The sequence below is a fragment of the Streptomyces sp. NBC_00690 genome (assembly GCF_036226685.1).
In the GTDB taxonomy this organism is placed as follows: Bacteria; Actinomycetota; Actinomycetes; order Streptomycetales; family Streptomycetaceae; genus Streptomyces.
The window spans coordinates 8670346-8728016 of record NZ_CP109009.1 but is presented as its reverse complement, the minus strand read 5'-3'; the positions used below and the strand labels follow the sequence as shown (position 1 = coordinate 8728016).

Below are 57671 nucleotides of genomic sequence, written 5' to 3'. Positions count from 1 at the left end.
TCCGACGGTCGGTCCAGCGGGCGAGAGCGAGGACACCGTGTGCTGCACTGTCGACGGTCCGGTCCACCACTCGGTCGTCGAAGGCGGCCAGCGCCCGGGCGAGCCGATCCGTCGGGCGTACGAGGAGGCGCCGCACTCCCGGTTCCAGGTGAAGCCAGTCCTTCCACAGCGCTCCCATGGTGGGCGTGCCACGGATCCACACCACCGCCGATGCGATGAGTGCGAGGGCACCGGAGAGGACGAACTCCCAGGCGACCGGGACCGGTTCCGTGGTGGTCCCGAGGACCCGTGCGACCGCTTCCCGTACCGGAGGCACGGCCAGGACCGCGAGGCCGATACAGGCCAGGGCGAGCAGGACCAGTGGCAGCGCCTCGGAGCCCGTTGGGCGGCGGCCATCGGCCACGGGTGCCCGACGCCATACGAACCAGAGCGCCTTCACTGCGTACATCGCGGAGATCACCCCCGCCGCCAGTCCCACCGCGTACAACCAGCTGCTCTGTGCCAGTGCCCCGGCCAGCAGGAGGTCCTTGGCCGCCCAGAGGGAGAGCGGTGGGACCCCGGCGAGGGTCAGCGCGGATACGGTGAAGGCGAGACCGGCCGTACGGTGTCGGCGGGCCGCGCCGCGAAGGGCGGGCAGGGTCTTGGCGTCGAGGGTACTGAGCCAGACACCGGCCACGAGGAAGGCCAGGCTCTTGGCGGCAGCGTGGGCCATGAGTTGTGCGGCCCCACCGGTCACGGCACCCGTCCCGGCTGCCAACACCATGAAGCCGATCTGGGCACAACTGGAGGCTGCGAGGAGTTGTTTGAGGTCGTTCTGGGCGACGGCGACCAAACCGAGCAGTACCGCGGTGGCGGCGCCGGTCCACGCGACGACCGGGCCGCCCCAGCCCGATGCGGTGAGCAGCGGCTCCAGCCGCAGGAGGAGATATGCGCCGGCGACCACCATGGTCGCGGAGTGCAACAGGGCAGAGACCGGGCTCGGACCCTGCATGGCGCGTGAGAGCCAGAAGCTGAAGGGGAGCTGAGCGGATTTACCCAGTGCCGCAACGATCACTCCGGCGGTGATGGCCGAGAGCCAGGGGTCGGCGGTGTGAGGGAGTTCGCTGAGGGCGAGGGAGTTCGCCTGTCCGCTCGCAAGGGCGGCGCCGGCGGCCAGATAGAGGCCGAGATCGGCGGCGCGGGTGGTGAGGAAGGCGGTGTTGGCCGCGCGTCCGCGCGCCGGGTCCCGCCACCAGTAGCCGATGAGGGCCCAGGAGGTCGCTCCCATCACCTCCCAGGCCATCATGAGGACGGGCAGGGTGGCGGCCGTGACGGTGGTGAGCATCGAGCCGCTGAACAGGAGCATCAGACCGAAGAATCGGGCACGGGATTCTCCATGGCCGATGTCGCCGACGCTGAAGATCAGGACGACGGTGGTGACAGCAGCGACGGTCACCACCATCAGCCCGGACAGACCGTCCACGGCCAGGCGTACGGGTAGGTTCTCCAGCAGGGGAGCCTCGGCCGTCGGGTGCCGGAAGGCGACGGCGACGGCGAGGCCGAAGGTCGCTGTGGCGCAGGCAACGGCCACCACTGGGGCAGCGCAATCGGCGTACCGTCCAGCAGCGGTCAGCAGCGCACCGACCGCCAGGGGCAGGGCGATCAGGCCCCACAGCAGCGCGCTCACTGTCTGAGCTCCGTCGCCAGATCGGTCACATCGACCTCGCGCGCACGGAACAGTGCGGTCACCACCGCGAAGCCGACGGCCATTTCCACCGCCATCACCGTCACCGCCAGGACGACCAGCACCTGGCCCTCCGCCGTGTCGGGGGTGATGTAGTGCCAGATCGCCGCGGCGGCGACGATGATCCCGCCCAACATCAACTCCAGCCCCATCATCAGCATCACGATGGACTGTTGGGTCAGGGCCCCGAACAATCCGATGCTGAACAGGGCAGCGGCGAGCAGGAGCATCGGGTCAAGGTTCACCGGCCACCGCCTCCCCGGACCGGATCGTCGGCGGGGCGGCTGCGCAGATCGTCGCCGAACCGGTCGTAACGGCCGCGGCGGGTGGCCAGGACGACGGTCGAAACGATGGTGGCGAAGAGGGCCATGCCCAGGGTCACCATGGTGAGCATCTGCGGTCCCATGAGGGACATGCCGAGCGCCATCGTGGGGTCGGTGGGTGGTCTTCCCCTCCGAGCGGGCCATCGGACCAGGAGGATCCCGGTGGCGAGTGCGGCGAACACCAGGGCGCAGAGGACGGCCGCGCCCTTCGTGTTGTGCAGCATCGACATCGGCATCAAACCGGCCGGATTCATCATGTACATCACCATGAACACGGCCATGATGGCCATCTCGATGGTCATCATCAGCACGATGACGACACCGAGGTAGTCGAGCCCCAGCAGGAGGACCTCGCCACCGACGCAGAGCAGCGACAACAGCAATGCGTAGGTGGCACGGGCCATCGAGTCGAACCGGAACACCATGACCCCGGCGGCGACGGCGATGACCGCGAGGACCCAGAAGACGATGTCCTCCGACACCGGTGACACTTCCTCTCAGCGATTCAGTACGACGACGGCGACGACGAGGGCCTGCAACAGCGTCGCCGGTACCAGGACCAGCCAGGCGAACTCCGTGTAGCGCTCCATCCGTAGGGTGGGCAGAAGCCTGCGGCCGGCCACCAGGGCCGCCAGGACCAGGGCGGTCTTGACCAGGGTCCACGCCCAGGCGGGCAGGAGGGGACCGTGACCGCCGCCGAGGAACAGCGGCACGCTGACGCCCGCGGTCACCACCATGAGCAGCCATCGGCCGCCCAGGAAGACCAGTCGATCGACACCCGCGAGCTCCGCGGCGGCCCCACCGGCGGCATCGCGGCCCAGGGGATGGTCGAACGGCCCCCAGAAGGACATGGCCATCGCGCTGAGCAGATAGACGATGAATGCGACCGGCATCCACACCGCGAACCACAGCCCGTCCTGAGCCGCCACCACGTCCCCGACCCGGAGTGATTCGGCGCCCAGGGCCGCGGTGGTGATGGCAAACATATGGGGCAGTTCGTACGCCAGGCCCTGTGCCAGGAACCGGTAGCCGCCCATGAGCGACAGGGCCGAGTTGGGACCCCAGCCGGTCAACCACACCGCGGCCCAGGCCAATGCCTCCATGGCGTTGAACCACACGATGCCGACGGCGGGATCGCTGACCGAACGGAATCCCAGCGGCAGTACGGCCCCCGCCAGGACGGCTGCCACGGGCACCAGAACCACTCCGGTCCGGCCCAGCGCGGAGTCGGCCGCTACGGTCCGTCGCGGTTGTTGCACGAGCAGCCGCAACACCTCGCGCAGGGGTGCCGCCGCTCGTGTGCCCATCTCGCGCATCGATCCCGAGCGGCCCCGCGCGGCTGATGCGGACAGCACGGCATCGAATCCGGCCGTGACGGCGGCGGCGAACACCAGGGCGACCGGCAGGATCACCGTCGCCCACAGAGGTGCGGCATCAAACATGCGCACCGCCCATGACGGGTACGACGACGGGCTCGTCCAGATCAGGGTCCAAACTCGCCACGACGAGCCGCGCACAGGTGAACTCGACACCGGTCAACAACTCAGGAAGGACGTCGAGAAGGGCCTGCGACGGATGTCCGGTCCCCTCGACCGCGCCCCGAGGGCCCATCAACCGTTCGACCTGCATCAGTCGTACATCGTCGAAGTCCCGGGCGGCTCGGTCGGCCTCCCTCAACCACACCAGAAGCCGGTCGTGGACATCGCCGTCGGCCGCCAGCGCGGGACCGGTCACCCCCCACTGCCGTGCCCGCTCGGCGGACAGGCGCCCCAGCCCGGCGAGGCTCCAACGCAGGGTGCGCGAGCGTTGGATCCGGCCCGCCAGGGCTTGTAGCCGCTCGCTGATGTGCGCGGCTGGCGCGCCAGCCAGCACCTCGTCCCGTAGTCGCCTCAGCCGCGCTGCCGGGTCTGCCCAGCCTGCGAGCGCGAGCAGCCGGCCGAGGCTGTCCAGATGGGCCGCGCAACGTCGGCGCGCCCCGGCGCCAAGGGTGACCGGCTCACCACGAGAAGCCCGCAGCCATGGTTCGTTCCAGAAGGACGTGCTGTCCGGTGGTGCAGGGAGGCGATCCACGCGGACCTCCTGCACGATGTCGCCCTGCAACGCGCAGTGCAGGATCAGCCCGGTGGGCCAGTCGGTCAGCAAGGGTCCGATGGGCAGGCGCAGTTGATCCAGTCGGAGCCCGTCCCGGTCGTCCGCCCGATCGGCCATCGGTAGGCCGGCCACCGTTGACATCATGTGCGCGTGATGATGGCCACCGTGCGCGCTGAGTTCGGTGTGGCCCTCTTCCTCGGTTTCGGGCTGCCCCGGCGGATGGTGCCCCTCGTGCCCGTGCTCGTCCTCGTGCCCGTGCTCAGCGCGCGCGGATCTATCGACGGGAGGCGACTGGTCCGCTGCTTCGTCTTCGCCTCCGTGCTCGGACGGGGCGTCAAACTGGGCGGCTACGCCTGTTCGGAGCCGGGCGAGACCCGCGTCCAGTGCCTGTGCCGCGTGCCCCGGGCGCGATACGACGACGCGAACCGCGGGGTGCGGCATGGTCCGTTGCACGATGTCCAGTTGTGGGTCCGCATCCGCGAAGGAGCTTCCGCAGACGAGCAACACATTCGCGGTCGCCGGAGCGTCCGCGATGTCCCAACCCCGTCGACGCAGCTCTGACTCGGCTTCGAGGCGCAGTTCCGTCGCTCCGGGTAGTACCGCCAGCAGAACCACCGGGCGCTTCACCGCCGTGCGCCGCAGTCGGCTTCTCAGGTCCACCGGAACGCCCCCTCGCGCCCCGCGTACAGGACGCCGGCGAACAGGATCGCGAGGAACAGGAACATCTCGATGACCGCTGCGACACCGACTTCCGACACGACCTTCACCCACGGGTACATGAAGAGCATCTCCATGTCGAAGGCGAGGAAGATCATGGTGACGGGGTACCAGCGCACATGGAACCGTGAGAAGGCATGCTGTTCCGGTGCGAAGCCTCCGCTGAATGGTTGTGCGTCCAGGGTGGAGCGGGTAGGTGCGAGCCACATCGACAGCGCGTAGACCGCCACCAGCCCCGCCAAGGCCACCCCGAGGAGCAACAGAATCGGCGGCCATGCATTCAACACACCGGCGCCTCCGCTCTCTTCGACCGTCTCCGTCGCGCTCAGGCAAGCCGGCAGCAAGGGGCCGACGAGAGCATCGGGGGCTCATGTTGGCTCACCCGGAACGCAGGAGCGGGGAGGCGCGGCCGACTGTGCGCCCAAGTCGCGGTGAACCACCCGCTCGTCCCGCCAGGCGGGTTGCGTCAGGCAGATGAACTGACTGTTGGGACCGAGTCGTCACAGCTTCCGTGCGCAGGACTGGGGATGGCGAGGTGGAGGGCGCCCGGCGCGGCCGGTTCGACAAGGGTGCGACAACCCTCACCTGACCTCGGCCGGCAGGGCCGGAAGGCGTGGGGCGAGTTGCCCACCGGGGGGCTTAGGGCAGGAGCCCGGCCGTCACACCGCGCGCGGCCCGTACCCAGGTGTCCAGGTCATCGGGGGGCAGACCGAGTGCACTCTGCTGGGCGAGGCCGCGTAGCAGTGCGCTCAGGGTCGCGGCCAGCCGAGCCGCATCGTGGGCGCGTGCGCCGCCCTGTCCTACAGCCGTCAGGGTGCAGTGCCACTGGCGGTGTCCGCGGCGCTGATGGGGATCGGCATCGGCTGGGGCATGACCCTGCCCACGAGGAGGCAACCGACCCCCGCGGTGTAGGTCCCCCGTGGTGTCACTTCATACCGTCCTCGATGAGCGAGGCCCGAGCGTTCCCCGTGGGCATCACTCATCGATGGACGAAACCGCCACGGGAAGGACCTGACTACTGGGGCCCTGACTCCTGGGTCCTGCGCATGACGAACGAATGGACCGTCGGCGCACACAGTCCCACCGCGAAGGCGATGAGGCTGCCGACGAAGGCAGCCGGCCAGGCGTCGTTGACGACATCCAACATCGAGAGCACGACGAAGACATCAAGAAAACAGAAGACGAACAGCGCACCCGACCCGAGTCTCATCATCCCCCCACCGGTGTCCTCCTCAGCCCTGCCCCGTCCGGCATCGGCCGACACCAACTCGTCCACATCGATTCGGCATTCGGCACTCACCTACGGCGTGCGGTGTGTGCATGATCAGGGAGCATGCACAGGTGCGCGGGCTGCGATGATCTCCACCGACATCACGCCCTCTTCGCCCAGCGCGGACGTGACCCTGCACAGATGTTCCATCAGGGCCGTGGGCTCTTCCCCGATCTTCCCGGCCAGGTCGTCACGGTTGCGGGCGAGATTGACCAGTTGGGCGGCGTAGGTGGGCCGGACATGGGGTTTGATGTCGTGCACGGACACGCCGGTGAAGCCCTCGGTCTCCAGGAGCGCGGACCAGGCGTCGCTGGTGATGAAGGAGACGGGGATCAAGCGGTTGACCTCGTCCCAACGTCCGGGGTCCGCGCCTCGCGCGGTCAGTACGTCCTCCAGGACGATCCGCCCGCCCGGCACCAGGACCCGACGGATTTCCCTCAGTGCTTGGGTCTTGTCCTCAAAATGACACGCGGACTCCATCAGCAGCACAACATCGAAACTGGCGTCCGGGTAGGGAAGACTGACCACATCGGCGACCCGGAAGCGCACCTGGTCGGTCAGCCCGGCCTCGGTCGCCGCTGCGGTGGCGGTGGAGATCTGGAAGGCGCTGACCGACACTCCGTCAGCACGGGCCCCGGTCATGGCTGCCAGCCGTAGCGCCGCTCTGCCCCGCCCGCATCCCACGTCCAGGAGTCGTTGACCGGCGTCCAGCCCCGTGGCCACTGCCACCACATCGATCAGTCGGTCCTGCGCCTGTTCCAGGGAGATCGACGCATCACCTGGATCGTCCCAGTATCCATGATGCGTCGACTTTCCCAGTGCAGCCTCCCAGGCCAGTTCAGTGGCGTCGTAGAAGGCCCCCACTTCCTGTGCGATCCCGCTGACTCCGGCCCTGTCGTCCACGCCGTTGGTCGACATGCGTCCACCACCCTTCGACTTCGCCTTCTCGGCAGGCCATCGTCGAGCCTCTCGCCCATCAGCGCCAAGAGCGCACACGAGCAGCACGGAAGCAGCGCCGGAGCCCGTACGCCCCCGTGCTGCCGGTGGCGTACGAGGGATCGGTGCCATGGTCCGCGTGGTGACGACACGGCCTTCTCCATCGTGGAGTTCCCCGACGATGGTTTCCGCAGAGCAGCGAGCGATCGGCCGCTGCTCTTGGACGACCGGCGTGGATCAGCAAGCCGACCGAGCGACTCATGGACCACACACCCGGGCGCCACTCTGAATGGCGCCCGGGTGCTAGTGGCAGAAGGAACCGTCGGAGCAGGCCCGCGCTTCTCGCTATCCGAACTGGCCGACCTGGTAGTCGCCGGCCGGCTGTTGAACGATGACGTTCACCCGGTTGAAGGCGTTGATCAGGGCGATGAGGGACACGAGGGCCGCGAGTTGGTCCTCGTCATAGTGCTTGGCGGCGTTCTCCCATGCCTCATCCGTGACGCCTCCGGCTGCGTCGGCGATACGCGTGCCCTGCTCCGTCAACTCCAGTGCAGCACGTTCGGCATCGGTGAAGACCTTCGCCTCCCGCCAGGCCGCGATCAGATGGAGGCGGGTCGAGGTCTCGCCGGCGTGCACGGCCTCCTTGGTGTGCATGTCGGTGCAGAAGCCACAGCCGTTGATCTGGCTGGCGCGGATCTTCACCAACTCCTGCGTGGCGGCGGGCAGTGTCGAGTCCGACACCACCTTTCCCGCAGAGATGATGTGCCTGAGGGCCTTGGCTGCAACCGGGTTGCCGAGGAGGTTCAAGCGGGCGTCCATGGTGCACTCCTTGCCGTTGTGGGTGGTTACACCTCTCTGACGGAACAGCTCGGCAGGATGTGACAGCGGCGAATGTGACGTGCGTCTCCCCCGGTGTTGGCAGACCGATCCAGGTTCCGACCCGAGGTGGGACGGATCGTCGCGTAGGGCGCCCCCTTCGGGGCGGTGGTCCTGACGAGGGAACAGCCGGTCTGAGATGATCACCAGGACCGAATGGATGAACGCGGGGACGTGGGAGAACATGATCGTTCTGGCTCTGCTGGGCATCTTGGCGCTCGTCGTCACCGGGTGCGTCTGTGTGGTGTGGGCCGAGCGGGGCGGGCCCCGCTGGGTCCGTGTCGTGGCGAGCGTGACGCTCGCCGTGGGCGACGTGGTGCGCGGTTCTGGGAAGAACCGGAGTCGGGGCCTGAACCGGGACTCCAGCAATAACGGCTAGGCCGTTGCGTTTGAATCACCGGGCAGTCCCACGGGTAACTGACCGCCCGGGCCCTGCCGCGCAGCGCTGACACGCGAGATCGGGGCGGGTGGTCCCGTCCCCAACGCACGCGCCCCTACATCAAGAAACTCTCGTACCTCGGGCCCGCTTCAATCTCTGGTGTGAGCCGACATGTGGTGGGCTCACAGCCGGGTCACCGGGCGCCGGCCGCACCTCACTCCGGATTCCGGGGCTCCGGATATCAGGACAGCAGGGCGAGGAGCCCGATCTCCGGTGCCAGGACTCCGGGCTGGCCGAGGGTACGGAAGTCCGATTCGACCGCTGCCAGGTCGAGGACGCCGGCGCGTACGGCGCGGTATCGGACGATCGACCACAGGAAGACATCGAGGTTGTCGAACTGCGTGTTGGCCTCGATGACCTCCTCCTCGTGGAACCACACCGCGACCCGGCCGCTGGTGAGCACGACGTAGTAGTTGCCTCCTCCGTCGGCACCGATGGACCACACATCGTCGTCGGACAGCTCCGTCTCATGGTCGGAGTCGAGGATCTGACAGCCGTTGGCCTCGAAGTCGAAGGCGTAGGACCAGTCGTATATGTCGAGGCACTGCGGCAAGGACCCCGAGCGGACCCTACGGTCGAAGCCAGCCAACGCAGTTGCGGCGTCGGGAGGAAGCCTGCCGAGGAATGGTTCGACCGGGCGGGTCGACACAGGGATGTCGACCCGCGGCGCAGTGGGAAACCAGCGCGCGAGGTCGCTGCTTAGATCTCGATCCACATACCCGGTCAATTGATCAACAGTGAGTGGCATGCGGTGAGGCTAGCCGAGGGGAACGACACGGATTTCCCGGTTCACCGGCTGCGCGGGGCGTCCGGGGAAACCTGCACCGCCGCCTATTCCGGTTCCCGAGCAGGGAAGGGGTGAACTAGCAGTTCGGTCACCCCACCACACGATCGTCGACCTGCGCACCTTCAGTGCGGTTGTCGCTTGCCGCTGGGTGAGGCCATGCGCCGTGCGCGGCCATTTTCCCGCCCGGGTGGGGCGGCAGCAGAAACTGTACGGCGATCACCGGCGACGGGCGTGGAACGGGACGGCCGAGGAAGGTCAGACTGACGCCGCTAATCGAACAGGCGTATCATTTCAGCCATGGCCGAATACGACTTCCCCCACGATCTTCGTGATGCGCAGCTGCGGCTCCACCAGACCCGGGCCGCCTACGCGACCCTGTGCCGCGAACTGCCGTGGTCGGTCGAGCCCGCACCGGGGTGGGAAGGCGACAAGCAACTCCACAGCGACCGGAGGCCGGGCCTACCGGACAGCCCCGGCTACACCGAGCAACAGAAAGAGGAGGAGAAGCGGCTGCGCGGTCTGCTCCTTGAGCTGTCTGCCGCCGTGTCGACGCACCCCTACTGGCAGACACTGCACGGGCCCGAGTTGGTCAGTGCCCGGATGGTGCTCAAACAGAACGCCATGCGACCTGCCGCGGACAAGGACTGAGGCCCGGATCGACGCCCTTGGGGTCAGCGGTCGAACGCCTTCATCCGCGAGGACGGCCCGGACCATGAGTCGCCCTCCCCGCACCGGTCGATCCGGCGTACACCTCAGTCGACCGGGCGCGGCTGCCCCGGGCGCACCAGCCGTGCGAGAAGACCAATCACACTGGCGTTGACGAGTCCGGACAGGGCGAAACCGGCGGAGAAGATCAAGGGGGTCAGCCAGGCGAGCGGGGAGTCCCACTCGGGTGACGGAACCAGGAGTGCGAGGAACCCGAGCGGCACCGTCGCCATGAGCGGCCAGATACCGGCGAATCCCGCGTCCTGCGCGATGTACGCGGCGTACAGGAAGAACCCCAGGGCTGCCGCGACCAGCGCGAGGTATCCGCGAGCGGGCCAGTTGTCCGTAGCGAGCGCAAGGAGATTCCGCAGACGCGGGAGGCGTCGCGGACGGGAGTCGTTCGGCATCGCGGGGCCCTTCCGGTTGGTGTGTGGGTGGTGTTCCCCCACCGTGGACCCCCTGGGGCGCTCGGACATGAGTACGGACGCTCATCTCGAAGTAGGTGGTTTCAGACCATGTGGCTGCCGTGCGATCTGGTGACCAGGGGGATTGCGCTCACCCATGGCCGACCGAGCCGGTGTCGGCGGGGTGCAGGCCAAGGTTCATCACGGACGGCAGGCAGCCAGTCGAGCTCGAAAAGGGGCAATGGCGACACACCAAACCCTCCTGGACAACGGGCGGGTCTGCAGCCATGGCCGCTCGGCGCGATCGCCGGTCGGCGATCGCGCCGTGGCTGTGATCGTCAGCGCGGAGGGTCGCGCTTTAGGGCCGGGCGGGTGCGGGTGCCTTCCCATCGGACTGACTCCAGGAGCCAGGGAGGGTGTGGTAGCGACGGCCCGTGTAGATCAGCGGGCTGTGCGGACGGGTTTCGGCCGGCAGCCGGATGCCGGTGACCGAGGCGATGATCAGTGTGTGGTCCGCGACGTCGATACGTTCGGTCGTATGGCACGTCAGCGCGGCGAGACTGTCTTCCAACTCCGGTCCCCCGCCGTGGGCGGACGTGCGGTGGTCGAGGCCGGCGAACTGGGATTCGCCCATGTCACGGCATCCGGTGAAACGATCGGCCAGGGAGCGCTGTTCACCGGCGAGGACGTTCACCGTGAAGCCGTCGGTGTGCTCGACGAGGATCCGTTGGGTGCGACTCCCCCGCTTCAGCGAGATCAGCAAGGTGGGCGGATCGAGCGATACGGAGAGGAGGGAGTTCACGGTGATTCCATGTGGCCCGTCGGGGCCGTCGGTGGTGACGACGGCGACTCCGGTCGCCCAGAGGCGCATGGCGCTCTGGAAGTGGTTGGCGGAAGTTCCGGATGGCTGGTTCCGCGGCGGTGACGGGGTCACCATGAGGGCGCCAGCGGTGCGGGCCCGGCGAGCGCGGGAAAGTGCGGCACGACCTCTTCGCCTAGCTGCGCCACCACCTCGGCGGCCGGCCGTCTGCCGTGCTGGACGCCGAGGGCACCGTGGTTGACCCCGGCCTCCTTCCAGCGGCCGAGGAGTTCGAGGAGTCCTGCTGTACCCGTGCGCAGGACGAAGCCGCCGCGCAGCGGAGTCGGGGGGTGACCGGGGTCCTCCACGAGATCGATCCACTCATTGGTGGCGACGGGACGGAACTCACCTTCGGGCAGCAGGTTCCGCCAGGTGGCGATCTTGTGCCCCAGTGCGCGGGGGCCCTCCTCGGTGGCAGTCGTCATCGGGTAGACGAGCCAGCCGTCCGCGTTCTTCGCTATCCAGTCGGGGGACTGCTGGGAGGAGCCGGTGACCAACAGGGGGATCCGTCCGTGCACGGGTTTCGGCAGTAGGTCCGCTCCATGGGCCCGCTCCTTGGGGCCGTCGGGGCCGAGCAGATCCCGGAAGGCATCGACTGTCTCCCGATACCGCGCCCCGCGCGTGCCGTGATCGATGCCGTACGCCGGGAACTCGGTCGGGCGGTCCCCGGAGGCCACGCCGAGCACGAGTCGCCCACCACTGAGGTGATCGAGCGACGCCGCCTGCTTGGCCAGATCGATCGGATGGCGAAGGGGGAAGACGACGCTGCCGGTCGCGAGGGCGATCCGGGAGGTGTGCGCCGCAAGCCAGGTCAGGGCCGTCCATGGGTCGTACACCTGCCCGACATCGCCGAAGGCGGGGTCGGCCAGGGGTACGTCACGCACCCAGGCCGCCGCAAAACCCGCGCGGTCGGCCTGTTGCACGACTGCGGTGTGACCACGCATGGCCGTCATGTCCCCCGCGTACGGGCGAACGGGCAGGAACAGGCCCAGAGTCAGCTCTCCGGGGGCGAACATGCGCCCGTATCCGGGGTGCTCCGTCCATGAGTGTGCCGGTGTGGTGGTGGTCATCGGTCGCTATCCATCCTTCTGGTTGGAACGTTCAGTCCAGACTATAAGCACATTGGATCGAACGTTCCAACCAGGTAGGGTGAGCGATATGAACGCCAGGGAATCGAGACCACGGCCTGCCGAACGCTCCGAGGCGGACACCCGCCGCAGGATCATCCTCGCCACTGCAGGGCTGCTCCAGCAGCAGGGATACGAGAGCACCTCGGTCAAGAGCATCGCCGTCGCCGCAGCGGCCTCACCGAGCTCCGTCTACCACTTCTTCCCCGGCGGCAAGCAACAGCTGGCGATCGAGGCGATGCGCCATGGCGCGCAGGAGTTCGCCGACCTGCTCGCGGAAGGGCTCTCTTCGTCTGCGGACCCCGCCGAGGCCACGGCAGCGTGTGCCCTGATCATCGCCGACAGCCTCAAGCAGTCCGACTGGGCGGACGGCTGCCCCGTGGCCGTCACCGCCCTGGAGACCGTCGGCCGCGTCCCCGGCCTTCAAGAAGCAGCCATCCAGGCGCTCACCCACTGGCAGGGCCTCGTGACCGCCAAGCTGGAAAGCAGTGGCATCGCCCCGTCCGCGGCCCGCTCTCTCGCGGGAACGGTCATCAGCACGTTGGAGGGCGCCGAACTGCTGAGCCGGGTGACCGCCGACGACACCCCCCTCCAGGACGCCGCCGTGCATCTCGCCCAGCTCGTCCGGGCGTCCCCCCGTTCCTGACGCGCGCCCCCGGGCAAGAACGGGGCCGGCGGAGCGCTTGCCCGAGCAGAATCCCCCAGGCAACCCAGACATCCACCCTGACGGCGCCCCTACCTCTGCCCTGCACCTTCCCTGAACTCCGTCGTATGCCGTTGTGATGCCGGTGGCCCGCTGCCATGTTCGTGCAGCGGGCCATCCCGCATCCATCGCGTAGACGTCTGGGAAGGGACTCGATGCAATCCCTCTATGGAGCCCTCATCGGAGTGCTCACCGCTGGACTCCTCGCCGGAGCACCGACGCCGATCGTGGAGACGGCCGACGCAGGCCCGCCCGACACACGGCCAACAGCCAGGGAATTCATCGACTGGAAACCCTGTGCCTCCGACACAGCAGCCGAGTGCGGCAGTCTGCGCCTCCCCGTGGACTGGGCCCGCCCGACGGGTGAGAAATTCGACCTCGCTCTGGCCCGCCGCAAGGCGACCGATCCGGATCGCCGTGTCGGGGTGCTGCTGGTCAACCCCGGCGGACCGGGTGAGCAGGGTGTGGAGTTCGTCCGCAACAAGGCCACGGCGCACTTCAGCGCGGACATCCAGAAACGGTTCGACGTCATCGGGTTCGACCCCAGAGGGGTCGGCCGCAGCCAGCCGGTGAGATGTTCCAGGGGACTGCTCGCGCAACAGCCGTCGGTGTACCCCCGCAACCAGGCCGAATTCGCTGAACTCGTCTCGTACAACCGCGCATTACGCCAGGACTGCAGGCGTCACAGTGGTCCGGTCTTCGATCACGCCGACACCCTGAGCGTCGTCCGGGACATGGACGCGATACGCCGCGCGTTGGGCGAGAAGAAGATCAACTACTTTGGCCACTCCTACGGCACTTTGATCGGCCAACAGTACGCGGAACAGTTCGGCGACCGGATCCGGGCCATGGCCCTCACCGCGAACATGGATCACAGTCTCGGAGCGCGGGACTTCATCGTCTCATCGGCCGCCACGGCAGAGGACTCGTTCCACCAGTTCGTGCAGTGGTGCGACCGCACCCGTTCCTGCGCGCTCCACGGCCGGAACGTCACCGTCGTATGGGACGCGTTGCTCGCCAAGGCAGATCGGGGAGAAGTCCGCGATCCGCAGTCCCCACACCGTGGTCTCACTGCGCATGAGATCACGCAGTATGCCTTCAGGGCCTTCTACGGACCCGACTGGGAGCGGCTGGCCAGCTATGTGGCGGGCCTCGACGCACAGGAGCCGAGGGCGTTGCGACTCCCCCAACCTGACGCGCGACCAGGGGCGACGGAGCCGACGGACCCCACACCGTTCCACGCCGTGTTCTGCCAGGACTGGCGCATCCGGGCAAAGGACTACCGCGAGTACGCCAAACTGACCGACGCCGAACTTCGGGCGGCTCCGCACATGCGCGGCTCTCCTCGTATGCACACCGCGATAGCCGGCTGCATCGGCTGGCCGGACGAGGTGAACAACCCACAGCACCGACTGCGCATCACCGACGCGCCCACCATCCTGATGTCCCATGCACTGCACGACCCGGCGAACAACCACGCATGGGCCACCAACGCCCACCGGCAGACCCGCAGGACGACCGTCCTGCTCACCTATGAGGGATCGGGCCACAGCGTCTACAACCGCAACACCTGCACACGCAAGGCCGTGGACGACTACCTCCTGGAGCTCAAGGTTCCCCCGCACGGCAGCCGTTGTGCCGCGACCGTATCGGAGACCACCGCAGGGCAGTAACACACCTCGGTACCCCCGGAACACACCTCGGTGCCCTTCGGATGCGGTGCCCATGCTCCATCGCCATGCCTCAGGCTCCAAAAGGGTGGTCGGACAAGGGGGCGCACCGCATCGGTGCGCCCCCACTTTCCGGTCAGTCTGCGGCAAAGAACGCACGTGGTCGGTGGAGCACCGGCGCCATGGACGTCAGGCATATGCCGGTACGTCGTCGGGGGATTTCGGCCGCGCTCCTGAGGACGAGTCGTCCACGGGCACTCGATCCGGCCACTGTGGGTACGGCCGGAACGCTCCCTTTCCTCATCCCGGTTGGTCTTGCATGGTTGCCCGGAGGTGCAATCGTCCCAGCGGAACGGGAAGGATCACCATGAGGAATCCGCGCAGCCGACAACGCATCCAGCGGAGAACCCTGGGCAGAGCGCCGTCGGTCGTGCACCCACGTACACCATCCGAATGACGTCCTTTGGTAGCGACGTGCCGTAGCTGTCGTCGAACGCCCGCCGGCGGGGACTACGGGGACGGTCCTTGGGGTCCGATGCAGGACGCGCCACCTGCGGCGACAGCGTGCATCCCGATCGATCCACGCGTCCTGATCGATCCATGACCCGAACCCGTCAGGCGCTGGGCCGAATGTCGCCGTTTCCTCGTACCCGGGTCAGGACAGACACCGACAGCAGACCAAGATGCCGAGCTCCTCCGGCATGCCAGCCCGCACGCGCACGGCGCTACGGGACAGGGGCCGCCAGGACGCCCCCGTTTCGCCCCACACAATCGGGAGCGGCTGTTGTTGACACTTCTGGACCACTCGCTGCCCGCCGACGTCCTGCCCTTCCTCCACGGACCGGGGCTGCTCCACCACCCCGAACTCTCAGCCGGCCGGCACGGTGCACGAGCCGCTGCGCTCGCCAGCCATCGCCCTGACGTGCTCCTGACGCGCACCATGCTCGATCCGTCCGAAACGGCGGCCTGGTACGAAGCGACCGACGCCGATGCGCCGCTCCTGGTCGTACTCATCGACGCCGATGACGAGCATGCGCGGGAGGAGAGTGGACAGGCCACGCCTGGCGCGGGGTGTCCACGGCTGACCGTTCACCGTCTCAAGGACCCGCACGGCACGGAACGCGCCGTGTACGCCCGGGCCCTGGCACTCGCGGAACGCCTCTGGCTCACCGCCGTCACGGCACCTGCCCTCGCCGCCCGGCTCTCTGCGGTTCGTCCCTTTCGCGGCTCGGTGGCGCTGGTGGGTGCGGGAGTGGTGAACCTGATCACTGCCCTGCGGCTGGTACGAGCCGGGCACGCGGTCACCGTGTACGACCGTGCACCGGACCCCAGGGCGGACGCCCACTGGACGGTCTACGGAACCAGCCGTGGTGGCGGGGACGGTCGTATGTTCACCCTCACCGAGACCGACGGGTACCACGGGAACCCTCAGACCGGGCCGATCCCCTACCTCAGACCGCTGGTGGACAACGGCTGGTGCCTGGCGGAACCATCCGCGCTGCGGCAGGAGGAGTTGGACTGGGTGCACGACAGTACGCGCATTCCTCCCTGGCTCGCCCGCGCGTACACCGACGACGTGCTCCTCTTCAACCAGTTCGCCCGGAGGTCTTGGGAGGAGCTGTTCACCGCGGAGCCGACGCTCTCCCGGGACGTCGGCCTGCGGGACGGCATCCTGCGGCTCTACAACGACCCCGTCCGACTGTCCGCCCAGACCGCACGGCAGTGGGCGCTCGGAGCCGTCCGTACGGTGCTCTCCCCGGCAGAGGTGGCCAAGCGGCATCCGGCGCTGACCGGCGCCCACACCGCGGGCGCCCTGGCCGGCGGCGTGGAAGTGGTCGGCTTCACCGTCCAGATCCATGACTTCCTTGCGCGGCTGACCGGCCTGTTGGAGGAGGAGGGGGCCGTCTTCCACTGGGAGACACCCGTCGAGGGTCTGCGCACCGACCCGAACGGCCTCCCGGACGGACTGCGTTGCCAAGAAGAGGTCGTGCGCTTTGACCACTACGTGCTCTCCCCTGGAGCGTACGGCGGCGAACTCCTCCGGGGCACCGCCACCCACGGACTCATCCACGGAGTGATCGGCGTCTGGCTCACACTGCCGAACCTGGCACCGCAACTGATGAACTCGGTGAAGATCAGCAGATCCGGCCACCTCGCGGAGGACTCCAATGTGACCGTCACCACCGGACCCGACGGCGAACCGCTGCTCGTGGTGGGTTCGGGCTACGGATGGACGGGAGCGGACCCCGCGCACATCGACCCCATCCAACTCGAAGCCCTCCACATGGCGGTCGAGGACACAGCCGCGTGGTTCTTTCCCGAGGCGTACGAGGAGGCGCGCAGAACCGGGCTGCTGAAGGAGAGCAGGAGGCACTGCGTACGCCCCTGGACCGCGTCCAGCCTGCCGGTCCTGGAGATCGCACCGAATGCTCACGGCGGTCTGGTGGTGGTGACCGGCGGTCACAACACCGGAGGGTTCGCCCAAGCCCCGGTGGCCGCCGACGCCGTCGCTGCCGCCCTGCGCGGTGAGCCGCACCCCACCCACATCCGCTACCACCCCGATCGGCTCCGCATGTTCTATCGCCAGCGATGAGGAAGAGGCATCCCATGACCGACACGGACAACTGGCACAAGCGCGGCTCCTCCTTCGGCCGGGGCGCCGAGCAGTACGACAGGACTCGCCCCCACTACCCGGTATCGAGCTTCCGATGGGTACTGGGCGAGAAACCACGGACGGTGCTCGACCTCGGCGCCGGGACGGGCATCCTCACCCGAGCCCTGCTCGCGGACGGCCACCAGGTGACCGCCGTCGAACCGGACCACGAGATGCGGCAGGTGATCAGCGACTCCGCGCCGTCAGCGAACGTACTCGGTGGCAGCGCCGAAGCCATCCCCCTGGCGGACGACAGCGTCGATGCGATCCTGGTCAGCCATGCGTACCACTGGTTCGACCCCGATTCGGCGCATGCCGAGATGGCCCGAGTGCTCCGCCCGGGCGGAACCCTCGCAGCGTTGTGGAACCTCCGCGACGAAGAGGTCCCCTGGTCGGCGGAGCTCTCGCGGATCCTCGCCGACGAGGACACCGGAACGGACCCGGAGACCTCCGCGGCGATCCTCCTGCACGGCACTCTCGCCGCACTCCGGGCGAACGACGCGGCCCGACTGTCCGGTTGGCTGAGGAATCCGAGCTTCGGCCCCGAGTTCAACGCCATCGAACGCGGGTACTTCGAGCATGCCTCGCCCCAGACGGTGGACACCCTCATCGGGCTCATCACCTCACGTTCCTACTATCTGAACGCCTCGGCCGAGCGCCAGGAGGAGCTGACGCAACAGATCAGGCAACTCGCCGCCACGCACCCGGACCTCGCCGGGCAACAGGAGTTTGACCTACCGTATGTGACGGTCGTCTTCAAGGCCGGTCTCACGTCCTAGCGGTATCAGCCCGCCAGCGAAGGAGCCCCCCGTGCTTACTCCCGTCCCACCATCCACGTACAGATCACGGGACGGCAGCGACGTTCGTTGGGAGGGCTTCTTCACCGGCCATCGCATCCTCGACGAGGCACAGATCGCCGAACTGGCCCAACGGCTCCTGGGCGTGGAACACACGGCCGTCGCGGAGTTGGCGCGGAACGAGTTGTCCCCGTACTACGCCGACTCCACCGGGGACCGTCCCGCGCTGCTCCTGCACTCCGCGACGCCCACGCTACGGGCGCTGGCCGGCGATCTGACAGCGCTCCGGACGAACCGCGTCCCGCACGATGTGGCGACCTATGTGGAGGCCCGATCGGTCTTCCTCGGAGCACCGGCGGACCTCTCCGTCGGCAGGACCGCACCATGGGCGGAGGCGGTCGGCCACCTGGGGGTTCCCGCCGTCGACGTGGGCGACCGGGACCACTACTACCTCTCCCATGCCCTCCTGCTGCTGGCCGACGCCCACGAGCAGGGCGTCGGCACCCCGCTCGGCCAGCTCATCAGTTGGCTGAGCGGACGCCCCGACGCCTTGATCCGGTTGTACGCACTCGATGTGGAGATGCAGATCTTCCTGTTGTGGCTGCGTCGCAGGACCGGGCTCCCCCACTTGCTCACCGACGCGAACAGCCCGGCCGTCGCCACCCGGTGGAACCGCAAGCGCCACCTCCATCCCACCGTCGAAGCCGCTCGGACCCTCGACGCCGACGGACTGCCCGCCGGCACCCTCCTCGAAGCCGAACAACGCCTGAGCGAGGCCCATGTACGGCTCGGACTCGAACTGCCCGTACTTCCCGGATACACCGTGCCGCGCGCCGGCGTCGACGAGGACGCCTTCGTCGCCGGTGTGCTGGACGCCGCTGAGCTCCTTCGTACCCGCTACGAACTGGGCAGGGCAGCACTCAAACCGAGCGAGGCGGGGGACGGAGCCCGGATCGTCGGCAATCTCGACCTCACCGATGTCGAACGACTGGCGGCGGAGGCACGGGCCGCCCATCCACTCGGCGACGACTACCTGTTGGAGGCATGGGTCGACTTCCTCTCCGTCCAGTTGGGCGACACGGCACTGCCGGTCATCCCTTCGGGCCACTTCCGCCATGGCCGCGTCGCCGACGGCGTCACCCTCCAGGTCCTGGACGGGTACTCATGGATGGGCAACAGCTACCTCGACGAAGGGGCCTGGAAGTCCCTCGGCCTGCCCGAAGAGGCGTACCGGACCATCCGGGCCGCGTTGGAGGCGATCAGGGCGGCCTTCCTGGGGCCGCAGAGCGTGCTGGACGGCAGCCATGAAGGACTGGCCACGGGCGGGATCGACTTCGCTGTCGGCCGATTGGGCGGCCGGTTCGGTGACCAGCTGCTGGTAGGCGCGATCGACTTCAACCTCTCCTCACACGGAGCCGAGTACCTGCGAGCGTTTCAGGACACCGCACGCCACCACGGCATCGACGAACGGTATGCGGCGACGCGAGTGTTCAGGCCATCAGCCGATCAAACGCTCACCCAACTGGAGGCGGACGTCACCGCGATGGCATCGCCGGGAGGTCTGGCCAGGGCGGTCGCGTGTGTACCGGAGCGCTGGGGCATGATCGCGGTGACCGGCGCCGACCCCACCACCGCGGCCCTGCGCATCGACCGGCTCCTGGCAGCCGTGACGCAACAGAGCACGACGGAACTCCTTCAGCCCCAGGAGTGAAGACGACGACGGCCTCCCACCGGGAGCGGGACGCTGTTGGCGAATAGGGCCTGTCGCGTGACGTCGGCCTTCGAGACCCAGTTGTGGTCTCGAAGGCCGACGTTGCTGTTTGGGGTGGGTACGCGTGTCGATGAGGCCGCAGGTATCGGGAGACGTTCCGGTGGAGACCGTGCGGGTGGCACGGGCTGCGTTTCCGAAGGGCAGCCTGGCAATCAGGGTCCGGAACGAAGTGGGGGTGTTGTTCCAGGACGAGGACTTCGCCGATCTGTTCCCGGTGCGGGGCAAGAATGCCTGGTCACCAGGCCGGCTGGCTGTAGTGCTGGTGTTGCAGTTCGTGGAGAACCTGACGGACCGGCAGGCCGCCGAGGCGGTGCGGGCCCGTATCGACTGGAAGTACTCGCTCGGACTGGAACTCACCGACCCGGGCTTCGACTACTCGGTTCTCTCAGAGTTCAGGGACCGGCTGATCGGTGCGGACGGCGGCCGGGAGATCCTGGACGGTATTCTGGCCGCGGCCCGGCATCGGGGACTGATCACCGCCGCCGGCAGAGCGCGGACAGACTCCACGCACGTGCTGTCTGCGGTGCGTGAGCTGAACCAGTTGGAGCTGGTTGCGGAGAGTCTGCGGGCAGCCCTGAACGCGGTGGCCCGCGCCGAGCCGGACTGGCTGAGTGAGTGTGCCCGGCCGGAATGGTTCAGGCACTATGCCACCCGCGCCGAAGAATCCCGTTTCCCCAAGGACCGAACGAAGCGCACGCGCGTCTACGAGCGGATCGGCGCCGACGGCATGCACCTGTTGCGGAAGATCTGGGCGAACGGTGCTCCGCCAGGACTACGGACACTGCCCGAGGCGGAGATCCTGCGGCAGGTGTGGGCCAGCACTTCCACCTGGTCGACGGCGAGGTGGCTCGCCGAGGCCCAAAAGACCGTCCGCCGGGCGCCACGCGCCTGGCCACCCCGTATGACCCCGAGGCCCGCAACGGCGGGAAGAGGGACGTGTTCTGGGACGGCTACAAGGTCCATCTGACCGAGACCTGCGAGCTGGATACCGTCCGCTTGATCACCAACGTCGCCACCACGACCGGTGAGGTCAGCGATGACCGCATGGCCGCTGTCGTCCACCGTGCCCTCGCCGGACGGGACCTGCTGCCCGGCGAGCACTGGGTAGACACCGGCTATGCCAACGGTCCCGCGATGAGCGCAGCCCGCCAGGATCACGGCGTGGACCTGCACGGACCGCTCAAGGCCGTCACTTCCGCCCAGTCCAGAGGTGAAGCGGCCTTCGGACAGGATGCGTTCACCATCGACTGGGACCAGCAGCAGGTGACGTGTCCGGGCACTCACACCAGCACCGTGTGGCGTCAGGCCATGTCACAGCGAGGGACGCCGGTCATCCGCGTCCAGTTCTCCCCACGCGACTGCACCCCCTGCCCGCAGCGGCCTGACTGCATCAAATCGAAGCCCGGCAGCCGCAAGCTCATCCGCCGCGACCTCACCCTGCGGCCCCGCAACGAGTACGACACCATCCACCAGGCCCGGGCTCTCCAGCAGACCGATGACTGGAAGGCCCGTTACAAGATCCGCGCCGGGGTCGAGGGCACCATCTCCCAAGGCGTCCTCGCCCACGGCCTGCGCAGATCCCGCTACCGGGGCCTGGCCAAGACCAGCCTTCAGCACCAGCTCACCGGCGCGGCGATCAACCTCGTCCGCATCGACGCCCATCTCACCGGGACACCCCACGCCCGCACCCGCACCAGCCACCTGGCAGCACTTCGCCCCACCGAATGACATCGGTGGGGCGAAGCAAGGACCATTCGCCAACAGCGTCCCGGGAGCGGTGGGAGGCCGTCGTCGCGGGGCTTCTCCGTCGGTATGCCGAGGGCCCCCTGCCGACATCGTTCATGGACTGCATCGGCCCGAGCACGAGTACGGTCCGATCACTGTGTCGGGCCGAGCCGAACGATGCGCGCGGGGCCGCACTCCGTCCGTCCGGTTCCGGCGGGACTAGATCGGGGCGAAGTCGATCGTCCCGGTCCACCAAGTGCCCGGGGCCTGCGGATCACGGCTCGTCCAGAACTCGATGACTCCAGAGATGAACTCATCCCGGGACAGCCTGCCGTCCCCGTCACGGTCAAGGTGTTGGAATGCCACGGCAGCCGCCTGCTGGGTCAGGTTGGGGAAGTGCCCGTGCTGGAAGGCGAAGAACTCCTCCCCGTCGACCGTTTCGTCACCATCCGTGTCGGCCACCGCCAAGAACGCCTCGGCCAGAGCACCGAGGGTCGCCGTCGCCGCGGCCGGATCGTCGGCCAACGTCCGGGTGGACGCGATGAACTCCGCACGGCTCAGTGCATCCGCCCCAGGCGGCAGATGCGGTAGATGCAAGTTGTGCCAGATCGCCAAGTACGCGGCGACCACACGCTCCTCGGCCGCAGAACCCTCGGCGTGCCCGAGGGAAGCCGCGACGGACTTCCCCATCAGGATGTGGTCGTGCTCCGTGAGCCGGTCGTCACCGTCACGGTCGAGATGGTCGAAACCGTGGCTGATCTTCTGGAGGAGTAACTCGTCCGACATGGCGGGCCTCTCGATCGGTGTGCACCAGACCTTCCTTCCTAGCAGGTGGGCACGGCGACCGTCCGGCTCTCGGGCAAAGGTCATCAACACGGGCCTTGCGAGACGGCCGAGCGGCTGCCCTGGTCGGGGCGGTTCCACCCGAAGTTGCGTTCGGCCGGTCCCGTCCGTGGCAAACCGTCACACCGGTCATGGGTCAGTACGGGGCGAGGACACAGAACTCATGGCCCTCCGGGTCGGTCAGGCACGTCCATGGAACGTCCCCCTGGCCGAGGTCGAGATCGATGGCGCCGAGAAACCGCAACCGATTCACCTCCGCTGCCGTGTCACCACCGGGGTGCGGCAGCAGATCGAGATGGACCCGGTCCGGCACGGTCTTCACGTCGGGTGTACGCAGGAACTCAAGATAGGGCCCGACATCCTCGGCAGAGCGAAACACCGCATGGTCGTCGGACACCTCGTGCAGGGCCCAGTCCATGGTCTCGCCCCAGAAGTGGGCCATGGCCCGCGGATCCGCACAGTCCACCACCACCGCGGCGATCGGTCCGGTGTCCCGGTAGACCTCCCGAGGCTCCAGCACACAGAACTCGTTGCCCTCCGGGTCGGCGAGGACCGACCAGGGCACATCGCCCTGGCCCACATGGGCGGGCGTGGCACCGAGAGCTCGGAGGTATGCGACCAACTCCGTCTGATGGGCCGCAGAGGTGGTGGCGAGATCGATATGCACACGGTTCTTCGTCTGTGTCTTGGGGTCGGGGACCGCGACGACGTCGACGCCGACGGCGACCGGGTCCGGCCAGACAAGGCCGCCGGCGGGTCCGACATAGGTCGTCTCTCCGGATTCCCCGCTGTAGACACTCCAGCCGAGCGCCTCCGCCCAGAACCGACCGACTGCCGAGTGATCAAGAGCCTTGATGTTCACCTGGACGGGTCGCAGTGCCATACCTGCGATCCTATGTGCCGGCAGGGAGGGACCACGGCCGGAACGCGACCGAATGCCTCGCGGACGCCGGCCGCGATCGACGGCCTCCCAGCGCGCTGGAGTGGAGGGTGGCAGGGCTGGCTGGCTGGCTGGCTGGCTGGCTGGCTGGGGGAACGACTGGGTGCGCTGGTTGCTGGTTGCTGGTTGCTGGTTGCTGGTTGCTGGTTGCTGGTTGCTGGTTGCGCAGCGAACTTCCCCAATGCTGCGTTGTCAGTCCTCGGTGAGAGGATCACGGCATGGTGATGTGTGAATACTTCTCGGCGTCCGACGATGACGCGGCCATCGACGTTCTCGACCAGTTCGGCGGACCGAACACCTCGCATTTCGATGTGGTGGCGTTGAAGGGCGTCGATCCGGTCGTCGTGATGGCCCAACTCGAAGCGATCTTGACCAACTGCACCTACGACGAAGTGAGCCAGCGTCCACGCGTGGGGCAACTGCTGTCGTCCCCGGACTCGGAGAGCGCATTCATCATGAGCGTGTCCGACACCGTGCAGGAGGCGCTTGCATCCGCGACCCCCGACGCTCTCGTCGAGGCCGCCGGGCCTTGGTCCGAGACCGATGAGCTTCAAGCATCCGGAGTCGATGCCGAACGCGCAGTCGAGGCACTGGTTCTACTGTCGGCCCTGGCCGGTCGCGCCCGATCGACCGGTCATCGTCTGTACTGCTGGTGGGCCGTGTGAGGCGTCGGGGCGGGTGACGAGGTGCTCGGGTCATGGGTTTCGGAGTGAGTGCATCCGGTCGAACTCGTCAACGAGAAGCCCCATCATGACGAGATCGTGGTGCCGACCAGCGAAGAACACCTGATCGCGAAGTCGACCCTCTTCGACGAAGCCGAGCCGCCGCTGAAACGCCAATGACGCCTCATTGTCTGCGAAGATCCTCGCTTGGCACTTGTGATAGCGCCGCTCGGCGAACATGAAGCGCATCAACAGAACCGCGGCTTCTGCGGCATACCCCTTTCGGCGGTGGCCGGCTCCGATCGAGACGCCGTACTCGAACCATCCCGCACGCGGGTCGGCATGGTGCGAGCCGACGGCGCCGATCGCTTCGCCCGTCTCTACGGCTTCGACAACCAACTGGAAGCAGTCTCCCCTATTGGCGGCAGCGGCCTGCTCCTGCGCCCAGGCACGGTAGCTCTCGGCAGGGCGAGGTGGTTGGAGCAGGTCTCCCAACCGCTCCTCGTCCACGGCGATACGCATGAACGCCGCCCAATCGTCGGGCTCGATGCCCCGTAGACGTATCCGTTTACCGGTCCAGAACGAGGCCATCCCCTATTTCATCATCCTGACCGTACGGGGTACAAACCTCCGGCCAGGCTGGGACCGGACCATCCTCCGGGTGGAATGCGAGGACGCCGAATTCCGAGAACCCTGATGACACCGATGACACCGAACTGTCGATGGATCGACGGATCGACCACGGTGGTCGGGCGGTCCCTGACCGGACCCACTCAGTACCTCAGCACGAGCAGGATGCAGCGTTGATCGGCGACGTCAAAGGATCGGGTGCCCGCTGCTCGGTACCGGTGGCGCCGGCGACCGGAAAGCCCTCTCGGATCCAGTACTCAATGCCCCCGATCATCTCCTTGACCCGGTATCCGAGTTGCGCAAGGGCGAGCGCCGAGCGGGTGGCGCCGTCGCAACCAGGACCCCAGCAGTAGGTGACGACGAGGAGTGCGGGGTCCAGTACATCAGCGGCGCGAGTGGGGATGTCTGCGGTGGGCAGGTGGACGGCGCCCGGAACGTGGCCCTGCTGCCAACCGGCGGCCCCGCGTGAGTCGACCAGAACGAATCCAACGTCGGCCGATTGCATCGAGGCGTGAACATCGGCGACGTCCGTCTGGAACGCGAGCCGCGCGGCGAAGAAGGCGGCGGCTGCGGAGGGCGCCGCAAAAGGCGTGCGGAGCACTGGACTTGGAGCGGTTTCGGTCATGTGCACGACGCTACGGGCCCGACTTGTGCACTGGAACCGATGATCATCGGTCTTCCCATCAATGGGCCACGAAATTCATGGTAGAAGTTGGCCATGGCCGATGATTCCCTTGATGAAACCGATATGCGCATTCTGGAGGCCCTGCAACAGGATGGGCGGGCCAGCTATGCGGACCTGGCACGGTCGGTCTCCATGTCGGCGAGTGCCGTCACCGAGCGGGTACGGCGGCTGGAGGAGAGCGGCGTGATCAGCGGCTACTCGGCCGTGGTGGACCCGGAACGACTGGGACTCGGCATCCTGGCCTTCGTCCGTCTTCGCTACCCGACGGGCAACTACAAACCGTTCCATGACCTGCTCGCAACCACCCCCGAGATCCTGGAAGCCCACCATGTGACCGGCGAGGACTGCTTCGTGCTCAAGGTCCTCGCTCGTTCCATGCGCCATCTGGAATCGACCACGGGGCGCATCGCGAGTCTTGGGTCCGTGACCACCAGCGTCGTGTACTCCAGCCCTCTCCCCAGCCGCGCCATCGCCGTGTCATAGGTCGTGTCTTCGAAGTCCCCCGGGTGTGCTTCAGCCGTACCTCGGTAGAGGTCAATGTGAAGGCAGCCCCATCGAGAAGGGTGTTCCCGGGGGTCTGGCTGGCACGGCCCAGGACACCAGCAACAGCGCTACATGTCCCACGCCCGGGCAGTGGAAGTGACCCGCGGGTGTTGCCCACTCGTTCCTTCGTGGGGGACGGGGGACGCACGGACAACACCCGGGGACCTCAGCGTCGTAGCCGCAAGGTTCGTTCAGAACACGAGTTCAACACGACCGTGTGCGGCCAGAACTGCTCGATCAGGGGTTGGGCTGGGGACAGATGTCGAGCGGCAGGAGCGAGCCGCCCTGTTCCTCGTCATCCGTGCCCACGATGCCCACGCTGGAGTTGCTGGAGCAGGCCACCGCTTCGATCTTGCGGTTGTCCACTTCCTTGTTGAAGGTCACGAGGGGCACGAGTTGTCCCTTGGACTTCAGGCTCACGCCGATGCGGCCAGCGGAATCGACGGTCACCCTGCCCGCGCGATAGACAGCCGAGGCGAACGGTCCGGAGTTGATGTTCGGGTCCGAGGCCGCAGTCAGCAACACCGTTCCATCGTCGTGGATCTTAATGTCGCTGGCATGCCGTACCTCTTGTCCGTCCACCGGCAAGGGGTCGGGCACACTGAAGGCGACCGGTCCGGACGCCGCACCGAATACTCCGCTGTTGGGGTCGTAGACCGCGGCGCGCACCTGAGCGGGTTGGGCGTCACTCGACCCTCGGGTCGACCACACCGCGACGGTTCGGCCGTGCTGGTATGTCAGGGCAAAGCTCTCGTAGTTGTCTCCCGGTGCGCGGCCGGGAACGGGCGAGCTGCCCCACACCATGGCCGCATGGGGGTCGAGAGTGAGGTGGTAGGCGGTGCCGTCGCTGGAGAGGGCCACGAAGTCGCCCGGCTGTCCAGGTACGGCGTCGATTGCTTCGAGATCCCTCGGCTCGTCCATTCCCCGCCAGGGAAGCTCTCTGACCACGGGAGGGCTGGCGGGTCGGTACTGCACGGTGGCAATCCGATTCTCGCCGGGATTCTTGTTGTCCCGCACCATCACGAGGTCGAGGGCCCCTTCGGTGCTCGTACCGTTCTCGATCACTGCGAGTCCGCTGACGCCTCCGGTCATCCCAGTGCCAACGGGTTGCCAGTGCTCGTTGGCAGAGGGGGCTAAGGCGTGAGCGGCAGTGGGGGCTGCGCCTGCGACGCTGAGCAGAGCGACAGCCGCGGCGGCCCATGTTCGACTCATCATGCGGGGGACGCTAGCGCAAGATCGAACACGTTCGATCTCCAGTCCCCCCCATCGCCTCATGCCCGCAGTTCAGGGGCTGTTGCTCAGCGTTCGCAGGTCTCAGTGCGGTTGCCCGGCCGCGCGGAGTCCAGGGTGAGGCACGACGCTTGGCTCTGCCGTTCACCCCTGGATGGTGATGGAATACGGCCCGGTCTCACACGGATACGAGTGGTTCCGCCCGGTAGGCGCGGTGCAGCAGTTCCTTGAAGGGTGACGCATCCGGAAACGGGGTGGCGCCGATTCGGTGCACCGCAACACCCGGTGTCCATGAGTTCATCACGACGGCGCCGGCCAGGGAGGGCAGATCTTCGGCTGTGACCTCCTGGTCGCCTTGGGGTACGCCCAGGTGTTCCAACTGCCTGCGCACGATGCCCATCGTCGTACCACCGAGCATGTCGGCCACGGGCCACACCACGGCCGAGCCGTCCCAGAAGGCCAGATTCCAGATTGATGCCTCGCTCAGCCGTCCTCGGCGGTCGATGAAGGCCACGTCGTCGAAGCCCTGTTCGACGGCCTTCCTCAGGTAGTAGGTCTTGGCCAACTCGCCGACGTGTTTTACGGCGGGGACGACCCGCTCATGGGCGACGGTGCCCAATGCCAACGGCCCTTCGGGCCCGGATGCCGGTGGCGCGGTTCGGACCAACATCTCGGGCTCGACGTCGTCCCCCGCCACGGTGAACTCTCCTGCTGGTGAGTACACCGTGGCCACCACCGAGAGGTCTGCGGGACCGGCTTCGATCGCCGCGCGTAGGTGTGCGCGCACCCGGTCGTCGGGCAGTGCGCGGCCGAACAGTTCCACCGACGCCGATCGCAGTCGATCGAGATGGAGATCGAGGCCGCGGACCCGGCCTCCTCGGACCTGGAAGGCCGTGAAGTGGGCATAGCCCGCGAAGGCGAGCGGCACCAGGTCCTCGGCGCTCGCGGGCCGGCCGTTGTGCAGGGCAACGTATGAGGTCATGTGTTGCCCAACAGGTCGTCGGCCCTGCTCATTCCCCCTCAGACGATCCACTGGGCGGACCCGTTGAGGTGTCTTTCCAGGCGGTGACCGGCCAGGTCGGAGCGTCGGCGGGCACGGTTTCGGGTCGTCTGCCTCGCTTGTCATGGGATGCGAACGGGGAGTGCGCCACGGACGCTGCTGTCTGCGCGGCAGTGGGCGAACAGGCCCGTCTGGCGAGCGCGCCACGCCCGGGAGTGCTGCCCCGGCTCAGCGGGCGCCCCGGCGATGATTCCTCCGCATTCCGGTCGACGTTCCTGACGGGAGTTCCTGTCAGGAGCCCGGGTACGGCTGTAGGGTCGCCCCCTGAGGGAGCACCGACGCCAGTTCAGGAGATCCGGCTGATGAGTTGTGCACGCCGCCGCACCACCGTGGTGCAGGGCCTTGAGGACCGGCGGTCCTGCGCTGATCGTGGAAGCGGTCGCGCATGAGCACTCAACGCGTTCGATGTGACACCTGCGGCCATCTCACCGGCCTGGCCGGGCCGGAGGGCGGCTATGTGTGCGGCCGTTGTTGGTACGTCGTCGAACCGGCCGGATACGGGCGCCTGCGCGAGGCGGGGTTGAAAGTGGTCGCGGCCGACCGCCAGGCGCGGGCGCAGGCCCGCCGTGAGCACACCCACAGCAGGTCCTGACCTCCCGCGCAGGCGGGCTTCCCACGTGACGATCGGTCGCGGGTCGAAGCCAGTCGATACGCCGACCGGTCGATGCCGGTCAGGACAGGGCACTCTTCGTCTGCCATTCCTGCCAGGACAGGTTCCACTCGCCGAAGCCATTGCCCGGTGCGGGGTCGCCCTTGTGCCCGGGGCCCGATATCTCGAAGGGGTCGCCGGCTCGTACCTGCGAGTACAGCCAGGAGGCGTTCGAGGTGCTCATCCCTATGCAGCCGGAGCTGCGGTTCGCGTTGCCGAAGTGGGCGGAGTTCCAGGGTGCCGCATGGGCGTACATCCCCGACCAGGTCAACCGCATCGAGTAGTCGACCATCTTGTTGTACGCGTCCCCGAGGCCGACGGTCTCCGAATTCATGTTGATGGTGCCTTCCTTGGCCATCAGTACGGATGTACCGCCCCAGGAGCGCTTCTTGCCTCCGGGGGTCCCCGCCGACACCGGGATCGAGCGGACGACCTTGCCGTCGCGCAGCAGCGTCAGCTTCTTCGTCCCGAGGTCGACCTTCACCACCTGGGCGGTTCCGATGGTGAACTCCATGTCGTAGTCCCGGACGAACCAACCGCCCGTCGCGCCCGAGTCGATGCCGTTGAGCTCTGCTTGGAGCCGCACCTTGGTCCCCGTCGGCCAGTACTCCTTGGGGCGCCAGTCGATGCGGGTCCTGCCGTCGTAGTGTTCCATCCAGCCCCAGGAACCGACGGTCTTGTTCGAGGTGGTCACCTTCAAGGCACGCTCCACCGCGGCGCGGTTCTTCACCGGGTTGTCGAAGACGATGGAGACGGGCTGGGCTATGCCGACGGTGGTGCCCTTGCCGGGGCTGAGCTCCAGCTTGTTGACCTTCTCGGCAGCGGCGGTGGCGAAGGTCGCCTGTGCCGAGCCGCCGTCCGCGGTGGTCGCCCGCACCGTGTATGCGGTGCCCGGTGCGGCGGCGCGTCGGGAGGTCCAGGTGCGGCCGTCGTTCGACACCGCGCCGCCCAGAACGGCCCCCTTCCCCGTGGTGACCTTCACGTCCTTCAATTCACCGCGGGCCAGCTTGACCAAGACGGGCTTCCCCGGAGCAGCTCCCTGGCCCTGGAGGTTGACCGAGATCTCCGGCCGCGCGGGTGCCTCCCCCACGCTCTTGCCGCCGCGGGAATCGTCCGGTGACCCATTGCCCGAACAGGCGCCGACCAGCAGTACCGCGAGTCCGGCAGAGGCGATGGCAGGCAGCCGGCGATCGCGGCCCGCAGTGGTGCGGCCCGGCTCCGACGTGCTGCGGGACGGGGCGAAGCGCTGCTGCTTGCTGAACATGGTTCGTGCCTCCAGGCGATGGGGAATCGCTCGGAGAGAGGGAGTGTGAGCCCAAAAGGTTGCCCGACCACCGGTTTGCTACATTCTCGTCACAAACAGCCGGAACACGGGATGATGGCGACCGGTCTCCTCGTCGTGGCTGTGCCGCCCAGTGGACTCGGCGAAGCCCCCGCGGCGGAAGCGCGATCGGGCCTGGTTCTACGGGCGACACGCCGGCCCCGGCCTGACGCGGAACCGACTGCTCTACACCGCTCCCTTCCGGGCCTGCGCACCCGCTCAAGCCGGCACGGACTGTTCGTCCACAGGCTTCGGTGTCCCCCTGCCGGCGGACCGTGGTTTGGTCTCCGGCAGCGCCGCGAAACATGCCGTGCTGAGCACCGCGACGCCGGTCAACCAGATCGCCACGCCCCAGGGCGGTCCCGATCCATCCGACAGCGCGGTTGCCACGATGGGGGTCAGTGCGCCACCGAGGACTCCGGCCAGGTTGTAGCCGACCGCGGCGCCCGTGCAGCGCACCCGTGGCTCGTACAACTCCGGTAGATACGCGGCGACCACCGCGAACATGGTGACGAAGGCGAGCAGCGCCACCATCAGACCGACGAACATCAGGGCTGGCTGCCCGGTGCTCAGCAATCCAACGAAGGGGAACATCCACACACCCGCGAGGGCGCTTCCCGCAAGGCACAGCGGGCGACGGCCGAACCGGTCACCGAGGAGCGCCACAACGGGTGTCAGCGCGCCCTTCACCGCAACGGCGACCATGACGAGCAGCAGCATCACGGTACGGCTGACGCCCAGTTGTTCCGTACCGTAGGACAGCGCCCAGGTGCTGACCGCGTAGAAGACCGCGTATCCGATCGACAGCGCCCCCGCGGTCAGCAGCAGGAGTCGCCGGTGGTGCCGTAGGACTTCCGCGACGGGTGCATTGGCCCGACCGCCGCTTCGGGCCAACTCATGGAACTGGGGTGTCTCGGTCAGTGAGGTCCGCAGCAGCAAACCACCGACGGCCAGCACACCGGCGGCCCAGAACGGAACCCGCCAACCCCAGTCGAGGAACTGACGTTCGGTGAGCACGGCGGACAGGGTGAGCATCATGCCGTTGGCCAGGAGGAACCCCAGGGGTGGTCCCATCTGCGGAAAGCTGCCCCAGAGCGCCCGTCGCCCGGGGGGTGCGTGTTCGGCGACCAGGAGCACCGCTCCGCCCCACTCTCCCCCGAGTCCGAGCCCCTGAAGGAAGCGGAGTGCGAGCAGCAGGATCGGAGCGGCCAGCCCGATGGATGCGTACGACGGTACGCAGCCCACTGCAACGGTCGCGCACCCGGTGGTGAGCAGGGAGGCGAGCAGCACCGGGCGACGTCCGTATCGATCGCCGATGTGGCCGAAGACCACGGAGCCGACCGGGCGTGCGATGAATCCGATGGCGAAGGTGCCGAAGGCGGCAAGGGTTCCGGCCAGTGGCGAGAAGGACGGAAAGAACAACGGCCCCAGTACGAGGGCGGCGGCGGTGCCGTAGGCGAAGAAGTCGTAGAACTCGATGGCGGTGCCGGCGAGCGAGGCGAACGCGAGCCGCAGCATGGAGGGGGACCGCCGCTGACCGGGTACGGGCAGCGGGGTGTGACGTGGACGCATGCAGGGCCAACGTCGGTTCGCCGTCCCCGGTTACGTTTCGTGCGGTGGTGGAGCTACGGCAGAGCGGCCTTGAACTGTTGACGCCCGTCTTCCCTGCGGGGGGAGGTGGTCCGGTCGGCCGTCTCCGGGCAGGGGGATTCGACATCGCGACACGTCGAATCCGGATGTTCCGGGTGGTCCAACTGCCTTGCCTTGTATGGGGTTTATACCTTCGCGTCCGAGGTCGCCGTGAGCCATTCCGCTCATGGAGGCGGGGCCGATAGGTTCGCCGCATCCATTGACTGAAGGAGTCCCCTTGCGCATGTCGAATCGAGGCGTCCGTCTGTCCGCCCTGGGCGCCGCCGCCCTCGTCGTGGCGGTCGCTTCGACCCCCGCCTCGGCCACTTCGGTCCCGTCCGGATCGGACCGCTCGGCGCGAAAGCAGAGTTGGACGGGAGCCTGGGGTTCCAGCCTCTACCGCCCGGCGGCGCCCCTGCCGTGGTCGTGGCCCAACTGGTCGTGGGACGGCTTCAACGACCAGAGCGTCCGCCAGGTGATGCGGGTGAGCACCGCAGGCTCGGAGGTCAGGGTCCGGGTGTCCAACCGGTTCGGACAACAGGCGCTCCGCCTGACCCGGGCGACCGTGGCGAGAACCGCCGAAGGGGCGGCAGTGGTCCCGGGGACCGCTCGGTCACTGCGGTTCGCTCATCACACCGACACCGTCGTGCCCGTGGGGGCGGAGCGGTACTCAGACCCGGTACGACTGTCGGTGCGGCCCGGGGAGAGCCTGACCATCACCCTCTACTTTTCGGGTGGCACCGGGCCCGTCAGCTTCCACGAGGACGGACTCACCACGTCCTATCGTGCGACGGGCGACCTCACGCACGACACGACGGGCACGACGTTCGCCGACGACACGGGTCAGTCGCGCTATCTCGTCTCTTCGGTCGATGTGCGGGGAGTGCGAAACGAGGGAGGTGTCGTCGCGTTCGGGGATTCCATCACCGACGGTTGGGGCTCCACGCCCGACACCGACCGCCGCTATCCCGACCGGCTCAGCGAACGGCTGCTGGCGGACGGGCGGCGCCTCGGTGTCGTCAACGCCGGCATCAGTGGGAACATGCTCCTCACCGACTCGCTCTGCTACGGCGACAAGGGGACCACTCGATTTCGTCATGACGTGCTGGGGCAGGCGGGGGTCCATACCGCGGTGGTCCTGATCGGCATCAATGACATCGGTGGCGGTGGACTCCCCGATTGGGGTTGTGGAGTGCGCCCGGTCGTCACTGCGAACGAGGTCATCGAGGGTCATCGAGCGCTGATCCGGGCGGCCAGACAGCGGGGGGTCACGGTCATCGGCGCCACTCTCACGCCCTTCAAGACGTACGCCGGTTACTACACCCCGCAGAAGGAGGAGGTCCGCGACGCCGTGAATCGGTGGATCAGGACCAGCGGGGCGTACGACGAGGTGGTGGACTTCGACCGGGTACTGGCCGATCCCCGCCCCGGCCACGGTGATGAACTGGCTCCGGTGTACGACTCCGGGGACGGACTGCACCCCAACGACGCGGGTATGGACGCGATGGCCGAAGCCGTCAGCGACCAGGTGCCCGAAGGGCGTGCTCGACGGTCCTGATGCCGTCCGGCCCAAAAGCCGGGCGAGGTCCACTGCCTCGCCCGGCTCGGCGGGAGCGAGTCCAGGGCAGAACTCGACCCGCGGCGGAACCGGTCGCAGTCCTCGGAACGAGATCTGCGACCGGTCCTTCGTCAGTCGCCCTGCCTGACGGGCCGGTGGACCGCAGTCTCCGTCAGGCTCGCAGGACCAGGGTCAACCGAGCGGGTCAGCGGATCGGCAGTGCCCTCGGGACGGCCGCGCCCTTGCGCAGCTGTTGTGCCGGGGTCGCCTGGCAGCTGACGTCCTTCGCGGGCAGTTTGCCCGTCGTCAGATAGGTGTTCGCGATGTCCTCGGCGCAGGTGCTGACGCCCGTTCCATAAACGCCGTGGCCCTCGCCCTCGTCGACGGTGACCATGCGGGCCCCGTCCAGCGTTCGACGCAACCCCTGCCCGTTGCTCAGCGGAGTCTGGGAGTCCCACTCGTTCTGGAGGATCAGTGCTGGTACGTCGTTGTCGACGACGGTGGTGGGCTCGGCCGTCTTCCCCCAGAACGCGCACGGCGCGATGTTGGAGTTGTAGTCGCCGTAGAGGGGGTAGCGGACCGTCTCACGGGCCGCGTCCTTGCGGTAGGTCTCGGGGTTCTTCTGCCACGCCACGTCACCGCAGGCGACGGTCCAGAACATGGCGGTGCCGTTGTCGTCCCATCCCCACAGGGGCGGCAGTTCCGGCGTGGGTTCACCGGCCGCGGCCTTCTTGAGGTTCACGACGGCCTCGGCACCTGCGCGCACCTTGAAGAAGGCGGTACGCGTGTTGGCACGGATCTGGGTGCCCGTGAGGAGGGTGCTCCCGACCCGGATGGGTTCGCGGTCGGCCTGGGCGACGATGCGCCAGAAGCTCTGGGAGACCTCTGCCGAGGTGTCGCCGAGCCCGTAGGTGGCTGAGCGCGCGGCGGTCCACGACGCCCACCGCTTGAATGCCTGCTCGGCCGCGGGTGCCCAGGTCCGGAAGCTGTCGCGCCACACATCGGCGGGGTCGACCGCGCTGTCGAGGATGAACCGGTCGACACCCCGGGGGAACATCTGGGCGTAGACGGCTCCGAGGTAGGTGCCGTAGGAGTACCCGAGGAGGCTGATCTTGCGCTCCCCCAGCGCGCCCCGGATCACATCCAGATCGCGGGCGGTGTTGCGGGTGTTGAACTGCTGGAGGAACTCCTCGCCGTACTTGTTGCGGCACTTGTCGGCGATGCTGCGGGTCACAGCGACGTGCTGGTCGAATGCCTGCGGTGTGTAGGCGCGCTCCCCGTCCAGCTCCGCGGGGGTGAGCCCACAGGTGAGGGGACTGCTGCTGCCGACGCCACGGGGGTCGAACCCAATGAGGTCGTACCGCTCCTGCACGGAGGCGGGGAATGCCCCCTGGAGGTAGGCGGGCATGTCCAGACCCCAGGTGCCGGGGCCGCCGGGGTTGATGAGGAGCACCCCGCGGCGCTTGGCCGGGTTGGTCGCCGCGATCCTGGATATCGCTATGTCGAGCTTCTTGCCGGTCGGTCGCCGGTAGTCCAGCGGCACCTTGACCGTGGAGCACTCCAGCGAGGCCGGCAGGGCGGGACCGCATCCCTGCCAGCTGAGCTTCTGCGGTGCGTGGGCGGGTGGGGGGACCGCGCTGGGAGCGGGCGCGGCCGAAGCCGGGGCCGTGACGAGCGCTGGAGCCAGCGTCGCCATCAAACTCACCGCAAGCGCGGGGGCCATACGTCTTACCTGCACGACGTCGATCCTTCCGTTCGGCGTGTCAAACAGGTCGGCCCTGGTGGGGCGGGGCCGTTGTGGCACATCATTCACCCTTGGACGAAATTTTCGAACTCCGGTCCGATAAAAGGTAGTTCGGACCTGAAGACGAACGGGACGGATTCAGGACAGATGCCGAATGCCATGGTTTCGAGGCGGATCGGGACACCGGCTCTGGCCCAGGCCGATGCCTCCGCCGCTCCCGAGCCGGGGCCGGGCCCTGGGGTAGCGGACCCGTCACCGCGAACACCGATCGGCTCCCTCCCGCAACGGTTGGCGCTCCTCGGAGACGCCGCAGCCGACGCCAGCCCCCCGCTCGCCCGCTGCACCTCGATGGTGCGCGACCCACGGGCCCGCGCGGGTTCCGTGCCAACCCCTCGCCACTCCCCGCGCAACCGCTGAGGATGATGAGGCGTCCGTATGTGCGAACGAACATGATGCAGGGGGCGGATGATGGTCAGGCTCGATGCACGGTGCGCAGCAGCAGCCGCGTTGGTGGCTGCGCTGCTGGTGGCAGGGTGTGGCGGCAGCGGGAAGGACGACGGCCAGCCGGATTCGGGCACGCATGAGCGGGCGAAGACACTGACACAGGCCGAGATCAAGGCCGTCCTGCCGCAGGCATCCGACCTTCCGGGTGCCAAGAGGAACAGTTCGACGGTCCTGGACTTGAGCGCGGGCTCCGACAAGCGCCCGTGCGCGGGCGGTCAGCTGGGGAAGTGCGTGGCGGCGAAGGGAGTGGGAACCACCGTCCTGACGAAGGAGGGTGAAGGTGACTTCAGTTTCACCGTCTTCGCCCATCGGGACACCGAGGCTGCGAGGAACGCCTACCCCTTCCTGTGGAAGGACGCCGCCACGGCTTGGATCATTCCTGCGGAGACGGCCAAGATCGGGAAACTGGGGGATCAGAGCGGCGCCCGGCGCGGCGAGCACAACGACGGCCTCGGCTCGTACATCCAGATCCAGGTTGGCCCCACGCTGCTCGCGATCAAGACGAGCAGCGGCGTTGCGCACAAGCCTCACACCGACAAGCAGCTCAAAGAACTCGCGGAGATGTTCACCCAACGGGCTCGCCAGGCCCATGACGGAGATCTCCCCACCGCGTCCCTCCGGAGCTGAGTCGCGCCCCTCTCGTTGCCGAGAGCCGTTACACCGGGGCCATGGACCAGGTCCAACGGATGGTACGAGACGGCGCCAGCCCAGCAGTTCGGCGACCCGTGGTCCGCACGCTGTCGGGACGACGCCGCCCGTTCCCATGGTTCGGCCGCCATGGTCCGCGCGGCTGCGCACGCCGCCGAGACGAGTGCCGTGCCCACGCCGATGCGTCACACACCGACGCGGACGAGCGCTCGACGCTCGGCCCGCCAGTCTCCGCCAACGCGCTCGCCGGAGTCAGGGACCAACGGTGCCGCTGGCCGAACGGCGGAGAGTCATGTGGTGCGCGCAGGCGTACGCCCCGCAGGGCGTGCCGCCGGGCCACCGGTTCGTCATGCCCATGCGGAGGCGTACCGGCCGTGTTCACTACGGGATCACACCGACCGGCTCATGGCCGACGGGCTGTGTGCGTTCAGGGGCTCCGCGGGGCTCGTGACACACCACCGCACGCCGCCGTGTGCGCCCTGACGCATCGGGGCTGCGTCACATCATCGTAGGAGGGCCATGCGAAGCCCCCACAGGTCGTGCGAAGGAGACTGATGAGCCACCGCAGTGAGATGTTCGCTCTACAGAGCGTCGAGGGATTCCTCGACTGGGAAGAGCTCTCCCGTCTGAACAAGATCATGGACGGGGAGGCAGCCGCATGGGAACCGGAGATCCACGCCGCGGTGCTCCCCGCTCCCGCACTCGCGGTGGACATCCTCAGTCAGGCGATGACACGGGCTCTGCCGGCCATCCAGCGGGCGATGCCGTCGATCGCGGATGCAGCTTCGTGGGCGTACACACATCTGTCGTCCGGGCAGGAGATACCCGCGAACCTCGACGGCATCATCGACGATGCCGTGGCACCCACCCGGGTCGGGCGAATCGGGGTGGTCATCTCCGAAGCGGACGAAGGTGGCCGGTTCTCCGTGGAGCCCTTGTCCGGAGGGGTCCTGCCTGCCGGGGTTCGTCCGGACGATTCAGAGCGTGCGTCCGGGACCCTACGGTCGGCGGCGGGGCCCCTCCCGTACGGCAACGGCCCCGCCGCGGCCCCATCGCGGGTTCGCACCCGATGGACCTGCTACGCGGGACCGGGGGTGGCCATCGCCTACGGGGCCCGACTGGTTCCCGGCGTCTCTCCGGTCAGACGCGGCGTGTTACGCAGCTTCGTCGGCGACCTCGTCGACACTCCGCTGCCCTCGTCGTAACCGCTCGCAACGGTCGTGTCCTGGTCAGCAATCGCCCTGGTTTCGCGATTCCCGGTTCTGGGTTCGCGGCTGCCGGTTTCAGACGGGTTTCGGTGTGGGTGAAGGTCCTGCTTGGACGACACCCGGGCGGCGAGTCGGCCGCTCCGGGTGCCGGGGAAGGATGTGAACGTCCTCAGCCGACGCTGTTCTTGAGCGCGGTCACGTAGTTGAGGATCGCATGGTCCCGGACACCGTCACTGGCCGGCGCCAGGGGGTCGGCGGTCAACCCCCTGGCTCGGTCGGCGATTCCCGTGAGCAGGGAGGTCGAGGTGTGGATGGCTCCCCGGGAGTCGATGTAGCGCATGCCCGCCGTATGGGTGTAGGCGGGCTCGGGCGGCAAGTGGGGGACGATGTCGTTGTTGTTGACGAAGCGATGGAGGCGCTGCGCGAGGCCCCGGTTGCAGGCTGCGGCCAGGAGGCGGTCACAGGTCCGTGGTTGACCGAAGGTGTAGATGCCGTCCGCGGTCAGCTTCGGTCGCTCCAGGTGCAGACGCGCACCGGCCAGCATCGCAAGCGCGCCACCTAGGCTGTGGCCCGTGAACCACACCGTCTGCCGCCCGGTGCGGAACTCTTCGATGGCGCTGCGCACGGCCGGGTACACCGAATCGAGTGCTTCGCCGAAGCCGTAGTGGATGTACCCGGTGCTCGCAGGCCCCGGCCAGGGCGGGGTGGTCGCGTCGGAGAGCCAGTCGCGGATCTGTAGGGGCTCCGTACCCCGGAAGGCCGTGATGATCATACGGTCGCTGGCGATGGTGAACGCCTGGGTGTCGGGGAGGGGGAACGGCGGGGTGAACCGTGAGCGATGGTGACGCACCTGCTCGAAGCCCCACTGTTCGGCTTGTTCCGCGACGGCGGTTTCGTCTTCGTAGGCCAGGGCTGCTGCCTGCACCAGGCCGTAGGCGTGGGTTGGGCTGTAGCCGGTGGCATGGTGGTCGATCCCGGAAGTCACGGGCACGAGCGCTCTCCCTGTACGAGTTGTGCGGGTGGACCCGATGGTCCGGGCCTCACTCGCTGTTGATCCTGGATCTGGTTGGCTGCGACAAAGAAGCAGGGTCGGTTTTCACACTCCCGCCGCAGCTCTCGTCGGAACCCGGCCGGTGCTTCGGAGCCTTCGCCGCAGCCATGAGGCACCGAGCCGGGTGACACGGTCCATTGCAGCCTGCGGGATCCGAACCGGGTTGCATTCACGTTCCTGCTGGCGCGCCGCGCGTGCCACCGCTCGTCGCCGATGCCGTCCGACGCGATGCTCGTCCCGAAGATCTCGTTTCACATTGAAACAGCCTGATGAATCCGACCGCTCCCGGGCATTGTGTACGGATATCCGCTCGCCGGCGCCTTCCGCTTCGGCCTTTCACCACGCTGGGCCGTGACCCAGCCCCGGTTGCCTCCACCCGATCGAGCAGATGTCACGGAAGCCGGGAAGACCCTCGGTCCCGCTGCCAGGAATCGGGTCGACGTTCCCGGCACCAGCAGCCCCAAGACTCCGACAGGCATGGCGACTCACCTTGCGCCGCTGCGGATTTCCTGGTGCGGCGAACCATGGGGCGGCGGTTGGTACCACGGCTCCGGAACATGGGCAGAGTCGTTCGTCGGACTCGCTCCAGCTGTTCTTCCGCTGCGATCCCAGGGCAGTGCCCGGCACCGCAAATGGTTCACGCCAAGCGTGATCGGGAGGTTCCGGTTGACAGTACATCAGCTTACGGAAGTGAGTTGCAGCACGTTCACTCGAAGGGGAGATGGTTGCGTATCTCTCACCGGAGGGCGGTGAATTTCCCACCCCCTCGCTTCTGTGTTCGTCATCCAGAAGGCATCTCGACGCCCCCCAGGACAACAAGTCACATGATTTCCCGAGCATGGACGGGAAGGTGCAGAAGCCCAGGTGAAACAGCTCAACTCACCGTCCCTACCCTCAAGGTCTCCGACCCACTCCGGAAAACCGCAGCTCAACGATGCTTTTCGAGAGGCTGGGGCATCTTGCCACTGTCGGGAAGTATCTGTGAGAGGCTGACTTCGCATCGTCCCCACCATGGGGATCGATTCCGTGTCGCTACGATCCACTCGCCCCCTTCACTTCCTTGCACGGCTCGTGTGCCGACAGGGGCTCGCTTCGGCAGTCACCGCGGCCCCGCACGGCACGACTGAGCACACCGGCCGTTTGCCGGTCACAACACCTCAGCTCTACTCTTCATCACACCTCGCTTCACACGCGCTACAAGACCCCCACGGGAAGGCACCATGACATCGTCGAACAGTGCAACTGGCAGCATCGAGACAACCACCGCGTTGCTCCAGGACGAACTGCCGCAGCTGGAAGAGCAGCAGCAGGCCCTGGAGAAGGAACTCGCCGCGGTCACTGAGCGGCTGGAATCGGTCCGCGGTGCGCTCGCCGCGCTCCAGAGCCTCTCCACCGCGGCCATCCCCGCCCCGCGAGCGGAGGTTGTGGCCGCGCCCGCGCCCACCGCCGTGGAGCCCACCGCCGCGCCCGAGGTCTCCACCCCCGCGGAGCCGGAAGCGGCCCCGGCCGTGGAGAGCCCCGCGCCCGCGAAGGCGGCACCCCGCAAGTCCCGCAAGGCACCTGCCAGCACGAAGAAGGCCGAGACCAAGGTCGCGCCCGCGCCCAAGCGTCGTACGGTGAAGAAGGTCGTCGAGGCAAAGCCGGCGAAGGCGAAGAAGGCGACCGCAGTAGCGGCAGCCGAGCCGGCGGCGGCCCTTCAGGACTCAAGCGGCCTGACGGACCAGGTCATTGCGGTCCTGGTGCAGCACGCGGACAAGCCCCTGCGCGCCAGGGACGTGGCCCAGGCGCTGGGGCGCGACGAGTCCGCCGGCGCGATCAACACGGTCCGCAGCACTCTCGACCGGTTGGTGGCCACATCCCGTGCACACCGCGCGGGCCGCGGTCTCTACCAGGCTTCCGACAACTGACCCCCGGTCCCGTGGCGCTGGCTGCTTCTCTATCCCGCCATGGACCGATGGTTCGACAGAACTGCGCTGGCCGACATCAGACGGCCGGCGCAGTTCTGTCGCTTGGGGCCTCGGCCAGTAGGGCGGCCGGCCTCATGCGTCCGGTGTGACCACGCCCTTGATGACTTCCACCTTCTTGTCACCCGCGGACTTCGCCTGTGCCGATGAGCCGAACCCCACGACGGCGACGGCCGCCACGAGGACGGCTGACAGTACGGTAGTCACTCGCCTGCTCATCGTTCCCCCTTCTCGATGGACTGCTCGCTTTACCTTGCAGGCAGACTCCCATCACGCTGACCTCGCCACAAGCCCTGCACCCCAGGCGCGGACCCCTCGGCGGGATGCAACGGCTGCGACACTCCAGGGGCCTGGAACAAGGGGAGTCGCCAAGAGTTCCGAGGAGGCGCCGGCTGAGGGCGACGCAACTGCTTCCAACTGGGGATCTTCACACCACACAGCCGATGAGCAGCTGGAGCGCAAGGGGTTTTCACACTATCCGGAAACCCTTCATGCACTCCCCTGGCCTCCCATGACCGTCCCATGCTCTTCGGGGCTCACACCGCGGAGGTCGGTCCCCGGAGTTCGCACCCGGGAGGGCACGGTCTCCACCATTGCTTCGGCATCGCGCGGTTCAGCCTGACCGGGGCGCGACATACCCTTCGTCCGCTCCCGCAGTGAGGCCATGTTCCCCTCCCTGCGATCGTCACCACGGGCAACCGGCGGACAACCGCCGGACAACTCGGCCCGAAAGAACGTGACACGCCGCGAAATGAGGCTCCGGGAGGTACACCGGTCTCCGCTGCCCTCGTCTCCCGTGTCGCCTTGTGTCGTCTCCGCCGATCACCTTCGGTTCAGGTGAGCCGCGTCATCCGCAGCGTGCACCGCGACTGCCGCGAATGGCTGAGTTCGGCTACGGAGTCCGGCTGCCGACGAGGCCCTCAAGCAAGCGTGGATACGTCTTCGGGCGGCTCGGTCCGCCCGCACGAGCGGCGAACCATGAGGCCCACTGGGCCTCATCAGTAACTCCCACCCCGGTCGCAACATGGATGCTTTGGCCACTCATGGGAAGTTCGTCCCCCATGAGAGCGGGGCAGTTACGCTCTTTCGGGGGCCTCGCGGCCATCGAACTGGAATCATTCATTCTGGGTCGCGGAGAGCTCTTGTCGACCCCATCCGCAAGCGTCTCCGAGCGATGGATCACCCCTGGCGCCGACGGTGGACACGCCCAACAGGCGCGACTAGTCTCCAACTTGGTCTAGACCGGATTAGGTCTAGACCCCACTGCGTTGAGCTCGTCTGCCCCACCAGACTCGCAGCACCCCCACACCTCCACCAGGAGCGAAGTATGCGCAGAAAGATCACCTCGTCACTGCTCGGCATCGGCATGATCGGTGCCTCCCTCCTCGCCGCATCCGGCAGTGCACACAGCCACGGCGCCCCCGACTCGCCGATCAGCCGCCAGCAGCTCTGCTACGACGGAACCGTGCAGAACTGCGGGCAGATCGAGTGGGAGCCGTGGAGCGTCGAGGGCCCCAAGGGCTTCCCGTCCCGTGGAGCTGCCGACGGCAGCATCTGCTCGGGTGACAACGGCCGCTTCTCCGAGCTCGACGACCCGCGGGGCGGAGCCTGGCCCACCACCTCGTTGAGCAGTGGTCAGAGCCTCACCTTCAAGTGGAACATCAGGGCTCGCCACGCCACGACCAACTTCAGCTACTACATCACCAAGGCCGGCTTCAACCCGAACAAGAAGCTGACCCGGGCGGACCTTGAGCCGCAGCCGTTCCTGACCGTGCCCTTCGGCGGTCGCCAGCCCGGTGCCGTGGTCACCCACACCGGTACCCTGCCGCAGAAGACCGGCAGGCACCTGATCCTCGGTGTGTGGACCATCGCGGACACCGACAACGCCTTCTACTCCTGCTCTGACGTGAAGTTCTAAGGAACCGTCGAGCACCAGGGGTGGACGACCGAGCAGTTGGGCGGGTCCGGGCGCACCACGAGTGCGGCCGGACCCGTGCGTCCGAGCCTCGTGGAACAGGCCCGACCACCGCCGTGTGAAGCACGATCAGCACGAGGGTCGATGCCCTTCCTCCCTATCCCACTGAGCATCCCCCTGAGCGCCATCCCGTTCCCGACCGCCCGGCCCGATCGACGCCCCGTCCCCCCGCCCGACGCGTGGCGGATAGCCGACAGCATCGTCGTAGCGGCGTGGTGACGCTCCTCCCGTACGCGGCAACGCACTCCCCCTGCGGCATGATCGGTACCGCAAGGTGCGAGTGTCAGGGTCCGGACGCCAAGAGCCGGCTGGCAGGGGAAGTGGCCCACCACGAACGTACGTCCATGTGACGGGCACAGTGCTGGACGTGTCAGGCGGACGGTAGGGGAACGACGTCCCTCCAGGAGCCCCGGCCAGCCGTGCCGTACCGCCTAGGCAGGGGTCGAGGAGACGGCGCAGGCGGGGTGGCCCCAGCCCTCCGGGTTCTTGCTGATGCTCTCGCCCTTCGCGTAGGGCTGACCGCAGCGACAGCGGCCGGCGAATCTGGCCTTCACCGAAGCGCCGGAGCCCGTGGGGCGCGACCGGGCCGGTCGGGGTACACCGCCGCCAGGAGTGCCCGCACGGGGCGCGGGCGTGGACTCGGGTGGCGGCAGCGGCGATCCCAGAACGGTGCCGATCGGTTCCTGGGTGCGGGCGCAGTGGCTGGCGGCGCGGTCGGCCGCGGCGTTCAGGGGGTCACCGTCCACCTGGTGTGCCGGTGTGAAGACGAAGTCGACCTTTCGCCCGGTCAGCAGTTCATCAATCGCGACGACCAACTCCTGGTTGGCCACCGGCTTCCCGGACGAGGTACGCCAGTTGTTGCGGCGCCAACCGGGCAACCAGGTGGTGACCGCCTTCATCGCGTACTGCGAGTCCATCCGCACCTGGAGTGCAGCCGTGGGTTCGGTGGCCCGGAGCAGTTCCAGCAGGGCGGTCAACTCCGCCACATTGTTCGTGGTCTTGCCCAGTGGCCCGGCCTGCCAGCGGTGCACTCCGTGCTCGGTGGCGTCGGCGATGACCCAGGCCCAGGCGGCGGGACCCGGGTTGCCCTTCGATGCACCGTCACACGCCGCGATCAACTCAGTCATCCCCTGATACTGCCATCATCCGAGCGGCTTTCCGTACCACGGCCCCGACAGCCGCGCGAGCGCCGAACGTCGGGGAGGCACCTCCCGGCCACCGGATGCAAGGGGGCCGGGCGAGGAGGCCAGCGCAACGGACGGTGGCGGACGGCGTCACTCCTTCGGCTCGGGCAGCTCGGGCGAGTGTCGAACCAGCGGAGTCGTTGACCGACGGCTGTTGTGCCATCGGTCAACGACTCGGAGGAACGGCGTCAGAGACGGACCTTCCAGGTGATCGCGGACTTCATGGTCGCCGCGATCCTGGGGTCACGCACGGCCGGGGTGTGGTCGTCCACGGTGACCGTCAGTCGGTGGGTGCGCAGGTCCAGCAGGCGCAGGCTCACATCGGAGACCCGTACCTGAGTGCGGCCCGCAAGGCGCTTGAGCTCCTTGCCGTCGAGGTACCAGCGGATCTTCAGCTGACGCCCGTCCTTGCCCGTGAGCGCGGGAACCGTGGTCTTGACAGTGTGACGCAAGCGCAGGGTGCCGTCCGTCGGGGTCACGGCGGTGAGTGGCTTCGCATGACGGTAGAAGCCGGCGATCATCGCTTCGACGCCCGGGAGGTTGAACGGCTTGCCGACCGAACGCATCAGGGAGTTGTCGGTGGGCCGATAGAGCCCCTGGACGAAGTAGCCGCCGCCTTCGAAGGCTCCGATCGTTCCGCCGTCAGGGGAGGGCTCACCGAGCCAACGGTGCCACTTGGTGCGTTGTGCGGCGATGTCCTTGGCCGTGAGCGTGGAGATGTTGGAGTCGGCGGGTTCGGGGCCGGTGTACCGCTCGTAGCCCGGGTAGCCGGGGTAGAAGTACTCGTCGGCGAGCTTGCCGAGGGAGTGCCCGGTCTCGTGGATGGCCACCTGGCCGGATTGTTCGTTGCCCGCCGATGCGGTGGAGATGCCTTCGTACCCAAGCGTTGCGCTGGGTACGTTGTAGCCGGCGCCGCCGTACTTCTTGCTGTTGGCGAGGACGATCACCAAGTCGGCTTCGGGTGCCTTGGCAACATAGCGATCGACCTTCTCCTGGTCGATGCAGAGCAGTCGTTCGATGTCACCGCACCAGAAATAGGAGCCGAGCGCCGTGTCGCGGACCGTGCCGCGATCGGGGTCCCCGGTGACGCCGGACTGGTTGGAGACGGCGTCCACCGTCCAGATGTTGAAGAGGTTGCGGTACGTCGTGTACGGCTCGACGGCTGCCGTCTGGTCCCAGATCGCCTTGGCGTCGGTGTGGAACTGCGACAGCTCCGCGGTCGTGTAGCCGTCGCCGACGATGACGATGTCCAGGCGATCCGTCGTGGAACCGTTGTCCACCAGCTTGCTGACCTGAGCGTCCTCGGCCTTCTCCACTGCCGAGAGGCGGGATTGCGGTCGGTTCTGGCCACGTTGGGGAACAAGAGTATGGCCGGAGCCGGCTACCGCGCCGTGCTCCGGACCGGGTATCTCCACCTCGACGGCGGCCGGTGCCGTCGGTGTCGGAGCGGCGGCTGCCCCACCGGGGGCGGCGGCCAGTACGGCGGCGACCGCGGTGACCACTCCGGCCGCGGTCATGGCTCTGCGCAGGGGTGAGCGCATCGGTTCCTCTCCCCGAGAAGAAGTTAAGCAACTTGTTAAACGGAATGAACTTGGTGCTTAAGTTAGGGGGGTGGGTGGGACATGCGCAATGCTCCGCCGGCCCTGAATACTGGGCAGTCACGCTACGAGGGGGTCCTCATGGACGAGCCGGCCGAGATCGGTCGCCGGGTACAGCGACTGCGCAAGGAACTGGGTCTGACACAGCGACAACTGGCCCACCCCTCCTACACTCCGGCGTACGTCTCCACCCTGGAGTCGGGCAAGGTCAGACCGTCGGAGACCGCTCTCAGATTCTTCGCCGAACGTCTCGGGACGTCGTTCGAGGAGCTGGCCACCGGGCGTCCGGCGCGACTGGCGACGGAGCTTCGTCTGGCGCTGACCGATGCACAGCAGCAACTCGCCACGGGCGCAGCCGACGACGCCGCAGTCCTCTACCGTCGGCTGCTCACGGACGCCGAGCACTTGACTCTCGTCCCCGAACAGGCCGAGGCGCTCCTGGGGCTGGGCGACTGCGGCTTGGAGACCGGCGAACTGGAAGCCGCCCGACGCCACTTCGAGGAAGCAGAACGCCTGCTGGGCGATCAGTCGCTCCCCCGCAGATGCAGGGCGATCCGTGGCCGGGCCGTCGCGCATTTACTGGCCGGTGAGCTGAGGTACGCCTGCTACCTGCTCGAATCCACCATCGATGAGCTCAGCGCGAACGGTCTGGCCGACCCCGAGGCACTCGTACTGCTCTACACCGCCGTCATCGGTCCCTACATCGACATGGGCGCCCACGCGCGTGCCGCCCACGCGGCCGAACTCGCCCTGGCGCTGACCCCGCACGTCAACGATCCAGCGCTCGTGGCGGGGATGCACCGCCAGGTCGCACGGACCTTCCTCGCCGAAGGGCGCATCGCCGACGCCGACGCCTCCCTGGCCAAGGCCCAGGCGATCTACCGCCAACTGAGACTGCACACCGATCTGGCGCACTGCCACTGGATGCGCGGCTACGTCCATGCGCAGAACGGCGAACTGCCCTCGGCGGAGCATGAGTTGCGGACGGCGAGGGACATGCTCACCGAGAAGCGCGCCACGCTCTACACCGCACAGGTCGAGGTCGAGTTGGCCGATGTCCTGCGCCGTTTGGGCCGGTACGACGAAGCGGCCGAGTTGGTGGCCACACTCCTGGAGTTGGGCGACCGGCACGGGGCGGTCCATGCGGGGGGTGCACACCGGCTCCTGGGGTTGATCGCCGAAGAACGCGGTGACGCCGAGGAGGCCGAGGAGCACTACGTCGTGGCCCTGGCACTACTGGAGCGCAGCGGGGCCACCGGCGATCTCGCCGATCTCTGCCGACTGCTCGGCGATCTCCTGCGTCGAAGCGGACGCGTCGAAGCGGCCCTGGATGTGTATCGCACCGGGCTCGGTCACCGGGCGGCGCCCGGCACCACCACCCTGGGACCGCCGCCGGCGGCTCCGCCCTACCGGAGCGTGTGACCGCGGCAAGGGCTGGCAGCCCTGGAGCCGGCTTGTGCAGGGCGTGCGGGATTCCTCCTCGTGCCGCCGGTCGACGCTGATGGGACCGCTCGCGAGGTGCGGTGCCACGGACGGTTGCAACGGCGTCGTGGCAGCGGCCACCGGCCTCCGGCCGGCTTGCGGCGCCGACCCAAATGGCTGACCTGGCCGTTCGCCATCGCACAAACGCCGCCCATCAGCCGCAATCGCAACATCTGCGCGTATCGTTTCAACGCACATCCTTTCTCTGGGAGAGCCGCTCCTGTGCCGTCGACCCCGGTCCACCGGACGGACGGGCGGTCCGGTCAACGACGACCGGTCGCGCCACGCAGCCGCGGCTGTCCTCACTGACGTGCCGAGGAGCCCGATCGCAGATGGCGTCATCTCCCCTTTCTTCGCATTCCTCACGTTCTTCACGTTCTTCTGTCGATTTGTCGAGTGAGGCACAGACCCGTGCGCTCGAACCCCTGTATACGCAGGTACTGAACCGCAACCCCGGCGAGGCCGAGTTCCACCAGGCCGTGCGGGAGGTTCTGGACAGTCTGGGACCGGTCTTCACCCAGCGCCCGGAGTTCGCCGATGCAAAGATCATTGAGCGGATCTGTGAGCCGGAGCGACAGTTGATCTTCCGGGTGCCGTGGGTGGACGACTCCGGCGAGGTCCAGGTCAATCGGGGCTTTCGGATCGAGTTCAACAGCGCTCTCGGTCCCTTCAAGGGCGGTCTGCGGTTCCACCCGTCGGTGAACCTCGGAATCGTCAAGTTCCTGGGGTTCGAGCAGATCTTCAAGAATGCTCTGACCGGAATGCCCCTCGGCGGTGGCAAGGGCGGCAGCGACTTCGACCCCAAGAACCGCTCGGACGCGGAGATCATGCGGTTCTGTCAGTCGTTGATGACCGAGCTCCATCGTCACCTCGGCGAGTACACCGATGTGCCGGCGGGTGACATCGGGGTGGGCCAGCGCGAGATCGGCTATCTGTTCGGCCAGTACAAGCGGATCACCAACCGCTACGAGTCGGGCGTCCTCACCGGCAAGGGCACCGGCTGGGGTGGCGCTCAAGCTCGTACCGAGGCCACGGGATACGGCTGCGTCCTCTTCACCCGTCAGATGTTGCAGACGTTCGGCGAGGACTTCGAGGGGCAGCGGGTCGCCGTGTCCGGTTCGGGCAATGTCGCCGTCTACGCCATCGAGAAGGCCCAGCAGTTGGGTGCCACCGTGGTCACCTGCTCGGACTCGGATGGATTCATCGTGGACGAGAAGGGCATCGACCTCGACCTGCTGAAGCAGATCAAGAACGTGGAGCGGGGCCGGGTGGCGGAGTACGCGGAGCGGCGCGGCACCAGCGCCCGATTCATCGCGGGTTCCGGGGTGTGGCAGGTCCCGTGCGACGTTGCCCTGCCCTGCGCGACCCAGAACGAGTTGTACGAGACCGATGCACTCGCGTTGGTCCGCAACGGGGTCAAGGCCGTCGCGGAGGGGGCGAACATGCCCACCACCCCCGAAGGGGTTCGGGTGCTCCAGAAGGCGGGGGTCGCTTTCGGCCCCGGCAAGGCGGCCAACGCCGGTGGAGTTGCGACGAGCGCGTTGGAGATGCAGCAGAACGCGTCCCGCGACTCATGGTCGTTCGAGTACACGGAGGAGCGCCTCGCGGAGATCATGCGGCACATCCATGACGCTTGCCACGAGACGGCCGAGCGGTACGGACAGCCCGGGAACTACGTCACCGGGGCGAACATCGCGGGCTTCGAGCGGGTCGCGGAGGCCATGTTGGCGCAGGGCGTCATCTGACCGCACTCAAGCCGCACGGTCGACCGCACCACACCGGGCGGCGGCACCGCGCACAGCCCGATGGCGCAGGGCTGTGCGCGGTGTTCCCATCAGTTTGCCGGGGCTGACGGACAGCACGGCGGCCGGGCTCACCCACGCTTCGTCGGGAACGGGAAGAGCCCGTGCGGGCGCCTCCGAACCGCCGGCAAGCCGCCCGTACGTCAGTCGGTGAAGGTGACTCCGGTATCGCGCCTGCGGCGGTCGATGGAGAGCTGGAACACATCCGGCCGGGCGTAGTGGCCCGCGACGTCGAGGTCGAGCGACTCCCGGTACCGCTGATCGAGCTCCACCGTCGCCGTGATGATGCGCGCCTCGTCGAAGACCGGCTCTACCAGCCAGGACCCGTCCGGCGCGGCCACGCTGGAGCCACCGGTGAAGATCAGTCCGCTGTCCACCGCGTCCGGGCCGATCCCCGCGCGATAGGCGTCGAACAGATCGGCGGGCAGATCGTCCGTGGACAGGATCTGTCCTGCGGAGACGACGAAGCAGCGTCCTTCCAGTGCGTACGAGCGGGCTGCGATCGTATGACTGTCGGGCATGTCAGGCCATGCGGCGACGTGGAGTTCCTCGTTCTGCGCATGCAGGGCCTGGCGTGTCAGCGGACTGAAGTGCTCCCAACAGATGAGTCCGCCGACGCGGCCGGCCGGGGTTTCGACGACCTGGAGGCCCGCCCCGTCGCCCGGTGCCCAGACGATGCGTTCGGTGTGGGTCGGTGTCAGCTTGCGATGCAGGTTGAGCGTCCGGCCGTCGGGGCCGATGGTGATGAGGGAGTTGTAGAGCGAGCCGCTGGTCCGTGCCGGCCGCTCGTTCAGTCCCAGCACCACGGTCACACCGGCATCCCGCGCCGCCGCGCGAACGGGGGCGAGGTCGTCGTCCACTCCCCCGGTGTGATCGAGTACCGGGCTCTGCTCCAGTAGCCGTGCGTGCCACTGCTGGGCCGTGGTGTCCCGCCAACCCGCCAGCCCGAACACCCAGGCGGGATAGCACGTCAGCCAGGTCTCGGGGAACACCACCAGGGTCGCACCCGCCTCGGCGGCGGCCGTCACATGGACGGCGGCACGGCGCAGTGACTCGTCCAGGTCGAGGAGTGCCGGTGGCTGCTGGACGATGGCTACGGTGGTGGTCATGACGGTTCCGTTCCGATCTGCTCGTACAGTTCCGGACGCCTGTCGCCGTGTACGTCGTTGCGTTCGCTGATGGCCTTGTTCCGCGCCTCGGACATCACCACCGACGCCGTGACGATCGCTTCCTCACCCAGGTGCAGTGGGGTGAGGGGATAGCCGTCCGGGTCCACGATCACCGTGCCGCCCAGCCAGTGCTGTCCGCGCTCCGGGCCAGCGCGGTCCGCGACCGCGACGAACATCCGGTTGACCGCGGCATCCGCCTGGATCCGGACGATCTCGCCCGGTCGTTCGCCTTCCGGGCGCGGGTACAACGGCCAGTTGACCGGTCCGCACAGCAGTTCGGCGCCGGCGAGCGCCACCTTGCGGACCCACTCAGGAAACTCCAGGTCGTAGCAGACCATCAGCCCGATGCGGCCGAAGGGGGTGTCCACGACCGGGGGTGGCTGGTCGCCGGGAGTGAAACCCCAGGTCTTCTCGGCGTTCCACAGATGCGCCTTGCGGTAGGCGGCGCGGAGCCCCGTCTCATCGATGAGGACGCCGCTGTTGTAGGCACGGCCGTCCGCACCCAGCTCGGCGAAGCCGCTGACGATCACCAGCCGCAGTTCCCTCGCCAGTGCCTCCCACTCCCTGATGGTCGGGCCGTCGATCGGCTCGGCCAGGGAGAGCAGTTCATCGGCTCCCTCGAAGACGTAGCCGGAGTTGGCGAGCTCGGGAAGGACGACGATGTCGGCGCCCTTCCCGGCAGCGGCCCGAACGGCCGACTCGATGCGCGCCCGGTTGTCCCTAGTCCGACCGACCTGTGGGGCCAGCTGACAACACGCGACAGTGACGGTGGTGGGTGCGGATGCCGCGGTCATCGGTGCGTTCCCTCCAGCTCTGCCTCGCTGGCCGTACGTGCGACGGCTTCCGCATCATGGTCGATGGTGCGTGCCAGGAGGACGTAGAGCCCACCGGCCACGACCAGTCCGACAGCGAAGGAGAAGTCGGCTCCGCCCAGGGCGTCAGCGACCGGACCCACATAGAAACTGGTCGAGAAGAACGGAATCATCGCCACAAATCCCACGATATACGCGACGACTCCCTGCCACGCCCAGTAGCCGTAGATGCCGTTCGGCTTGAGGATCTCCGCGATGGCGTATCCGCCCCGGCGCACGAAGTAGAAGTCGACGAGGTTGACCGCGGTCCAGGGGACGAGGAAGTACAGCATCAGCAGGACGAAGTTGTTGAAGCTGCCGATGTAGTCGTCGGGGATCAGCAGGGCGACGATCAGGGTGCCGATTCCGACGACGGTGAGTCCGATGACCCGCAGGCGCACAGTCGGGCGGACCTTCTTGAACCCGTCGACCGCACTGGTTCCCGTAAGCATGGCGCCGTAGGCGTTGACTCCCATGATGGAGATCAGCGCCAGTACGGAGACCATCACTGCGATCAGTCCGAAGCCGGGGAAGAGCAGGTCTCCCACCTCGCGCAGGGCGAGGATCGGGTCGGGATTGGGAATGTAGCTGGCGAGGATCGAACCGAGGGACATCAGCCAGACCGCGGAGAAGGCGGCTCCCGCGTAGACCGCGGTGATCAGCTTGCCCGCGGGCACCTTCGCCGGCAGGTAGCGGGTGTAGTCGGAGACGTACACCGAATAGCTGATGTTGTATCCCGCTGCGAGTGAGATCTGCACCAGGAACGCTGTGGTGTTCCATCCCGCGTCCGCAGCCGGGGCGCCCGCGGCGAGCGGAGTGGAGGAGAAGTGCACGATGGCGACCACGGTGAGGATCGCGAAGACGACGATCAGCGCATAGGTCAGCCAGCGCTGGACGAAGTGGAGCAGATCATGGCCGACCACCGCGATGACGATGGAGACGGCGATGAGCAACGGGTACCAGAACAGCTTGTTGTCGGGTAGCAGCAGTCCGATGCCCTGTGCCGCAAGGATGGTGTCGAAGACCAGGAAGCCGACGTAGACGAACACGGTCGCGGCGAACGGGACGGAGGCACCGCGGCTACCGAACTGGGCGCGTGACTGGATCATCTGCGGCAGGCCCATCCGTGGACCCTGATTGGCGTGGAAAGCCATGAAGAAGGTGCCGAAGCCGACACCGAGGACGATGGCGAGCACGCTGAATCCGACGCTGAGCCCCATCGCGGGGCCGACGAATCCGGTGACCATGGTCGGCAGGACGAAGTTGCCGGTGAACCAGAAGGGGCCCTGGTGCCACACCTTCCCATGGCGCTCTGAACTGGGTACGTAGTCGATCGAGTGCTGCTCGATCACACTGTCGCGCTGGGGCGCGATCTCTGGCGAAGACATCGTTGTCCTCCCGGTGGACAGGCCGGTTAGCCGGCGTGGACGGTGCTGGCTGGGGTCATGGCCGAGAGGATCTCGTAAGCGACGTGCGAGGCGGCGACGGCCGTGAGTTGCGCGTGGTCATAGGCGGGCGCGACCTCGACCACATCGGCACCGACGAGGTTGACCGCCCGCAGCGCGCGGATCATGGCGAGCAGCTCGCGGCTCGTCATGCCACCGGCCTCGGGAGTCCCCGTGCCGGGCGCATGGGCGGGATCGAGTACGTCGATGTCGATCGAAAGGTACACCGGACGGTCGCCGAGACGAGTGAGCATGCGCTCGATGGCTCGGGGAAGACCTTCGGTCTCGATGTCGACGCTGGAGATGACGGCGAAGCCGAGTCGCTCGTCGTCCCGCAGGTCGTCGCGGGAGTAGAGCGGTCCGCGGATGCCGACGTGGGTGCTGGCCGAGAGGTCGATGAGCCCTTCCTCGGACGCACGGCGAAACGGCGTGCCGTGGGTGACGGGAGCACCGAAGTAGGTGTCCCAGGTGTCGAGGTGCGCATCGAAGTGGAGGACGGCGACGGGTCCATGGCGACGGGCGGCGACACGCAGCAGCGGCAGGGCGATCGTGTGGTCGCCACCGAGGGTCAGCAGTCGCTTCCCGTCGGCCGAGAGCTGCTCGGCGGCGGTCTCGATCTGCTGCACGGCCTCGGTCAGATGGAACGGGTTGGCCGAGATGTCTCCGGCATCCGCGATCTGCTGCTGGGCGAAGGGCTCGACGTCCTGTTCCGGGTTGTACGGACGCAGGAGTCGGGATGCCTCACGGATGTGCGCGGGGCCGAACCGGGCTCCGGGACGGTAGCTCACCCCACTGTCGAAAGGGACTCCGACGACGGCGATGTCGGCCCGTGGGACGTCCTCCAGACGCGGTAGCCGGGCGAACGTGGCAATCCCCGCATAGCGGGGGTTGACGCTTGCGTCGGGTGGGCCGATGGGGGGTTCGGGAGCATTCATCGGAGCCTCGGATCTCTACGTGCGGGGAGTCACTGATAGGCAACAAAGAATGCCTATTAGACAACTCGCGTTCCGGTAGTGTTGCTCTGGGTTATCACCCTGTCAAGGGTGGCCGAGGATCGACCGACCGACGCGAGGACTTCATGAAAGCGCTGCATCCGAAGCCGTCCGCGCTCCCGGTCCGTGTCGGTGCGCGGCTGCGCGCCTGTCGCCAGGCACAGGGCCTCACCATTGAGCAGGTGGCAGCAGCAACCAGTCTGACCAGGGGTTTCGTCAGCCGGGTCGAACGGGACGAGACCTCACCGAGCGTGGCGACCCTGGTCACTCTCTGCCAGGTTCTCTCCTTGCCAGTGGGTTCGCTCTTCGAGGACGCGGAGATCGAAGTGGTCCATCTGGCGGACGCGCCCCACATCAACATGGGTGGTCGCGGCGTCACCGACCGCATGATCACACCTCGCGCACAGTCACGGGTGCAGGTACTGCGCTCCCTGCTGGAACCGGGGGCGGACGGCGGCGAGGACCTCTACACGATCAACTGTGAGGTCGAGGTGCTCCATGTCATCAGTGGGGAACTCACGGTGTTCTTCACCGATCGCACATTGCCCCTGGCCCCCGGGGACACGCTCACCTTCTCCGGGCGCGAACCGCACAACTGGCGCAACACGGGGACCTCGGTGGCGGAAGTGCTCTGGACCTTCGTCCCGGCTGCCTGGAGCGGCTCGCGCTAGTCGGGTGCCGTGGGATCGCTCCTCGGAGCGGAGGCGTCCGGGGCAGATGGCCCCGAGCCGGGCCACCGCGGCAAGAGCGCGGCAGCCCGGGCGGCGGAGCGTTGCTGTCGTCAGCCGGTGTGACGCCACCAGAAGGAGCCGGGGTTCTGGTGGTCCGTCACCCCCAGCTTGCGCCAGAGCGGCTCCGCGATGCGGCTCAGCTCAGGATCGGTGTGGATGAAGGCGTTGGGCAGTTCGACCGCGAACCGCCCGGGGGCCGCGGTGAGGAGCGCCGCGAGCAGATACTGCTCAGAGTAGTAGCGCCAGCGCCACGACGGCGGATAGTCGCCGGGCAGCATGATGTCGTGGATCTGGACGATGACCCCGGGCGCCAGCCGCGGCAGGACATCGAAGAAGAACCGCATGACGTCCGATCCCATGTGCAGCCGGTGCGAGCCGTCCAGGAAGAGGACGTCACCCGCTTGCAGTTCGGCGAAGACCGACAGATCGACTTCCTGGAGTGGAACGCGCAGCACACGGTCGCACAGGTGGTCGATGGTGGCACGGGGTTGGGGATCGATGGAGGTGACGTGGGTCGTCAACCCCAGGTCCTCGATCGCACGGCGGGCGAACTTGGTGGAGTTGCCGGACCCGATCTCCAGATAGCGGGCCGGTCGCTCGTCGGCCAGGATTCCATAGAGCGCCAGGGCGTCGAGGGGCGGTAACCAGGTGTTGCCCCAGTAGGGGACGGCACCCTTCTCCACTCCGTGCAGGGGGATGCGTGCCAACTGCTCGGAGTGCTTGAGGAAGCCGGTGAGGCGTTCGCCGTAGCGTTGGCGTCCCGTCTCCAACAGGGTTCGTACCTCGCTGAGCTCATGGCGGGGCTCGGGGGTGATGACATGGTCCAGGAAGACCGGTTGTGCCAGCCCGAACGCCCACATGACCAGGCCGAAGGCTAGGGGCTTGCTCTCCAGTCGGTCGAGCGAGCGCCGGAGGATCGGCATCCGCTCCAGCAGGCTGGGCGATGGTTCGGCGACACCGACGGACGACTTCCTGTGCACAGGCGGAGTTCCTTCCACGGGAAACGGCTGGTGCTGTTCTCGGCGGTCCCAGTCCTCCGCCCGGCAACCCGTACCAAGCAGGTGAGCGTCCCGTCGTGGGTGCGAGGCTCACATCGTCGGACCGGGAGGGCATCGGACGCGAAGATCCCTTCCCCACCTGATCTGCTGGCACGCATGCACAAGTCCCGCCTGGCCGGGTGACAGGGGCAGTGGCCGAGAACGGTGGTACGAGGCACTCGATGCGACCGGCCCACTGTCTTCTGGTCGCCGGTGCGGTTCCGACCCACCTGCTGCTCATCGGGCAGGTCGACTGGCCCTGAGCGGATAACAGGCGGCGGGCAGCGGCGCTCGCAGAACACCCTTGGAGGGTGTGACGTGGTCGGTATCAGCCAGACCCAAGAGCGGTTCCCACCAGCTCGCGGCTCCTCATGGCTGAGGGGCGACACCGTGTCAGGTGTCGCCCCTCAGCCATGGTGCGAACGTCATGCGTGCCCCAGGAGGCTACGGCCGGCGCAGTACCCCGCCGTACTCGTAGACCCGCTGGTTGGACGCGGTCGCGCCCAAGTAGGGAGCGAGCGCCGGGTGTACGGAGGCGAGCGCCGGCTGTTCGGGGTCGGGGCGCCAGTCGGCAAGGTTCACCAAGCCGGGGTCGACCGGATCCAACCCGTCGAGCAGCGCGTCCAACTCGCCGGGGGTACGGGTCTGCCAGGGGATGCCGAGACCCGAGATATGGGCGGACATGGCGGCACCGGCCACCGGATCGTCACAGACGACCTGGGACAGGCCGAGGTAGCTACCAGGGGCTGCACTGTCAATGACCGTTCGCAGCACGCTGCGCGGGTCGTCCACATCGGCCAGGTGGTGGACCACGGACAGGAACAGCACGGCGACCGGCTCATCGAGGTCGATCAGACGGTCTACCTCGGGATGGCTGAGAATGGTCTGCTGGTTGCGCATGTCGCCAGTGATGACCGTGGTGCTCGCGTCGTCGGCGAGGAGGGCTTGTCCGTGGGCCAGCACGATGGGATCGATGTCCACGTAGACGACCCTGGCATCCGGTTGAAATCGCTGGGCGACCTGATGCACGTTATTGTCGGTCGGCAGACCGCAGCCCATGTCGATGAATTGCCGAATTCCCTGCTCTTCGGCCATATAGCGAACCGCCCGGTAGAGGAACTCACGGTTCTGTCGAGCGATGTCCACACACTCGGGGAAGTCCGCGAGCGTGGAGAGGAGGAATTTTCGATCGACTTCGTAATTGTCCTTGCCGCCCAGCATCCAACCGTAGGCCCGGGCAGAGGTGGGTACATCAAAAGGGATGGAGTTCTTCTCGACCCCACGGTCATTGGCCACGGCTGTGTGCTCCGCCTTTCTTCCTCGCGAGACCAGGGGCTGCCCCCTGGGACGATGAGACTACCCTTGAAACCCGCACGAACGGAACGTCTGGAGCGCCCCAACACTCCGTTGGGTGACGGAACTTGACCTTGCGTCATGTGAGGTGTCAGGGGGTGATGATGCTCTCGCGACCGAGTTTCTCTCCGGCGATCGCATGGGCTGGTAGGGTCCTTCGTCTCGGTGATCGCGACGCCAGTGCACTCTGGTTGCACCTCACCCTTCGGGCCTATCGCGTCCTGTGACTGCCCTTTCACGGCAGGAGTACGCGTGCGTTACCGGAGGCCCCATGAGCACACACCTCCTGCCGACGCACGACAGATGTGCGGCAGTTACATGTCCCGGGGAGCGCGGATGCACCGTCCAGGTTGCCGGCGAGCATCTGAGCATTCTCTCTTTGGCTTCTCCGGTATGGACCATTGAGGAATTGATCTGCATTTCCTGGGGTGTCTCCCCTCAAAGGTCGGCGCCCCCAACCACCGCAGGCCCGGCTCCGTACCCGAAGTGGTCGAGGGCTGCTGACAGGGCACGGGCGCGTCTCCATCCGGGACTCCCGTGCTGCCTCCAGATCCGGCCATGCTCGAACCGATGCCCTGCTGATCATGAACAGGAGCTCCGCAGACCTCCAGGACCGGAGCGCCTTGCCCCTCGCCCTACCCCTCGGGGATCTGACGGTCGAACGGTCCCGCGAGTCATGAATGCCGCTTCGAAGCCTTCTCGGTGCACTCGCCGACCTCCAGACCCTGTCGGCGAGTTCGAGGGGCCTTGACGCCGATCGGCAGTCCACTTGAGCACCGCTGTAACGGAGTTGTGTGCCTTTGCCGCTGGCTTATGCAGGAAGTCTGGTGAACCATGGGTCTGCCTCCGTATGTGCTGTGCGGGGGCTGACACAAGGAGAGTTCGATGAACGCGGAGCAGCAGGCTCAGCCCCCGGCAGATCGGATCGACACGAGTACGCCGCATTCGGCGCGGGTGTGGAACTACTGGCTGGGTGGGAAGGACAACTACCCTGTCGATCAGGCCCTGGGCGCACGGATGGAGGAGATGTTCCCGCAGATCATCGACATCGCCCGTGCTTCTCGTGCCTTCCAGGCGCGTGCCGTGCGGTACCTGGCTGAGGAACGCGGCATACGGCAGTTCCTCGACCTCGGCACCGGGCTGCCCACCGCCAACTCCACCCATGAAGTGGCCCAGGCATCCGCCCCGGAGTCACGCATCGTCTATGTGGACAACGATCCCATCGTGCTGGCCCATGCCCGTGCGCTGCTGGTCAGCAAGCCCGAGGGCGCGACCAACTACATCCACGCCGATCTCACGGACGCCCCGGCCGTCCTGCGCGAGGCGGAGAACACCCTCGATTTCAAGCAGCCCGTGGCCCTGATGTTGTTGTCGACGCTTGGCCATGTCACGGACGACGAGGCGGCGGCCTCCCTGTTGAACAGCTATCTCGGAGCCTTCCCCTCCGGCAGTTGCCTCATCCAGTGCGACACGATCGAGACGCCGGAGACCAGCGCCGGTTCGGACGAGTACGAGAGCGGTGGGGCGCTGCCCTACAAGTCTCGTGCGGCCGAGGTGATGCGTACCTTCAGTGCTGGACTCGACCTGGTGGAGCCTGGTTTCGGCTC

52 protein-coding genes and 1 pseudogene (2 of these 53 only partly in view) are annotated in these 57671 nt (G+C 67.5%); 20 read left to right on the top strand and 33 right to left on the bottom strand.

What is annotated here, in order from left to right; all coding sequences use genetic code 11:
• From OID54_RS37040 to OID54_RS36995, 10 genes are all read right to left on the bottom strand, one after another.
• Positions 1-1666, bottom strand: partial view of an NADH-quinone oxidoreductase subunit 5 family protein gene (locus OID54_RS37040; RefSeq protein WP_329026999.1) — the 5' portion only. Its footprint begins 161 nt before the window's first position; the window shows 1666 of its 1827 coding nt (coding positions 1-1666); it begins with the start codon at positions 1664-1666; the stop codon falls past the left edge of the window.
• Positions 1663-1968 carry an NADH-quinone oxidoreductase subunit NuoK gene (gene nuoK / locus OID54_RS37035; protein ID WP_329026996.1) on the bottom strand — a complete coding sequence of 102 codons (306 nt, stop codon included), beginning with the start codon at positions 1966-1968 and terminating at the stop codon, positions 1663-1665. The genes OID54_RS37040 and nuoK overlap by 4 nt, the downstream gene beginning before the upstream one ends.
• Positions 1965-2528 (bottom strand): NADH-quinone oxidoreductase subunit J, encoded by a 564-nt coding sequence (locus OID54_RS37030; RefSeq protein WP_329026993.1) that lies wholly within the window; start codon positions 2526-2528, stop codon positions 1965-1967. The genes nuoK and OID54_RS37030 overlap by 4 nt, the downstream gene beginning before the upstream one ends.
• A 15-nt stretch (positions 2529-2543) precedes the next feature.
• Positions 2544-3488, bottom strand: coding sequence for an NADH-quinone oxidoreductase subunit H (locus OID54_RS37025; RefSeq protein WP_329026991.1), 945 nt, complete (start codon positions 3486-3488; stop codon positions 2544-2546).
• Positions 3481-4797 carry a hypothetical protein gene (locus OID54_RS37020; protein ID WP_329026989.1) on the bottom strand — a complete coding sequence of 439 codons (1317 nt, stop codon included), beginning with the start codon at positions 4795-4797 and terminating at the stop codon, positions 3481-3483. The genes OID54_RS37025 and OID54_RS37020 overlap by 8 nt, the downstream gene beginning before the upstream one ends.
• Complete coding sequence (locus OID54_RS37015; RefSeq protein WP_383533378.1) at positions 4788-5087, bottom strand: NADH-quinone oxidoreductase subunit A; 300 nt, start codon at positions 5085-5087, stop codon at positions 4788-4790. The genes OID54_RS37020 and OID54_RS37015 overlap by 10 nt, the downstream gene beginning before the upstream one ends.
• A gap of 406 nt (positions 5088-5493) precedes the next feature.
• On the bottom strand, positions 5494-5748 hold the full coding sequence (locus OID54_RS37010) for a TetR family transcriptional regulator C-terminal domain-containing protein (protein WP_329026987.1): 255 nt from the start codon (positions 5746-5748) through the stop codon (positions 5494-5496).
• A gap of 121 nt (positions 5749-5869) precedes the next feature.
• A complete protein-coding gene (locus OID54_RS37005) occupies positions 5870-6154 on the bottom strand; it encodes a hypothetical protein (protein WP_329026985.1) in 285 nt (94 codons plus the stop codon).
• Positions 6155-6178: 24 nt separating this feature from the next.
• The gene (locus OID54_RS37000) at positions 6179-7042 is read right to left on the bottom strand and encodes a methyltransferase domain-containing protein (RefSeq protein ID WP_329026983.1); all 864 of its coding nucleotides are present in this window, start codon (positions 7040-7042) and stop codon (positions 6179-6181) included.
• Between the two features lie 363 nt (positions 7043-7405).
• The gene (locus tag OID54_RS36995; protein ID WP_329026981.1) at positions 7406-7879 is read right to left on the bottom strand and encodes a carboxymuconolactone decarboxylase family protein; all 474 of its coding nucleotides are present in this window, start codon (positions 7877-7879) and stop codon (positions 7406-7408) included.
• A gap of 217 nt (positions 7880-8096) precedes the next feature.
• On the opposite strand from OID54_RS36995, the gene OID54_RS36990 reads away from it, so the two are divergent.
• Entirely contained in the window at positions 8097-8315 is a 219-nt protein-coding gene (locus OID54_RS36990) for a hypothetical protein (RefSeq protein WP_443055741.1), read from the top strand.
• Positions 8316-8556: 241 nt separating this feature from the next.
• Here the strand turns inward: OID54_RS36990 and OID54_RS36985 are convergent, their stop codons facing one another.
• Complete coding sequence (locus tag OID54_RS36985; RefSeq protein ID WP_329026980.1) at positions 8557-9123, bottom strand: hypothetical protein; 567 nt, start codon at positions 9121-9123, stop codon at positions 8557-8559.
• A gap of 336 nt (positions 9124-9459) precedes the next feature.
• Here OID54_RS36985 and OID54_RS36980 point away from each other — a divergent pair, with 336 nt between their 5' ends.
• Complete coding sequence (locus tag OID54_RS36980; protein WP_329026978.1) at positions 9460-9810, top strand: hypothetical protein; 351 nt, start codon at positions 9460-9462, stop codon at positions 9808-9810.
• A gap of 104 nt (positions 9811-9914) precedes the next feature.
• Here OID54_RS36980 and OID54_RS36975 read toward each other — a convergent pair whose 3' ends face one another.
• The 3 genes from OID54_RS36975 to OID54_RS36965 all read right to left on the bottom strand — a co-directional run bounded on the left by OID54_RS36975 (position 9915) and on the right by OID54_RS36965 (position 12200).
• Positions 9915-10274, bottom strand: a complete 360-nt coding sequence (locus OID54_RS36975) for an SCO4225 family membrane protein (RefSeq protein ID WP_329026976.1) — start codon at positions 10272-10274, stop codon at positions 9915-9917.
• Between the two features lie 355 nt (positions 10275-10629).
• Positions 10630-11142: a flavin reductase family protein gene (locus tag OID54_RS36970; protein WP_329026974.1), complete on the bottom strand. Its 513-nt coding sequence runs from the start codon at positions 11140-11142 to the stop codon at positions 10630-10632.
• A 59-nt stretch (positions 11143-11201) separates the two neighbouring features.
• Positions 11202-12200, bottom strand: coding sequence for an LLM class oxidoreductase (locus tag OID54_RS36965; protein WP_329026971.1), 999 nt, complete (start codon positions 12198-12200; stop codon positions 11202-11204).
• 88 nt (positions 12201-12288) lie between these two features.
• On the opposite strand from OID54_RS36965, the gene OID54_RS36960 reads away from it, so the two are divergent.
• The 6 genes and pseudogenes from OID54_RS36960 to OID54_RS36935 all read left to right on the top strand — a co-directional run bounded on the left by OID54_RS36960 (position 12289) and on the right by OID54_RS36935 (position 21579).
• The gene (locus OID54_RS36960) at positions 12289-12903 is read left to right on the top strand and encodes a TetR/AcrR family transcriptional regulator (RefSeq protein ID WP_329026969.1); all 615 of its coding nucleotides are present in this window, start codon (positions 12289-12291) and stop codon (positions 12901-12903) included.
• A gap of 212 nt (positions 12904-13115) precedes the next feature.
• On the top strand, positions 13116-14633 hold the full coding sequence (locus OID54_RS36955) for an alpha/beta fold hydrolase (protein WP_329026966.1): 1518 nt from the start codon (positions 13116-13118) through the stop codon (positions 14631-14633).
• 781 nt (positions 14634-15414) lie between these two features.
• The gene (locus OID54_RS36950; protein ID WP_329026964.1) at positions 15415-17223 is read left to right on the top strand and encodes an NAD(P)/FAD-dependent oxidoreductase; all 1809 of its coding nucleotides are present in this window, start codon (positions 15415-15417) and stop codon (positions 17221-17223) included.
• Between the two features lie 14 nt (positions 17224-17237).
• Complete coding sequence (locus OID54_RS36945; protein ID WP_329026962.1) at positions 17238-18062, top strand: class I SAM-dependent methyltransferase; 825 nt, start codon at positions 17238-17240, stop codon at positions 18060-18062.
• A 31-nt stretch (positions 18063-18093) separates the two neighbouring features.
• Positions 18094-19791 carry a hypothetical protein gene (locus tag OID54_RS36940; RefSeq protein WP_329026960.1) on the top strand — a complete coding sequence of 566 codons (1698 nt, stop codon included), beginning with the start codon at positions 18094-18096 and terminating at the stop codon, positions 19789-19791.
• Positions 19792-19915: 124 nt separating this feature from the next.
• Positions 19916-21579: pseudogene (locus OID54_RS36935) on the top strand (IS1182 family transposase).
• A gap of 216 nt (positions 21580-21795) precedes the next feature.
• Here OID54_RS36935 and OID54_RS36930 read toward each other — a convergent pair.
• Together OID54_RS36930 and OID54_RS36925 are read right to left on the bottom strand one after the other, a co-directional pair.
• On the bottom strand, positions 21796-22362 hold the full coding sequence (locus tag OID54_RS36930; protein WP_329026958.1) for an EF-hand domain-containing protein: 567 nt from the start codon (positions 22360-22362) through the stop codon (positions 21796-21798).
• 193 nt (positions 22363-22555) lie between these two features.
• A complete protein-coding gene (locus OID54_RS36925; RefSeq protein ID WP_329026956.1) occupies positions 22556-23302 on the bottom strand; it encodes a VOC family protein in 747 nt (248 codons plus the stop codon).
• 275 nt (positions 23303-23577) lie between these two features.
• Between OID54_RS36925 and OID54_RS36920 the strand changes: the two genes are divergently transcribed.
• Positions 23578-24024, top strand: coding sequence for a hypothetical protein (locus tag OID54_RS36920; protein ID WP_329026954.1), 447 nt, complete (start codon positions 23578-23580; stop codon positions 24022-24024).
• 30 nt (positions 24025-24054) lie between these two features.
• On the opposite strand, the gene OID54_RS36915 is transcribed toward OID54_RS36920, so the two are convergent.
• Together OID54_RS36915 and OID54_RS36910 are read right to left on the bottom strand one after the other, a co-directional pair.
• Positions 24055-24612, bottom strand: a complete 558-nt coding sequence (locus tag OID54_RS36915) for a GNAT family N-acetyltransferase (RefSeq protein WP_329026952.1) — start codon at positions 24610-24612, stop codon at positions 24055-24057.
• Positions 24613-24802: 190 nt separating this feature from the next.
• Positions 24803-25276, bottom strand: coding sequence for a rhodanese-like domain-containing protein (locus OID54_RS36910; protein ID WP_329026951.1), 474 nt, complete (start codon positions 25274-25276; stop codon positions 24803-24805).
• A 93-nt stretch (positions 25277-25369) separates the two neighbouring features.
• Here OID54_RS36910 and OID54_RS36905 point away from each other — a divergent pair, with 93 nt between their 5' ends.
• Positions 25370-25819, top strand: coding sequence for an Lrp/AsnC family transcriptional regulator (locus OID54_RS36905; RefSeq protein ID WP_329026950.1), 450 nt, complete (start codon positions 25370-25372; stop codon positions 25817-25819).
• A gap of 297 nt (positions 25820-26116) precedes the next feature.
• On the opposite strand, the gene OID54_RS36900 is transcribed toward OID54_RS36905, so the two are convergent.
• Together OID54_RS36900 and OID54_RS36895 are read right to left on the bottom strand one after the other, a co-directional pair.
• Positions 26117-27094: a hypothetical protein gene (locus OID54_RS36900; protein WP_329026948.1), complete on the bottom strand. Its 978-nt coding sequence runs from the start codon at positions 27092-27094 to the stop codon at positions 26117-26119.
• 193 nt (positions 27095-27287) lie between these two features.
• A complete protein-coding gene (locus OID54_RS36895) occupies positions 27288-28091 on the bottom strand; it encodes an aminotransferase class IV family protein (RefSeq protein WP_329026946.1) in 804 nt (267 codons plus the stop codon).
• A gap of 463 nt (positions 28092-28554) precedes the next feature.
• Between OID54_RS36895 and OID54_RS36890 the strand changes: the two genes are divergently transcribed.
• Positions 28555-28761, top strand: a complete 207-nt coding sequence (locus OID54_RS36890; protein WP_329026945.1) for a hypothetical protein — start codon at positions 28555-28557, stop codon at positions 28759-28761.
• A 79-nt stretch (positions 28762-28840) separates the two neighbouring features.
• On the opposite strand, the gene OID54_RS36885 is transcribed toward OID54_RS36890, so the two are convergent.
• A complete protein-coding gene (locus tag OID54_RS36885) occupies positions 28841-30082 on the bottom strand; it encodes a L,D-transpeptidase (protein WP_329026943.1) in 1242 nt (413 codons plus the stop codon).
• Between the two features lie 276 nt (positions 30083-30358).
• Complete coding sequence (locus OID54_RS36880) at positions 30359-31657, bottom strand: MFS transporter (RefSeq protein ID WP_329028003.1); 1299 nt, start codon at positions 31655-31657, stop codon at positions 30359-30361.
• A 355-nt stretch (positions 31658-32012) separates the two neighbouring features.
• Here OID54_RS36880 and OID54_RS36875 point away from each other — a divergent pair, with 355 nt between their 5' ends.
• Positions 32013-33326: an SGNH/GDSL hydrolase family protein gene (locus OID54_RS36875; RefSeq protein ID WP_329026941.1), complete on the top strand. Its 1314-nt coding sequence runs from the start codon at positions 32013-32015 to the stop codon at positions 33324-33326.
• A 205-nt stretch (positions 33327-33531) separates the two neighbouring features.
• Here the strand turns inward: OID54_RS36875 and OID54_RS36870 are convergent, their stop codons facing one another.
• On the bottom strand, positions 33532-35049 hold the full coding sequence (locus tag OID54_RS36870) for an alpha/beta hydrolase (protein WP_329026939.1): 1518 nt from the start codon (positions 35047-35049) through the stop codon (positions 33532-33534).
• 486 nt (positions 35050-35535) lie between these two features.
• On the opposite strand from OID54_RS36870, the gene OID54_RS36865 reads away from it, so the two are divergent.
• On the top strand, positions 35536-36201 hold the full coding sequence (locus OID54_RS36865) for a hypothetical protein (protein WP_329026937.1): 666 nt from the start codon (positions 35536-35538) through the stop codon (positions 36199-36201).
• Positions 36202-36776: 575 nt separating this feature from the next.
• The gene (locus OID54_RS36860; protein WP_329026935.1) at positions 36777-37427 is read left to right on the top strand and encodes a hypothetical protein; all 651 of its coding nucleotides are present in this window, start codon (positions 36777-36779) and stop codon (positions 37425-37427) included.
• 172 nt (positions 37428-37599) lie between these two features.
• On the opposite strand, the gene OID54_RS36855 is transcribed toward OID54_RS36860, so the two are convergent.
• Positions 37600-38421, bottom strand: coding sequence for a lipase family protein (locus tag OID54_RS36855; protein ID WP_329026933.1), 822 nt, complete (start codon positions 38419-38421; stop codon positions 37600-37602).
• A 1280-nt stretch (positions 38422-39701) separates the two neighbouring features.
• Between OID54_RS36855 and OID54_RS36850 the strand changes: the two genes are divergently transcribed.
• The gene (locus tag OID54_RS36850; RefSeq protein ID WP_329026932.1) at positions 39702-40388 is read left to right on the top strand and encodes a hypothetical protein; all 687 of its coding nucleotides are present in this window, start codon (positions 39702-39704) and stop codon (positions 40386-40388) included.
• A gap of 132 nt (positions 40389-40520) precedes the next feature.
• On the opposite strand, the gene OID54_RS36845 is transcribed toward OID54_RS36850, so the two are convergent.
• Entirely contained in the window at positions 40521-40652 is a 132-nt protein-coding gene (locus OID54_RS36845; RefSeq protein WP_329026930.1) for a hypothetical protein, read from the bottom strand.
• Between the two features lie 1120 nt (positions 40653-41772).
• On the opposite strand from OID54_RS36845, the gene OID54_RS36840 reads away from it, so the two are divergent.
• Positions 41773-42363 carry a lytic polysaccharide monooxygenase auxiliary activity family 9 protein gene (locus OID54_RS36840; protein ID WP_329026929.1) on the top strand — a complete coding sequence of 197 codons (591 nt, stop codon included), beginning with the start codon at positions 41773-41775 and terminating at the stop codon, positions 42361-42363.
• A gap of 488 nt (positions 42364-42851) precedes the next feature.
• Here OID54_RS36840 and OID54_RS36835 read toward each other — a convergent pair whose 3' ends face one another.
• On the bottom strand, positions 42852-43547 hold the full coding sequence (locus tag OID54_RS36835; protein WP_329026927.1) for a ribonuclease H family protein: 696 nt from the start codon (positions 43545-43547) through the stop codon (positions 42852-42854).
• A gap of 245 nt (positions 43548-43792) precedes the next feature.
• Positions 43793-45145 carry a M64 family metallopeptidase gene (locus OID54_RS36830; RefSeq protein ID WP_329026925.1) on the bottom strand — a complete coding sequence of 451 codons (1353 nt, stop codon included), beginning with the start codon at positions 45143-45145 and terminating at the stop codon, positions 43793-43795.
• 138 nt (positions 45146-45283) lie between these two features.
• Here OID54_RS36830 and OID54_RS36825 point away from each other — a divergent pair, with 138 nt between their 5' ends.
• Both OID54_RS36825 and gdhA read left to right on the top strand, forming a co-directional pair.
• A complete protein-coding gene (locus tag OID54_RS36825) occupies positions 45284-46624 on the top strand; it encodes a helix-turn-helix domain-containing protein (protein WP_329026923.1) in 1341 nt (446 codons plus the stop codon).
• Between the two features lie 392 nt (positions 46625-47016).
• Positions 47017-48429, top strand: coding sequence for an NADP-specific glutamate dehydrogenase (gene gdhA, locus OID54_RS36820; RefSeq protein WP_443055740.1), 1413 nt, complete (start codon positions 47017-47019; stop codon positions 48427-48429).
• 200 nt (positions 48430-48629) lie between these two features.
• On the opposite strand, the gene OID54_RS36815 is transcribed toward gdhA, so the two are convergent.
• From OID54_RS36815 to speB, 4 genes are read right to left on the bottom strand one after another with little or no spacing between them, the layout of a single operon-like run.
• A complete protein-coding gene (locus OID54_RS36815) occupies positions 48630-49595 on the bottom strand; it encodes a carbon-nitrogen hydrolase family protein (protein ID WP_329026919.1) in 966 nt (321 codons plus the stop codon).
• Complete coding sequence (locus OID54_RS36810) at positions 49592-50449, bottom strand: nitrilase family protein (protein ID WP_329026916.1); 858 nt, start codon at positions 50447-50449, stop codon at positions 49592-49594. Before OID54_RS36810 ends, OID54_RS36815 begins: the two co-directional genes overlap by 4 nt.
• Complete coding sequence (locus tag OID54_RS36805) at positions 50446-51894, bottom strand: purine-cytosine permease family protein (protein ID WP_329026914.1); 1449 nt, start codon at positions 51892-51894, stop codon at positions 50446-50448. Before OID54_RS36805 ends, OID54_RS36810 begins: the two co-directional genes overlap by 4 nt.
• Positions 51895-51920: 26 nt before the next feature.
• Positions 51921-52886, bottom strand: a complete 966-nt coding sequence (speB, locus tag OID54_RS36800; protein ID WP_329026912.1) for an agmatinase — start codon at positions 52884-52886, stop codon at positions 51921-51923.
• Positions 52887-53029: 143 nt separating this feature from the next.
• On the opposite strand from speB, the gene OID54_RS36795 reads away from it, so the two are divergent.
• Positions 53030-53614 (top strand): helix-turn-helix domain-containing protein, encoded by a 585-nt coding sequence (locus OID54_RS36795; protein WP_329026910.1) that lies wholly within the window; start codon positions 53030-53032, stop codon positions 53612-53614.
• Between the two features lie 110 nt (positions 53615-53724).
• Here OID54_RS36795 and OID54_RS36790 read toward each other — a convergent pair whose 3' ends face one another.
• Both OID54_RS36790 and OID54_RS36785 read right to left on the bottom strand, forming a co-directional pair.
• On the bottom strand, positions 53725-54654 hold the full coding sequence (locus OID54_RS36790) for a class I SAM-dependent methyltransferase (protein ID WP_329026908.1): 930 nt from the start codon (positions 54652-54654) through the stop codon (positions 53725-53727).
• 501 nt (positions 54655-55155) lie between these two features.
• Positions 55156-56007: an SAM-dependent methyltransferase gene (locus tag OID54_RS36785; RefSeq protein WP_329026906.1), complete on the bottom strand. Its 852-nt coding sequence runs from the start codon at positions 56005-56007 to the stop codon at positions 55156-55158.
• A 942-nt stretch (positions 56008-56949) separates the two neighbouring features.
• Here OID54_RS36785 and OID54_RS36780 point away from each other — a divergent pair.
• Positions 56950-57671, top strand: partial view of an SAM-dependent methyltransferase gene (locus OID54_RS36780; protein ID WP_329026904.1) — the 5' portion only. It continues 79 nt past the right edge of the window; only the first 722 of its 801 coding nucleotides appear in the window; its start codon is at positions 56950-56952; the stop codon falls past the right edge of the window.

Bases quoted from the DNA above. Each gene is read 5' to 3' on its own strand.
- OID54_RS36960 (WP_329026969.1), top strand. From the start codon at position 12,289: ATGAACGCCAGGGAATCGAGACCACGGCCTGCCGAACGCTCCGAGGCG.
- OID54_RS36905 (WP_329026950.1), top strand. From the start codon at position 25,370: ATGGCCGATGATTCCCTTGATGAAACCGATATGCGCATTCTGGAGGCC.
- OID54_RS36805 (WP_329026914.1), bottom strand. From the start codon at position 51,894: ATGTCTTCGCCAGAGATCGCGCCCCAGCGCGACAGTGTGATCGAGCAG.
- OID54_RS36815 (WP_329026919.1), bottom strand. From the start codon at position 49,595: ATGACCACCACCGTAGCCATCGTCCAGCAGCCACCGGCACTCCTCGAC.
- OID54_RS36990 (WP_443055741.1), top strand. From the start codon at position 8,097: ATGAACGCGGGGACGTGGGAGAACATGATCGTTCTGGCTCTGCTGGGC.
- OID54_RS36825 (WP_329026923.1), top strand. From the start codon at position 45,284: ATGGACGAGCCGGCCGAGATCGGTCGCCGGGTACAGCGACTGCGCAAG.
- OID54_RS36850 (WP_329026932.1), top strand. From the start codon at position 39,702: ATGACATCGTCGAACAGTGCAACTGGCAGCATCGAGACAACCACCGCG.
- OID54_RS36975 (WP_329026976.1), bottom strand. From the start codon at position 10,274: ATGCCGAACGACTCCCGTCCGCGACGCCTCCCGCGTCTGCGGAATCTC.
- OID54_RS36965 (WP_329026971.1), bottom strand. From the start codon at position 12,200: ATGACCACCACCACACCGGCACACTCATGGACGGAGCACCCCGGATAC.
- OID54_RS36915 (WP_329026952.1), bottom strand. From the start codon at position 24,612: ATGGCCTCGTTCTGGACCGGTAAACGGATACGTCTACGGGGCATCGAG.
- OID54_RS36840 (WP_329026929.1), top strand. From the start codon at position 41,773: ATGCGCAGAAAGATCACCTCGTCACTGCTCGGCATCGGCATGATCGGT.
- OID54_RS36980 (WP_329026978.1), top strand. From the start codon at position 9,460: ATGGCCGAATACGACTTCCCCCACGATCTTCGTGATGCGCAGCTGCGG.
- speB (WP_329026912.1), bottom strand. From the start codon at position 52,886: ATGAATGCTCCCGAACCCCCCATCGGCCCACCCGACGCAAGCGTCAAC.
- OID54_RS36870 (WP_329026939.1), bottom strand. From the start codon at position 35,049: ATGGCCCCCGCGCTTGCGGTGAGTTTGATGGCGACGCTGGCTCCAGCG.
- OID54_RS36985 (WP_329026980.1), bottom strand. From the start codon at position 9,123: ATGCCACTCACTGTTGATCAATTGACCGGGTATGTGGATCGAGATCTA.
- OID54_RS36995 (WP_329026981.1), bottom strand. From the start codon at position 7,879: ATGGACGCCCGCTTGAACCTCCTCGGCAACCCGGTTGCAGCCAAGGCC.
- OID54_RS36970 (WP_329026974.1), bottom strand. From the start codon at position 11,142: ATGCGCCTCTGGGCGACCGGAGTCGCCGTCGTCACCACCGACGGCCCC.
- OID54_RS36880 (WP_329028003.1), bottom strand. From the start codon at position 31,657: ATGCTGCGGCTCGCGTTCGCCTCGCTCGCCGGCACCGCCATCGAGTTC.
- OID54_RS36910 (WP_329026951.1), bottom strand. From the start codon at position 25,276: ATGACCGAAACCGCTCCAAGTCCAGTGCTCCGCACGCCTTTTGCGGCG.
- OID54_RS36795 (WP_329026910.1), top strand. From the start codon at position 53,030: ATGAAAGCGCTGCATCCGAAGCCGTCCGCGCTCCCGGTCCGTGTCGGT.
- OID54_RS36865 (WP_329026937.1), top strand. From the start codon at position 35,536: ATGATGGTCAGGCTCGATGCACGGTGCGCAGCAGCAGCCGCGTTGGTG.
- OID54_RS37025 (WP_329026991.1), bottom strand. From the start codon at position 3,488: ATGTTTGATGCCGCACCTCTGTGGGCGACGGTGATCCTGCCGGTCGCC.
- OID54_RS36930 (WP_329026958.1), bottom strand. From the start codon at position 22,362: ATGTCGGACGAGTTACTCCTCCAGAAGATCAGCCACGGTTTCGACCAT.
- OID54_RS36890 (WP_329026945.1), top strand. From the start codon at position 28,555: ATGAGCACTCAACGCGTTCGATGTGACACCTGCGGCCATCTCACCGGC.
- OID54_RS36810 (WP_329026916.1), bottom strand. From the start codon at position 50,449: ATGACCGCGGCATCCGCACCCACCACCGTCACTGTCGCGTGTTGTCAG.
- OID54_RS36900 (WP_329026948.1), bottom strand. From the start codon at position 27,094: ATGATGAGTCGAACATGGGCCGCCGCGGCTGTCGCTCTGCTCAGCGTC.
- OID54_RS36955 (WP_329026966.1), top strand. From the start codon at position 13,116: ATGCAATCCCTCTATGGAGCCCTCATCGGAGTGCTCACCGCTGGACTC.
- OID54_RS36885 (WP_329026943.1), bottom strand. From the start codon at position 30,082: ATGTTCAGCAAGCAGCAGCGCTTCGCCCCGTCCCGCAGCACGTCGGAG.
- OID54_RS36925 (WP_329026956.1), bottom strand. From the start codon at position 23,302: ATGGCACTGCGACCCGTCCAGGTGAACATCAAGGCTCTTGATCACTCG.
- OID54_RS36860 (WP_329026935.1), top strand. From the start codon at position 36,777: ATGAGCCACCGCAGTGAGATGTTCGCTCTACAGAGCGTCGAGGGATTC.
- OID54_RS37000 (WP_329026983.1), bottom strand. From the start codon at position 7,042: ATGTCGACCAACGGCGTGGACGACAGGGCCGGAGTCAGCGGGATCGCA.
- OID54_RS36895 (WP_329026946.1), bottom strand. From the start codon at position 28,091: ATGACCTCATACGTTGCCCTGCACAACGGCCGGCCCGCGAGCGCCGAG.
- OID54_RS36835 (WP_329026927.1), bottom strand. From the start codon at position 43,547: ATGACTGAGTTGATCGCGGCGTGTGACGGTGCATCGAAGGGCAACCCG.
- gdhA (WP_443055740.1), top strand. From the start codon at position 47,017: ATGGCGTCATCTCCCCTTTCTTCGCATTCCTCACGTTCTTCACGTTCT.
- OID54_RS36945 (WP_329026962.1), top strand. From the start codon at position 17,238: ATGACCGACACGGACAACTGGCACAAGCGCGGCTCCTCCTTCGGCCGG.
- OID54_RS36920 (WP_329026954.1), top strand. From the start codon at position 23,578: ATGGTGATGTGTGAATACTTCTCGGCGTCCGACGATGACGCGGCCATC.
- OID54_RS36830 (WP_329026925.1), bottom strand. From the start codon at position 45,145: ATGCGCTCACCCCTGCGCAGAGCCATGACCGCGGCCGGAGTGGTCACC.
- OID54_RS36875 (WP_329026941.1), top strand. From the start codon at position 32,013: ATGTCGAATCGAGGCGTCCGTCTGTCCGCCCTGGGCGCCGCCGCCCTC.